At 60.4% G+C, this 57,671-nt stretch carries 49 protein-coding genes and 1 pseudogene (2 of these 50 cut by a window edge); 23 read left to right on the forward strand and 27 right to left on the reverse strand.

Annotated features, from left to right (window positions below):
* A protein-coding gene (locus I6I72_RS02405) for a CoA-acylating methylmalonate-semialdehyde dehydrogenase (protein ID WP_005530051.1) crosses the window boundary here: on the reverse strand, positions 1–981 show its 5' portion. It extends 534 nt beyond the left edge of the window; the window shows 981 of its 1,515 coding nt (coding positions 1–981); it begins with the start codon at positions 979–981; its stop codon lies beyond the left edge, outside the window.
* A 179-nt stretch (positions 982–1,160) separates the two neighbouring features.
* On the opposite strand from I6I72_RS02405, the gene I6I72_RS02410 reads away from it, so the two are divergent.
* Complete coding sequence (locus tag I6I72_RS02410; RefSeq protein ID WP_034657223.1) at positions 1,161–3,779, forward strand: GNAT family N-acetyltransferase; 2,619 nt, start codon at positions 1,161–1,163, stop codon at positions 3,777–3,779.
* A 9-nt stretch (positions 3,780–3,788) separates the two neighbouring features.
* Positions 3,789–4,916 (forward strand): acetoin utilization protein AcuC, encoded by a 1,128-nt coding sequence (locus I6I72_RS02415; RefSeq protein WP_188093122.1) that lies wholly within the window; start codon positions 3,789–3,791, stop codon positions 4,914–4,916.
* A 111-nt stretch (positions 4,917–5,027) separates the two neighbouring features.
* Here I6I72_RS02415 and I6I72_RS02420 read toward each other — a convergent pair whose 3' ends face one another.
* Genes I6I72_RS02420 through I6I72_RS02430 form a run of 3 tightly spaced genes read right to left on the reverse strand, consistent with a single transcriptional unit; the run spans position 5,028 to position 8,800 of the window.
* Positions 5,028–6,785, reverse strand: a complete 1,758-nt coding sequence (locus I6I72_RS02420; protein WP_049062743.1) for a hypothetical protein — start codon at positions 6,783–6,785, stop codon at positions 5,028–5,030.
* A 50-nt stretch (positions 6,786–6,835) separates the two neighbouring features.
* Positions 6,836–7,582 carry an SDR family NAD(P)-dependent oxidoreductase gene (locus I6I72_RS02425; protein WP_005530059.1) on the reverse strand — a complete coding sequence of 249 codons (747 nt, stop codon included), beginning with the start codon at positions 7,580–7,582 and terminating at the stop codon, positions 6,836–6,838.
* A gap of 9 nt (positions 7,583–7,591) precedes the next feature.
* Positions 7,592–8,800 carry an acyl-CoA dehydrogenase family protein gene (locus tag I6I72_RS02430; protein ID WP_049062742.1) on the reverse strand — a complete coding sequence of 403 codons (1,209 nt, stop codon included), beginning with the start codon at positions 8,798–8,800 and terminating at the stop codon, positions 7,592–7,594.
* Positions 8,801–8,951: 151 nt separating this feature from the next.
* Between I6I72_RS02430 and I6I72_RS02435 the strand changes: the two genes are divergently transcribed.
* The 3 genes from I6I72_RS02435 to I6I72_RS02445 all read left to right on the forward strand — a co-directional run bounded on the left by I6I72_RS02435 (position 8,952) and on the right by I6I72_RS02445 (position 11,934).
* A complete protein-coding gene (locus I6I72_RS02435) occupies positions 8,952–9,560 on the forward strand; it encodes a TetR/AcrR family transcriptional regulator (protein ID WP_049062741.1) in 609 nt (202 codons plus the stop codon).
* Between the two features lie 145 nt (positions 9,561–9,705).
* Positions 9,706–11,451, forward strand: a complete 1,746-nt coding sequence (locus I6I72_RS02440; RefSeq protein ID WP_005530065.1) for an AMP-binding protein — start codon at positions 9,706–9,708, stop codon at positions 11,449–11,451.
* 3 nt (positions 11,452–11,454) lie between these two features.
* Complete coding sequence (locus I6I72_RS02445; protein ID WP_005530067.1) at positions 11,455–11,934, forward strand: MarR family transcriptional regulator; 480 nt, start codon at positions 11,455–11,457, stop codon at positions 11,932–11,934.
* Positions 11,935–12,441: 507 nt separating this feature from the next.
* Here I6I72_RS02445 and I6I72_RS02450 read toward each other — a convergent pair.
* From I6I72_RS02450 to I6I72_RS02465, 4 genes are all read right to left on the reverse strand, one after another.
* A complete protein-coding gene (locus tag I6I72_RS02450) occupies positions 12,442–13,206 on the reverse strand; it encodes an enoyl-CoA hydratase (RefSeq protein WP_049062739.1) in 765 nt (254 codons plus the stop codon).
* A 21-nt stretch (positions 13,207–13,227) separates the two neighbouring features.
* Positions 13,228–14,304, reverse strand: coding sequence for an enoyl-CoA hydratase/isomerase family protein (locus tag I6I72_RS02455; protein ID WP_049062738.1), 1,077 nt, complete (start codon positions 14,302–14,304; stop codon positions 13,228–13,230).
* A gap of 14 nt (positions 14,305–14,318) precedes the next feature.
* On the reverse strand, positions 14,319–15,509 hold the full coding sequence (locus I6I72_RS02460; RefSeq protein WP_049147567.1) for an acetyl-CoA C-acyltransferase: 1,191 nt from the start codon (positions 15,507–15,509) through the stop codon (positions 14,319–14,321).
* 76 nt (positions 15,510–15,585) lie between these two features.
* A complete protein-coding gene (locus I6I72_RS02465; protein WP_005530073.1) occupies positions 15,586–16,455 on the reverse strand; it encodes a patatin-like phospholipase family protein in 870 nt (289 codons plus the stop codon).
* Between the two features lie 36 nt (positions 16,456–16,491).
* Between I6I72_RS02465 and I6I72_RS02470 the strand changes: the two genes are divergently transcribed.
* Together I6I72_RS02470 and I6I72_RS02475 are read left to right on the forward strand one after the other, a co-directional pair.
* The gene (locus I6I72_RS02470; RefSeq protein WP_034657182.1) at positions 16,492–16,884 is read left to right on the forward strand and encodes a hypothetical protein; all 393 of its coding nucleotides are present in this window, start codon (positions 16,492–16,494) and stop codon (positions 16,882–16,884) included.
* A 2-nt stretch (positions 16,885–16,886) separates the two neighbouring features.
* Positions 16,887–17,432 (forward strand): gamma carbonic anhydrase family protein, encoded by a 546-nt coding sequence (locus I6I72_RS02475; protein WP_049062245.1) that lies wholly within the window; start codon positions 16,887–16,889, stop codon positions 17,430–17,432.
* A gap of 6 nt (positions 17,433–17,438) precedes the next feature.
* Here the strand turns inward: I6I72_RS02475 and I6I72_RS02480 are convergent, their stop codons facing one another.
* Complete coding sequence (locus I6I72_RS02480) at positions 17,439–18,092, reverse strand: membrane protein (RefSeq protein ID WP_034657184.1); 654 nt, start codon at positions 18,090–18,092, stop codon at positions 17,439–17,441.
* A gap of 55 nt (positions 18,093–18,147) precedes the next feature.
* On the opposite strand from I6I72_RS02480, the pseudogene I6I72_RS02485 reads away from it, so the two are divergent.
* From I6I72_RS02485 to I6I72_RS02505, 5 genes and pseudogenes are all read left to right on the forward strand, one after another.
* Positions 18,148–20,544, forward strand: a pseudogene (locus tag I6I72_RS02485) (MMPL family transporter).
* Entirely contained in the window at positions 20,537–21,136 is a 600-nt protein-coding gene (locus I6I72_RS02490) for a TetR/AcrR family transcriptional regulator (RefSeq protein ID WP_201807398.1), read from the forward strand. The pseudogene I6I72_RS02485 and the gene I6I72_RS02490 overlap by 8 nt, the downstream one beginning before the upstream one ends.
* Before the next feature lie 139 nt (positions 21,137–21,275).
* Positions 21,276–22,487: an NAD-dependent epimerase/dehydratase family protein gene (locus tag I6I72_RS02495; RefSeq protein WP_049062242.1), complete on the forward strand. Its 1,212-nt coding sequence runs from the start codon at positions 21,276–21,278 to the stop codon at positions 22,485–22,487.
* A gap of 18 nt (positions 22,488–22,505) precedes the next feature.
* Entirely contained in the window at positions 22,506–23,645 is a 1,140-nt protein-coding gene (locus tag I6I72_RS02500; RefSeq protein WP_049147558.1) for a glycosyltransferase family 4 protein, read from the forward strand.
* Positions 23,646–23,657: 12 nt separating this feature from the next.
* Positions 23,658–24,866: a DUF6882 domain-containing protein gene (locus I6I72_RS02505; RefSeq protein WP_049062240.1), complete on the forward strand. Its 1,209-nt coding sequence runs from the start codon at positions 23,658–23,660 to the stop codon at positions 24,864–24,866.
* Positions 24,867–24,915: 49 nt separating this feature from the next.
* Here the strand turns inward: I6I72_RS02505 and I6I72_RS02510 are convergent, their stop codons facing one another.
* Positions 24,916–25,962, reverse strand: a complete 1,047-nt coding sequence (locus tag I6I72_RS02510; RefSeq protein WP_049062239.1) for a 3-hydroxyisobutyryl-CoA hydrolase — start codon at positions 25,960–25,962, stop codon at positions 24,916–24,918.
* A gap of 57 nt (positions 25,963–26,019) precedes the next feature.
* Between I6I72_RS02510 and I6I72_RS02515 the strand changes: the two genes are divergently transcribed.
* The 3 genes from I6I72_RS02515 to I6I72_RS02525 all read left to right on the forward strand — a co-directional run bounded on the left by I6I72_RS02515 (position 26,020) and on the right by I6I72_RS02525 (position 31,749).
* Positions 26,020–26,844: an HAD family hydrolase gene (locus I6I72_RS02515; protein ID WP_188093121.1), complete on the forward strand. Its 825-nt coding sequence runs from the start codon at positions 26,020–26,022 to the stop codon at positions 26,842–26,844.
* 105 nt (positions 26,845–26,949) lie between these two features.
* Positions 26,950–30,924, forward strand: coding sequence for an acyltransferase family protein (locus I6I72_RS13595; RefSeq protein WP_236592655.1), 3,975 nt, complete (start codon positions 26,950–26,952; stop codon positions 30,922–30,924).
* 123 nt (positions 30,925–31,047) lie between these two features.
* Entirely contained in the window at positions 31,048–31,749 is a 702-nt protein-coding gene (locus tag I6I72_RS02525; protein WP_157800428.1) for a DUF1648 domain-containing protein, read from the forward strand.
* Between the two features lie 83 nt (positions 31,750–31,832).
* Here the strand turns inward: I6I72_RS02525 and I6I72_RS02530 are convergent, their stop codons facing one another.
* The 3 genes from I6I72_RS02530 to I6I72_RS02540 form a co-directional block, all read right to left on the reverse strand.
* Complete coding sequence (locus tag I6I72_RS02530; protein ID WP_034657186.1) at positions 31,833–32,159, reverse strand: putative quinol monooxygenase; 327 nt, start codon at positions 32,157–32,159, stop codon at positions 31,833–31,835.
* 121 nt (positions 32,160–32,280) lie between these two features.
* The gene (locus I6I72_RS02535) at positions 32,281–32,832 is read right to left on the reverse strand and encodes a hypothetical protein (RefSeq protein ID WP_049062825.1); all 552 of its coding nucleotides are present in this window, start codon (positions 32,830–32,832) and stop codon (positions 32,281–32,283) included.
* A gap of 125 nt (positions 32,833–32,957) precedes the next feature.
* Complete coding sequence (locus tag I6I72_RS02540; protein WP_049062824.1) at positions 32,958–34,817, reverse strand: ABC-F family ATP-binding cassette domain-containing protein; 1,860 nt, start codon at positions 34,815–34,817, stop codon at positions 32,958–32,960.
* 91 nt (positions 34,818–34,908) lie between these two features.
* Between I6I72_RS02540 and I6I72_RS02545 the strand changes: the two genes are divergently transcribed.
* On the forward strand, positions 34,909–36,201 hold the full coding sequence (locus tag I6I72_RS02545; protein ID WP_005530103.1) for an NHL repeat-containing protein: 1,293 nt from the start codon (positions 34,909–34,911) through the stop codon (positions 36,199–36,201).
* A gap of 103 nt (positions 36,202–36,304) precedes the next feature.
* On the opposite strand, the gene I6I72_RS02550 is transcribed toward I6I72_RS02545, so the two are convergent.
* The 4 genes from I6I72_RS02550 to I6I72_RS02565 form a co-directional block, all read right to left on the reverse strand.
* A complete protein-coding gene (locus I6I72_RS02550) occupies positions 36,305–37,249 on the reverse strand; it encodes a 4-(cytidine 5'-diphospho)-2-C-methyl-D-erythritol kinase (protein ID WP_005530105.1) in 945 nt (314 codons plus the stop codon).
* A complete protein-coding gene (rsmA, locus tag I6I72_RS02555; RefSeq protein ID WP_005530107.1) occupies positions 37,246–38,100 on the reverse strand; it encodes a 16S rRNA (adenine(1518)-N(6)/adenine(1519)-N(6))-dimethyltransferase RsmA in 855 nt (284 codons plus the stop codon). The genes I6I72_RS02550 and rsmA overlap by 4 nt, the downstream gene beginning before the upstream one ends.
* Positions 38,101–38,211: 111 nt before the next feature.
* Positions 38,212–39,351, reverse strand: a complete 1,140-nt coding sequence (locus I6I72_RS02560) for a resuscitation-promoting factor (protein ID WP_005530109.1) — start codon at positions 39,349–39,351, stop codon at positions 38,212–38,214.
* A gap of 214 nt (positions 39,352–39,565) precedes the next feature.
* A complete protein-coding gene (locus tag I6I72_RS02565; RefSeq protein ID WP_049147585.1) occupies positions 39,566–40,381 on the reverse strand; it encodes a TatD family hydrolase in 816 nt (271 codons plus the stop codon).
* A 24-nt stretch (positions 40,382–40,405) separates the two neighbouring features.
* Here I6I72_RS02565 and I6I72_RS02570 point away from each other — a divergent pair, with 24 nt between their 5' ends.
* Together I6I72_RS02570 and I6I72_RS02575 are read left to right on the forward strand one after the other, a co-directional pair.
* Entirely contained in the window at positions 40,406–40,918 is a 513-nt protein-coding gene (locus tag I6I72_RS02570) for a GNAT family N-acetyltransferase (protein ID WP_005530112.1), read from the forward strand.
* 10 nt (positions 40,919–40,928) lie between these two features.
* Positions 40,929–41,444 carry a GNAT family N-acetyltransferase gene (locus tag I6I72_RS02575; RefSeq protein WP_201807401.1) on the forward strand — a complete coding sequence of 172 codons (516 nt, stop codon included), beginning with the start codon at positions 40,929–40,931 and terminating at the stop codon, positions 41,442–41,444.
* Here the strand turns inward: I6I72_RS02575 and I6I72_RS02580 are convergent.
* From I6I72_RS02580 to rsmI, 4 genes are all read right to left on the reverse strand, one after another.
* Complete coding sequence (locus I6I72_RS02580) at positions 41,414–42,592, reverse strand: MFS transporter (protein WP_201807415.1); 1,179 nt, start codon at positions 42,590–42,592, stop codon at positions 41,414–41,416. The genes I6I72_RS02575 and I6I72_RS02580 overlap by 31 nt on opposite strands.
* A 1-nt stretch (position 42,593) precedes the next feature.
* Positions 42,594–44,426: a methionine--tRNA ligase gene (gene metG, locus I6I72_RS02585; protein WP_034657191.1), complete on the reverse strand. Its 1,833-nt coding sequence runs from the start codon at positions 44,424–44,426 to the stop codon at positions 42,594–42,596.
* A gap of 159 nt (positions 44,427–44,585) precedes the next feature.
* Complete coding sequence (locus tag I6I72_RS02590) at positions 44,586–46,406, reverse strand: BCCT family transporter (RefSeq protein ID WP_034657232.1); 1,821 nt, start codon at positions 46,404–46,406, stop codon at positions 44,586–44,588.
* A gap of 189 nt (positions 46,407–46,595) precedes the next feature.
* The gene (gene rsmI / locus I6I72_RS02595) at positions 46,596–47,453 is read right to left on the reverse strand and encodes a 16S rRNA (cytidine(1402)-2'-O)-methyltransferase (RefSeq protein ID WP_005530121.1); all 858 of its coding nucleotides are present in this window, start codon (positions 47,451–47,453) and stop codon (positions 46,596–46,598) included.
* Positions 47,454–47,529: 76 nt separating this feature from the next.
* On the opposite strand from rsmI, the gene I6I72_RS02600 reads away from it, so the two are divergent.
* Positions 47,530–49,116 carry a dolichyl-phosphate-mannose--protein mannosyltransferase gene (locus tag I6I72_RS02600; RefSeq protein ID WP_161798074.1) on the forward strand — a complete coding sequence of 529 codons (1,587 nt, stop codon included), beginning with the start codon at positions 47,530–47,532 and terminating at the stop codon, positions 49,114–49,116.
* 231 nt (positions 49,117–49,347) lie between these two features.
* Here the strand turns inward: I6I72_RS02600 and I6I72_RS02605 are convergent, their stop codons facing one another.
* Both I6I72_RS02605 and I6I72_RS02610 read right to left on the reverse strand, forming a co-directional pair.
* Positions 49,348–50,043 carry a zf-HC2 domain-containing protein gene (locus tag I6I72_RS02605; protein ID WP_005530125.1) on the reverse strand — a complete coding sequence of 232 codons (696 nt, stop codon included), beginning with the start codon at positions 50,041–50,043 and terminating at the stop codon, positions 49,348–49,350.
* Positions 50,030–50,443 (reverse strand): DoxX family protein, encoded by a 414-nt coding sequence (locus I6I72_RS02610; RefSeq protein ID WP_034657234.1) that lies wholly within the window; start codon positions 50,441–50,443, stop codon positions 50,030–50,032. Before I6I72_RS02610 ends, I6I72_RS02605 begins: the two co-directional genes overlap by 14 nt.
* Before the next feature lie 241 nt (positions 50,444–50,684).
* Between I6I72_RS02610 and I6I72_RS02615 the strand changes: the two genes are divergently transcribed.
* Positions 50,685–51,323, forward strand: coding sequence for a DNA-3-methyladenine glycosylase I (locus tag I6I72_RS02615; RefSeq protein ID WP_070420053.1), 639 nt, complete (start codon positions 50,685–50,687; stop codon positions 51,321–51,323).
* Here the strand turns inward: I6I72_RS02615 and sepX are convergent, their stop codons facing one another.
* The 4 genes from sepX to I6I72_RS02635 form a co-directional block, all read right to left on the reverse strand.
* Positions 51,324–52,664 (reverse strand): divisome protein SepX/GlpR, encoded by a 1,341-nt coding sequence (gene sepX, locus I6I72_RS02620; RefSeq protein ID WP_049062812.1) that lies wholly within the window; start codon positions 52,662–52,664, stop codon positions 51,324–51,326. It abuts the gene before it with no gap.
* A gap of 158 nt (positions 52,665–52,822) precedes the next feature.
* The gene (locus I6I72_RS02625; protein ID WP_049152315.1) at positions 52,823–53,533 is read right to left on the reverse strand and encodes a GNAT family N-acetyltransferase; all 711 of its coding nucleotides are present in this window, start codon (positions 53,531–53,533) and stop codon (positions 52,823–52,825) included.
* A 2-nt stretch (positions 53,534–53,535) separates the two neighbouring features.
* A complete protein-coding gene (glp, locus tag I6I72_RS02630) occupies positions 53,536–54,825 on the reverse strand; it encodes a molybdotransferase-like divisome protein Glp (RefSeq protein WP_046646362.1) in 1,290 nt (429 codons plus the stop codon).
* A 37-nt stretch (positions 54,826–54,862) separates the two neighbouring features.
* On the reverse strand, positions 54,863–55,789 hold the full coding sequence (locus I6I72_RS02635; protein ID WP_046646361.1) for a UTP--glucose-1-phosphate uridylyltransferase: 927 nt from the start codon (positions 55,787–55,789) through the stop codon (positions 54,863–54,865).
* Positions 55,790–55,856: 67 nt separating this feature from the next.
* Here I6I72_RS02635 and I6I72_RS02640 point away from each other — a divergent pair, with 67 nt between their 5' ends.
* The 3 genes from I6I72_RS02640 to mscL form a co-directional block, all read left to right on the forward strand.
* Positions 55,857–56,429, forward strand: coding sequence for a 5-formyltetrahydrofolate cyclo-ligase (locus tag I6I72_RS02640; protein WP_049147546.1), 573 nt, complete (start codon positions 55,857–55,859; stop codon positions 56,427–56,429).
* Positions 56,430–56,550: 121 nt separating this feature from the next.
* Positions 56,551–57,231 (forward strand): SAF domain-containing protein, encoded by a 681-nt coding sequence (locus tag I6I72_RS02645; RefSeq protein WP_049062806.1) that lies wholly within the window; start codon positions 56,551–56,553, stop codon positions 57,229–57,231.
* Positions 57,232–57,398: 167 nt separating this feature from the next.
* Positions 57,399–57,671, forward strand: partial view of a large-conductance mechanosensitive channel protein MscL gene (gene mscL, locus I6I72_RS02650; protein WP_049062805.1) — the 5' portion only. The gene runs 192 nt beyond the window's last position; the window shows 273 of its 465 coding nt (coding positions 1–273); its start codon is at positions 57,399–57,401; its stop codon lies beyond the right edge, outside the window.

The raw sequence follows: 57,671 nt of genomic DNA on the forward strand, positions 1-57,671 counted from the left end.
CGCGGTGACGAGCGGGCCATAGTCCGCCTCCGGGTCAAGGCAGTGGCCGACCTTGAGGTCCGGGATCTTGCGGATGAGCGCCTCGCGGAGCTTATCCGCGGTCTCCTTGCCCACGGGAACGACAACGGACAGCGCCATGCAGCGCTCGCCGGCCGCGCCGAAGGCGGCACCGGCCAAGGCATCCGCGGTGGCCTCGATGTCCGCGTCCGGTAGAACGATGGCGTGGTTCTTCGCGCCGCCGAAGCACTGGGCGCGCTTGCCGTTGGCCGCGCAACGTTCGTAGATGTAGTTCGCAATCGGGGTGGAACCCACGAAGCCCACGGCCTTGATGGTCGGGTTGTCGAGCAGCGTGTCGACGGCTTCCTTGCCGCCGTGGACAACGTTGAAGACACCGGCCGGGCCGCCGGCCTCGATAAAGAGCTCGGCGAGGCGGACCGGAACCTCCGGGTCGCGCTCGGAGGGCTTGAGGACAAACGCGTTGCCGGAGGCGAGCGCCGGGCCAGCCTTCCACAGCGGGATCATGGCGGGGAAGTTAAACGGCGTAATACCCGCGACGACGCCGAGCGGCTGACGCAGGGAGTAGGTGTCGATGCCGGTGCCGACCTCGGTGGAGTACTCGCCCTTGAGCTGGTGCGGCGCGCCGAGCGCAAACTCGAGGACATCGACGCCGCGCAGGACGTCGCCCTTGGCATCCTCGAAGGTCTTGCCGTGCTGCAGGGAGAGCGTGCGCGCCAGCTCATCCATGTTGGCGTGGATGAGGCGAATCCACTCCATGATGACGCGAACGCGCTTCTGCGGGTTCATCGCCGCCCACTTCGGCTGGGCCTTCTCCGCTTCTGCGACGACGTGGTCGACGTCCGCCGTGTCAGCCAGCGCCACTGCGGCCTGCTCCTGACCGGTGGACGGGTTGAGGACCGGCTGCGTGTTGCCGGTCGTGCCCTCCCAGGCCTCACCGTTGACGTAGTGGTGAATGGTGTACATAGCGGACTCCTTTGCATCCAGATTGGGGTTTCGTTGCCTTTCACCCTAACGAGACACACGTCACAAAACTATCTTTCGCGAGAACTGAACCACTGTTCACCCCTGGAGTGACCCCAGTGTCATGGGATTTCGCCCAAACCCCTGGGGTGAACGCCATTCACTGGCTAGAGTGGGACGGCATGAAGCCCGAAAACAGCAGGTATACAGCCTGGGACGCGGATGTCATCCTCAACGACGGTTCCATCGCGACGCTGCGCGCCGTCCGGGATACGGACCGCGCGGGCCTCGTGGAGTTCTTTGGTCGCGTCTCCGATCACTCCAAGTATCTGCGCTTTTTCGGAACCCACCCCGAGCTCACCAATGAGGACCTGGACCGCTGGCTCGACACGCGCGGCTATGACAAGGTCACCCTCGTCGTCGAGGAGCGCGGGGACATCGTGGCCGTGGCTGGCTACGGGATTGTCGAGTCGCTCCTGCCCGCCCGCGTGGGCGACGTGTCCTTCCTTGTTCAGGACTCCCACCACGGCAAGGGCGTGGGCAATATCCTGCTCGAGCACCTCGCCGAAATCGGCCGCGAGGGCGGCGTCGAACGCTTCTTCGCGGAGATGCTCACCCAAAACCGCCAGATGGCGCAGGTCTTCATCCGCGCGGGCTACTCCGCCAAGCCGGAGCTCGCGGACGGCTACATCAGCGTGGACTTCCGGATTGAACCCAACGCCACCTCCCGCGAGGTCATGGAGCGCCGCGAGCTGCGCGCCGAGTCCAGCTCCATCCGCCGTCTCCTCAATCCCACCCACGTGGCTACCGTCGGCGACGCCCCCGCCACCTTCCACGGCCCGACCAGCTCCCTCGCCCAACTTTCCGATGCCCCCTCCCCCGACGCCGCCACCCCCGGCGGCCTCGTTGTCGCCCCGACCGGCACCGACCCGGGCCCGCTCATGGACGCGGCCTCCGCGGTCCATGCGGCCGGCGTCGTGCTCGTCTCCCGCAGCCAAAACCCAGGCCTCGCGGGAGAGGCCTCCCGCGCCGTCGTTCTCGCCGCCCGCGACCATGGGCTGCGCGCCCTGGGCCCAGCCTCGTTGGGCATCATCAACACGGATCCAGACGTGCGGCTCAACACGACACCCGCGCCGATGCCGCGGGCGGGCCGCACTGGTCTCTTTACCCAGTCCGCGGGCGTCGCGACGCTCACGCTTTCCCACGCGCTCGCCCGCGGAGTCGGCCTATCCACCTTCATCGCGGCCGGCTCCTTCGCGGATGTCACGGGCAACGACGTCATTCAGTTCTGGAGCGACGACGAGCGCACGCAGGTCTGTCTGCTCTCCCTCGACACGGTGGGTAACCCCCGCAAATTCTTCCGCGTGCTGCGTCGCCTCGCCCTAGAAAAGCACGTCGTGGTCTTCCTGCCGTCGCGTGCGCTCCACTCGGCACGCTATACTGCAGCCCCAGACGACGTCGCCGTCACCCAGCCCGCCGCGCCCATCGCGGCCCTCGACGAGGTCATCGAGCAGACCGGCGCCATGGTCGTCACCCGGCGCGACGCCATGTACGACATCGCACAGCTGCTTGCCCGCCAGCCCGTCCCCCAGGGCCCGCGCGTCGCGGTCATCTCCAATTCGGCGGGGCTCACCCGCCAGATGGAAGGCGCCGCCGGTCGCTTCGGCCTGCGCGTCCGCGGCACCACCGTCATGGGCGAGCCCGTCGCCAGCATCCGCGACGCCGTGGCACAGGCTCTCGCGGACCCCGCTGTCGATGCGGTGCTCACCGCCGTCGTGGAAATCGGCGAGTTCATCACCAAGGATGCCCGCGCGCAGCTCACCGAGCTCGCCGCCGGGCCCGCCCTCGAACACGCCACCCCGCTCATCGCCTCCTTCGTGGGCTTCGACCTCCCGTCCGAGGACCACACCGACGAGGAAACCCAAGGCCAGCTGCCTGTCTTCGCCACGTACGCGGACGCGCTCGAAGCACTCGCCACTATCCTCCACAACGAGAAGCGCCGCACGCTCGCCCGCCCCACGCCCGAGGACCAACTGGCAGAACCCGGCGACACCCACGGCACCCGCGCGATCATCGCCGATATCCTCCGTGACTCCCCCACTGGCCGCTGGGCCACGGACGAGGAATGCATGGCCATCCTCGCTGCCTTCGGCATCGACATCGTGCCGTGGACGCCGGCGCCCACCTTGGGTGAAGCCCTCCATGCCGCGGAATCCCACGGCTGGGACGTCGTCCTCAAGTGCACCTCCCCCATCGTGCGCGGCCGCTCCGAGCTGCCCACCGTCCTGCGCCACATCCACACCCCCGAGGCCCTCACCCGCGCCTGGGCCACGCTTACCCAACTCACCCGCGACCTCCACCTCGGCGAGGATCCCGGCGTCCTCGCCCCCGCCATCCAACGCACCGTGCCCGCCGGTGCCTCACTCACCATGCGCGCCATCGAGGATCCCGTCCTCGGCCCCATGGTCTCCGCCGGCATCGCGGGCCTACCTACAGATCTCCTTGGCGACGTGTCGTGGCGCGTCCCGCCCCTGCGCCGCACCGACGCGCTCACCATGCTCAGCGAGCTGCGCGCCGCCCCGCTCCTTGCCGGCTACCAGGGCGCGAAGGCCCCGCAGCTCCACGGCGTCGAAGACGTCCTCATGCGCCTGACCGCTCTCAAAGACGAGCTCGTCCAAGTTGTCGACTGCGAGCTCACGCCCGTCATCGCGGGCCTCGACGGCACAGCTGTCGTCGGTGCGCGCCTGCGCGTGGCTCCCCTCGACGAACAACGCGACCCGCTCGCCCGGGCGCTGCGCTAGGAGACCGCCGTGAAGCCATTGCTCTTCAACGCCGAGGAAATGCGCCGCTACTCCCTCGGCCCTGACCATCCCATGGGCCCGGACCGCGTGCGGCTGGCCCACGAGCTCGCGGACTACTTCCACCTCACCGAGGAATTCGAGGTCGTCGAGCCCGCCGCCGCCACGACCGCCGAGCTCACAGCCGTCCACTCCCCGGACTACATCACCGCCACGCGCCTCGAAGTCCCTGCCCGCCGCTTTGGCCTCGGCACGGAGGACAATCCCATCAGCCACGGTCTGTCCACCGTCGCCGCGAGGATCGCCGGCGCCTCACTCCAGGCTACCCAGGCCGTGTGGGAGGGCCGCGCCCCGCGCGCGCTCAACCTCGCCGGCGGACTTCACCACGCGTTCGCGGATTCCATGTCCGGCTTTTGCATGTACAACGACGCCGCCGTCGCCATCCAGTGGCTCCTCGACCAGGGCGCCACCCGCGTCGCCTACCTCGACCTCGACGCCCACCACGGCGACGGCGTCGAGCGCATCTTCTGGGACGATCCCCGCGTGCTCACTATCTCCGTCCACGAGTCCGGCCTCTACCTCTTCCCCCACAGCGGCTTCGCGCACGACATCGGCGGGCCCGGCGCCGAAGGCACCGCCGTCAATATCGCCTTACCCCGCTCGCCTTCCGATGCCGCCTGGCTCCACGCCGTCCACGCCCTCATCCCCGCACTCCTCAGCCGCTTCCGCCCGCAGCTGCTTATCTCTCAGCATGGCGCCGATCCCCACGCGGCTGACCCGCTCGCCGACCTCGAGGTGAGCATCGACGCCATGGCGCATGCCTACCGCTCCGTTGCGGCGTGGGCCGACCAATACGCCAACGGAAAGTGGGTCGCTCTCGGCGGCGGCGGATACAACCTCGACTCCGTCGCTCGCGCCTGGACGCACGTCACCGCCGCCGTCGCTGGCGTGGACCTCGACTCGGCCGCGCCCATGCCTAAGGGTTGGCACGGCTCGGCGACTCTCGGTGACTTCGGGAGCGCACGCCCGGACTTTACAGAGTTCGACCCGCGCCAGGTTCTCGCCACGCGCCCCGAGCCCGCCGTCGTGCAGACCTCCCGCGCGGTCTTCCCCTACTGGGGGCTTCCCGCCTACGGCTAGGCCGCCGTACCCCGCCACTCCACGGCGAGGATGCTGTGGCGCACCGTATCGTCCAGGGGGCCGTCCGCTTGGAGAACGAGAAATTGAGTTGGATTGTTTACCGTATTTGGTTCACTCCACCAACTCAATTTTAAGTACTTGATCGACCACTTTCCATTCGTCTACCAATCCATCTTCGGTTTCTATCGCTTCTCCGCTAAGCAAACCGTTAAAAATGTATTGGCAATTGAATGTTGCAGTTTCGCCCGATATAGGAATGTCAACTGCAAAGGCAATATTGAAGGGAGTAGCTTCCGTGGACCATTTCTCACGAGAATCATGATGCGTACGAACTGATTCAACTGGCATGCTCACCGCACCATCTCTCAGAAGTATTGCCATTCGATGAACCAATTCAATCCAATCTCTGGAAATGTCTTCGGCTGAAGGAACGCGGACGCCGAAGGTAACATGTTCTTGAATAGTCGCTAAATCGTTGAGGAAAGCGCCCACTTTCTCTGCATGGTCAATAAATGACGGCTCCAGCATTATCAACTGCGACAGAAGCTGCTTTGGGATAGGTCCAAAACGAGGAGCAACGATCAAACCTCTCGAAAGTTTCACTTTCAAATAGAAGTCAATGACTGCCCGTAACTCTGCCACTAAACAACCCTGAGGCAACTTCATTGAAAGTGTCGTAGTCGTCTGTTCATCGCGAACATCTGTCAGAAGTTCGATATCAAACGCTCCCGAACGATCGCGCAATCTAGTGGAAAACCCGGGAATTCCATCATCATCAGGAACACCGGTACCAATATATTCTCGAACCAGTTCTAGCGAACCGAGCTCATCAAACCCCTCATCGATCTCAACAATCCGGAGCTCCGGCGCATTCGCAAGATTGCCTGCGATCGGGGTTAGAATTATCGCCCCTTCAGCCGCCGAACCGCTAAGTCCTCCCGGGGCGTCAACTTCGATATCCATTACCCCCGACTCGAGGTGTAGCGGTACACCGAATCTCAGAGATTTTTGAATTGCTACATGTTCTGGAGACCCTTGTACCGCCGTTAGCAATGAATGGATTGAAATAGGGCGGAGCTCGGTTGAAAGACTATTTTTAGCAAAAACATTAATGCGAACTAATTGTCCATTAACAACGTGTAACGTCGAAAATACTAATTCTGGCGCCTGTGGTGCGGGAAGCATATCGAAGGCTTCGGGAAACGTAGTGATAAATGGACCAGTTGAGATTCCATAGGTGTAGTGCGGATCCAGCCTATTGAGCTGATCCAAGACGGATGACAGGCTATCGCGAACGTCAACAATTTCCTTGTCAGCACCCTCCGGAATCAAATTGCGCAACTGACCGCGTTTCACGAACGCGTCCGCCATTTCAATCACCGTTTCGCGACTGCCATTGAAATAGTAGTCAGTAATCTCATGATATTTCGCAGCCCAAGCTTCACATCTCGCCAGCCCGTCCCATACGACGCCCTTCATTCCTAACTGATTTCCCTGATCAATCAACCACTTCAAGGCTTCAGGAGTGGGATCCCACGGCATGACCAGATGCCATTCTTCAACATCCAACTCGCTCCATCGGTCGTCGGCGGAGAGCGTTTTCATGGAATCCAGAATTTGTTTCTTCTGTCCAGCTTTTAGCGGACCAGAGAAGCCTTTCACCTGGTAGACAATGGTTCGTGGATATCGTACGAGGATATCAATTCCACCATCACCTCGTGACGGCGAAATCTTTTCTGCATATTGGTCTTCCGATGCGATAAACATGGCGATCGCATGTTCAATATCTTCGCCGCTATATCTGCTCCATTCAATTCGTCCCATATTTTCCACCTCATCCCAGTTCAGAAAAATTCTTGCTTGGTTCAAGTCTCCTATCTTAAGCCCTGAACTGGGGTTAAGTAGTCTCTCCAGACGCTCTAGCGCGGCGGCATGCGCAGCGCGCCATCCAAACGGATGGTCTCGCCGTTGAGATAGTTGTTTTCCGCCATGGAGATAGCCAGCTGGGCGAACTCCTCGGGCTTGGCCAGTCGTGGGGGGAACTGCACGGTGGCCTCGAGCTGCTGCTTAAACTCGGGCGTGATCTGCTCCATCATCGGCGTCGCCACGACGCCGGGTGCAATCGCGTTGACGCGGATGCCCTGCGACGCGAGGTCGCGCGCAGCCGTAATCGAGAGCGAATGGACCGCACCCTTGGACGCAGCGTACGCGGCCTGGCCTACCTGCCCCTCAAACGCGGCGACGGAGGCGGTATTAATGATGACACCGCGCTGGCCGTCCTCGTCAACCGGCTCGGTCGTGGCCATGGCCTCGGCCGCCGCAGTCATGACGTGGAACGTGCCCATCAAATTGATATTGATGGTCTTCACGAAGAGGTCTGGGTCGTGCGGGCCCTTGCGACCGAAGATGCGCGCTGAGGGGCAGATGCCGGCACAGTTGATGGCGAGACGCAAGGGGGCATCGGCACACTGGGCGGCCTGAACGGCCTCGCGGACGGCGGCGGCGTCGGTGACGTCGACCTCGGCGAACTCCACGCCGTCATACTCCGGGGCACGAAGATCAAAGGCCGTGACGCGCACGCCACGCTGGATAAGCGCCTGAGCCGTCGCGGCGCCAAGGCCGGACGCGCCGCCGGTGACGATGGCAGAAATGTTCTCGAGCTGCATAGTTTCTCCTTAGACGAATGCCGACACACCGGTGACGGCGCGGCCGACGATGAGCGAGTTAATGTCGTAGGTGCCCTCGTAGGTAAAGAGGACCTCCGCGTCCGACATGAACTTGGACAAGTCATACTCGGTGAGGATGCCGTTGCCGCCACCAATATTGCGGCCGGCCGCGGCGGACTCGCGCGCCAAGCGCGTGGTCGTGGCCTTGGCAAGTGCCGCGAACGGCATCTCGAGCAGGCCCTTTTCCTGGACCTCGGCGACCTGCGCCATCATGGCGAGCGAGGCCGTTGCATTGCCGAGAATGCGCGCGAGCTGCTCCTGGACAAGCTGGAACTTCGCGATGGGGCGGCCGAACTGCTCGCGCTTGACGGCGTATTCGCGGGCCTTGTCGAAAATGCCGAGCTGGATACCGGCCCCCTGCCAGCCCACCCACGCGCGGGAGTAGCAGAGGAAGTCGTTGACGTTGGCGAAGGTCTCCGCACCCGGGATCAGGTTCTCGTGCGGGATGACGACATTGTCGTAGTTGATGTCCGCATTCTGCATGATGCGCAGGCCCATCTTGCGGGCAATCTTTTGCGTCGTCACGCCCTCGCGGTTGTGCTCGACGATAAATGCCTTGATGTCGTTGTCCTCTATGTCGCGGGCGAAGCAGATCGAGAAGTCCGCGAAAGTACCCGCGCCGATCCAGCGCTTGGCGCCGTTGATAACCCAGCCATCCGCGGTCTTTTCCGCGGTGGCGGCCAAGCCGCCGGCGATATCAGAGCCGTGGTCCGGTTCAGTGAGCGCGAAGCACCCCACCTTCTCAAACTGGCGCAGGCCCGGCAGCCATTCCTTCTTCTGTGCGTCCGAGCCCAGCTTGTCGATGAGCCCGACCACGAGCTCGTTGTGAATGCCCACGAGCGCCGAGAGCGACACGTCCGCGCGAGTGACCTCCGCGTAGACGAGGCCGCGGTAGAGACGTGAGGTGCCGGAGAGCTCGATCTCGCCGAGGCCGTGCGCGGCCATCGTGGGCAGCAGGTCGAAAGGCAGCTCTTCCCGGTCCCAGAACTCGCCCACCACGGGGCGAATCTCGGTCTGGAGGAACTCGTGGATGGTGGCGAGCTTGGATTGCTCGTCTTCGGGCAGTCGATCCGCGACGCCCAGGATGTCCGCGTGCGGGTATTTGATGCCGGCGAGGTGCGCGCCGAGCGGATGGGAAGAATCAAGAATCGGTGGCATGGGATGCTCCCTAGGTCCGAAGGGATAGTACGATTACATTTAAGATCGTACCGTATGACGTGGTGCACGTCACGGTTTCTGGGCGGAAATTTTCCCCCATGCGTTCCCCGACCTAGAGTTAACGCAGGTAAACCGCGAAACACAGACAGGAATGAGCCCCATGACCGAGAACGCCGCAGCGCTGTCCCCCGCAGCCGCACGCCCGCTCACCGCGCGCCAACGCGAAATTTTTACCGCGCTCCTCACAGACTTCCTGGCCGAGGGTTTCGAGTCCTTCACCATCGACGACGCCACCAAGCGCTACCGCTGCTCCAAGTCCACTATCTACGCCTTGGGCAAAACCCGCGACGCCATCATTCGCCGTGTGCTCGTAAGCTTCTTCAAAGAGATCACCCGCCGCACAGCCCCCGAGGCAAACCGAGCCACGAGCGCCGCCCGCGCACTGGAGGACTACTTCACGGCAATGACCAGCGCACTCACCCCCGCAAGCACCGCCTTCATGCGCGATCTCGCCACCGAGCCCGTTGCCCAGGAGGTCTACGCCCTCAACACCTCCGGCGCGACACAGACCATCCGCACACTCCTCGAGCGCGGCGTCGCGGCGGGCGAATTTCGCGCCGAATCCGTGGCGTTTACCTCGCTGGTCATCCAGCGCACCATGGCCGATATCCAGCAGGGCGCCTACACGGAGGCGCTGCCCCCCGCCACCGCCTATCACGCGTTGGGACAACTCGTCCTCCACGGGATCCTCGAGCGCTAACACGGCTATTTTTATTCGCTGTACTGCGGAAACAAAAGTACTTTGAAAATTGCCTAGCCATTACTTCGAATTCGAACTATGGTGAGTTGGGACGCAGGTCACAATTATCTTCCGCTTGGACCCCCGACACTTCTCGAGGAGCATCATGACTACTGTTTCCAGCCCCAGCGTTACCGAGCAGTTCCGCGCCGCCCGCGACCAGCTTGTTTCCGTGCAGACCGATTACGAAGCCGCTCGCGCGAACTTCGAATGGCCGCGCTTCGAGCACTTCAACTTCGCCCTCGATTGGTTTGATCACCTGGGCACCGAGGCCGAGTCGAAGGACCGCGAGGCCCTCGTCATCTGCGAGCAGGACGGTACGTCCACCCGCCGCACCTTCGCCGAGCTCTCCACCCGCTCGAGCCAGCTCGCCAATTGGCTCACAGAGCAGGGCGTCAAGCGCGGCGACCGCGTCATGGTCATGCTCAACAACCAGGTCGAGCTGTGGGAATCCATGCTTGCTTGCATCAAGGCTGGCTTCGTCCTCAATCCCGCCACCGCGATGCTCGGTACGGTTGACCTTCAGGATCGTACCGATCGCGCCGATATCTCGTGGGTCATCGCCAACGGCGAGGATGCCGCCAAGTTCCAGGACGTCACGGGTGAGTTCACCATGATCCAGGTCGGCGACGCCCCGGACGCGCAGTCCAGCCACCCGACGCTACGCTATTCCGATAGCTACTCCGCTTCCGAGACCTACACGCCCACCCAGGAGACCGCCGCGGACGAGACTCTGCTGCTCTATTTCACGTCCGGCACGACGTCCAAGGCCAAGCTCGTGGAGCACACCCACACCTCGTATCCTGTCGGCCATCTCACCACCATGTACTGGATCGGCCTCGAGCCGGGCGACGTCCACTTGAACGTCGCGGCACCCGGCTGGGCTAAGCACGCATGGTCGAATTTCTTTGCGCCGTGGATCGCAGGCGCGACGGTCTTCCTCTACAACTACACGCGCTTCGACGCAGCAGCCCTCATGGACAAGATGGAAGAAGAAGGCGTGACCAGCTTCTGCGCCCCGCCGACCGTGTGGCGCATGCTCGTCCTCGCCGATCTGAACCGCATGAAGACCCCGCCGAAGAAGCTCGTCGCCGCCGGCGAGCCGCTCAACCCGGAACTCATCAACGCCATCGAGAAGGCATGGAAGACCTCCGTGCGCGACGGCTTCGGCCAGACGGAGTCCACCCTCCAGATCGCCAACACCCCGGGCCAGAAGGTCAAGGCCGGTTCCATGGGGCGTCCGCTGCCGGGCTTCGAGGTCGTCCTCATCGACCCTGCCACGGACGAGATTGGCGACACCGGCGAGATCTGCCTCAAGCTCGACCCGCGCCCCGTGGGGCTTACGCCGGGCTACTTCAACTTCCCGGAGAAGAACGAGGAAGTCTTCCGCGACGGTTACTACCACACCGGCGACACGGCCGAGCGCGACGAGGACGGCTACATCTTCTACATCGGCCGTGCCGATGACGTCTTCAAAGCCTCGGACTACCGCCTCTCCCCGTTCGAGCTCGAGTCCGTTGTCATCGAGCACGCCGCCGTGGCCGAGGTCGCTGTCGTCCCCTCCCCGGATCCTATCCGTCTCGCGGTGCCCAAGGCTTACGTCGCACTCGCCCCGGGCTACGAGCCCACGGCCGAGACCGCCGAGGCCATCCTCAAGCACTGCCGCGACGGCCTCGCCCCCTACAAGCGCATTCGTCGCCTGGAGTTCTACGAGCTGCCCAAGACCATCTCCGGTAAGATTCGGCGTGTGGAACTGCGCAAGCGCGAGACCGATATCCACTCCGCCGACGGCGGCGAGACCAAGGCACAGACCGAGTTCGCGGATTCAGACTTCCCGAACCTGAAAGGCTAACTCATGGACAGCATCGCGGAGGGCCGCCGGCAATGGGAGAAGCACTATGCTGCCGATGCCGCCTTAGGCCTCACCGCGATTTCCTCCGCCGCCCGCGCCGCGCACGTCTTGCGCGCGGGCGCGGAGGACGCGCTCGCGCCGTTCGGCGTGAGCTTTGCTCACTTTGAGCTCCTCACTCTCCTCATGTGGTCACGCTCCGGCGCGCTGCCCATGTCGAAAATCAGCACCCGGCTCCACATGCCGCCAGCCTCTCTCACCCACACCGTCCGCCGTCTCGAAGGCCAAGGCCTCGTTGCCCGCGTGACGGACGAGAAGGACAAGCGATCGACGTTGCTCACCATCACAGACCAGGGCATCGCGCTCGCCAGCGCCGCCGGCCCCGTCCTCAGCGACTACTGCGCCAGCCTCGACCAGGACGCCGCCGCCGAGCTTGTCGATGCCGCCGCGATCTTCCGACGCGCCGCCGGCGACGACGTCGAATAACCTCGGCACACACACGAACATCCCACCGGTCCTCACATGAACCGGCGGGATTTTTGTTGCCTCACCAGGCCTTGTGGTCACATCAGGGCCAATGAAAGCAGTTTAATTTCTCGGTATTCTAGGCAGCGAGCGCGCAAGCGCTCCCCTTCTGACGGTGCTGTCAACCGGGTTCACACAGGGTCTACACCGCCACATATGGGGGTCGGGGGCCAACTGCCATCGCCAGCGCTGAGGCGTTGGGGTCCGCCTACGTGATGGAGGGAGGTAAGAGGACACATATCCGCTTCTTCGTCTGAACCACCCAAGGGCGACAAGAATTAGAAGAAGACCTTAACCGCAATTGTTACCGAAATCGCGACCAAGGCCCTCGGGACGCTGGCAGCCAACTACTTGCGCGATGCTATCGCAGCAGGGGGAACTGGCTGACTAGCTAGTCTCACTGAAAGCCTCAGGGTCGTTGCGGGTTCTGGGGCTTTCCGCTGTTGTGGCGCGACAATCCGCCGTGTTTTAGGAGTGCGTGAAGTTGGCGTCGCGCTTCTCGGTGAAGGCGGCCATACCTTCCTTTTGGTCGTTGGAGGAGAAGATGGAGTGGAAGGTGCGGCGCTCGAAGAGGAGGCCCTGTGCGAGGGTCGTCTCGTAGGCGGCGTTGACCTGCTCCTTAATCATAGTCGTCGCAATAAGCGACTTGGACGCGATGGTCGCGGCGGTCTTCAGCGCCTCGTCGAGGAGCTCTCCTGCGGGGACGACGCGGGAGACGAGCCCGGAGCGCTCGGCTTCCTCGGCGTCCATCATGCGGCCGGTGAGGCACAAGTCCATGGACTTCGCCTTGCCCACGGCGCGCGTGAGACGCTGGGAGCCGCCCATGCCCGGGGTAACGCCGAGGTTGACCTCGGGCTGGCCGAACTTGGCGCGGTCGCCGGCGATGATGAAGTCACACATCATGGCCAGCTCGCAGCCACCGCCGAGCGCATAGCCGTTGACGGCCGCGATGATCGGTGTACGCGCACGAGTAAGATTTTCCCAGTCCGCGAACCAGTTGGTCGAGTACATCTCGGTCGCGCCGCGCGGCGCCATCTCCTTGATGTCGGCGCCGGCGGCGAAGGCCTTCTCGGAGCCGGTGATGACGATAGCCCCGATGTTCTCGTCCGCGTCGAACTCAGCGACGGCGGCGGTCACCTCCTCCATCGTGGCCTTGTTGAGCGCGTTGAGCGCCTCGGGACGGTTGAGCGTGATGAGCGCGACGCGGTCGCGGGTCTCGGTGAGGATGGCCATGGTGTCTCCTTCTGTCGTGCGTTAAACGTTTTGGGTGAAATCCGGCGGTGCAATGCCGTCGATGGGGGCGAAGAGGGCGCCCACGTCGCTCGGCACGTCCACGATCGTTGCGTACTTCCAGTGCGGGGTGCGGTCCTTGTCGATGATTTGGGCGCGGATGCCCTCGGCAAACTCGGGGTGGCGCTGCATATTGAGCGACATCCAGAATTCCTGCGTGAGCACGTCCGCGAGGCTGTGATGCGCCGCGCGCTCCAGGCCCTCCTCGGTCACGCGGATGCCCAGCGGCGAGTTGCGGCGAATGCGCTTGGCGGCCTTCGCGGCCCAGTGCTCCTCGCCGTGCTCGGCGGCCAGCGCGTCGAGTCGCTCGAGCGTCGCCGCGGCCGTGGGCGCGGCGTAGGCCTCGACCATCTCGGCCCGGTCTTCGCCGAAGCCCGGACCGGCGTCCTGCGCGAACTCCGCGATGACGGCCGGGTCCGCGGTCTCGTGCAGCCGTGCCACGAGCGACTCAATCCGGTCCTGCGGCACGTAGTAATCCGCGAAGCCGGTGTCGATGGCCTCGGCCGCGCCGACGTGGGCCGCGGTGTAGCCCAGATGGAAGCCCAGCCGATCCGCCGCACGCGCGAGGACGTAGGAACCGCCGGCATCCGGCGAGTAGCCGATGCCGACCTCGGGCATGCCCAGGCGCGAGTCATCCGTGACGATCCGGTGGCTGCCGTGCGCCGAGATCCCGATGCCGCCACCCAGCACGATGCCCGTCTGCAGCGCCACGTACGGCTTGGGGTAGACCGAAATATAGTGGTTAAGCTCGTACTCCTCGCGCCAGAACGTGGCGCCGAAGTCGCCTGGTCCGCCCTCGGCGACCGCGTCGCGGTAGAGCGCCGCGACGTCGCCGCCCGCACACAGGCCGCGCTCACCAGCACCCCGCACGAGCACGAGACGCACCGCGTCATCGTCCGCCCACGCACGCAAAACGCGGGTGAACTCACGAATCATGTCCAAGGTCAGCGCGTTAAGCGCCTGAGGCCGGTTGAGCGTGAGCGTGCCCACGCCGTCGCACACGGAAGCGAGAACCTCGCCCTCAGTGATTTCTACAGACATCTCACAGTTCCTTTCTATTTCGCCTCGAGCAGCAGAGCCTCTCCTTGTCCCCCGCCACCGCAAAGCGCAACACCCGCGCGCGAACCCGCGCCCGCCGCCAGCTGGTGCGCCGCATGCACGACCAAGCGCGCTCCCGATGCCCCGATGGGGTGACCCATCGCAATCGCCCCGCCCTGTGGGTTGACCGCGTCCGGGTCAAGGCCCAGGGTGCGCGCGGAGTGCACGACGACGGCGGCAAAGGCCTCATTGATTTCCACGTGGTCGAGGGAGCCTGCGTCCCAGCCCTCGCGCTCAAGGGCGCGGAGGAGAGCATCGGCAGGCTGCTGCTGCAGCGAGGAATCGGGGCCGGCGGTCTGGCCCACCGAACGCAGCGCGGCGAGGACCGCCCAGCCCTGCGCCGCGGCATGCGCGGTCGTGGTGAGCACGACCGCCGCCGCGCCGTCCGTAATGGGCGAGGAATTGCCCGCCGTAATCGAGCCGTCCTTCTCAAAGGCCGGACGGAGCTTGGCCAACGACTCGTCCGTGACGCCCTCGCGGATGCCCTCGTCGGACTCGACCGTCACCGAGCCCTTGCGGGTCTCGATGATGAGCGGCACGATTTCGCGGGCGAGCGTGCCGTCCTGCGTCGCGGCGAGCGCGCGCTGGTGACTCAGCGCCGCGCAGTGGTCCTGTTCTTCGCGGGTGACGGGATAGCGGCCCGCGTATTTCTCGGACAGCGACCCCATGGAAATACCCAGGTCCGCGGCGCGCAGGCCATCGTGTTCCATGTGATCGAGCGCCTCAAACGCCCCGAATTTCACGCCGGCGCGCGAGCGCGGCAGCAGGTGCGGCGCGTTCGTCATGGACTCCATGCCGCCGGCGACGACGACCTCGGCCTCGCCCGCGCGCAGCAGACGCGCCGCGTCGATGACGGCCGTGAGCCCGGACAGACAAATCTTATTCACCGTCGCCGTATGTGCCCGCGGCGAAATCCCGGCTGCGAGCGCGGCCTGCTTCGTGGGATTCTGGCCAACACCGGCTTGGAGGACCTGGCCGAAGACGACGGCATCGACAAGCTCGGGCTCCACGCGCGCCTGCTCAAGCGCGCCGCGGATGGCGTGCGCGCCCAGGTCGGTGGCGGGCAGTGCGGCAAGCCCGCCCAGCAACTTGCCAAAGGGCGTGCGCGCGGCGCCCACGATGACGATATCGGTATCCTGCAGGGTCACATTGCCTCCCGAGAAAAATCTGTACGAATTTAGGATAAATCGTACAGATCATCCGTGACCTGCGCCACCCTTTCGGTTAGGAAGTGAGGAATTCCTTCCACGCGGGCCACTCGGCGTACATCTGTGCGCGCCCCGCGTTAAAGTTCGCCCGCAGCTTGGCCACGTTCTTTTCCGTCGACGCGACCTGCATATCCTCGGTGAAGAACAGCTGCGCGCGGCCTTCCTTTTCGAGCTCGAGCAGCCTGTCCTTCGACGCGTTGTACCGGTCCGGACGTTGGATGAGCGCCTCCGCGACCGCGGGGTAGCGGCCCAGCACGCGACGCACGGCGCGGCGACGCGTGACCTGCGGTCGGACGTAGCCGCGCGGGTGCGTGCCCACGAAAAGGAACTTCTCGTAGCCCGCCTTCTCCGCCTGGTCGATGGAGATGCCGCCGGACTCGCCCAGCGCACCGTCCACATAGGGCACGCCGTCGATAAAACGCAACGGCATGATGAGCGGCAGCGTCGAGGACGCGCGCACGTACATATTCATGTCCGACTGCTCGTGGATGTCCGCACGCGTGATGTAGACGGACTCGCCCGTATCTGCGCGCGTCGTGGCAAGATTCATCTCCGCCGGGTTCGCCTGAAATGCTTCGAAGTCGAAGGGCAGATCCTTGTCCGAGGAGCGCTCATAGATATACTCCGCGTTGAAATACCCCGTGCCGCGCAGCAGCGAAGACACCCCGCCGAAACTAGGGTTATGGGCAAAGTCCACGAAGGATTCCTTCGCCCGCCACGCATCGTGCGAGAGATAGTTCACGGCGTGCGAGGACCCCGCGGACACGCCGCCCACCCAGCCGAACTGTACGTCTTCCTCGATGAGCTTGACCACGCAGGCCGCCGTGTACGAGTTGCGCATGCCGCCGCCTTCAAAAATCAGGGCGATATTTTTTGCATCAATCACGTTGTTTTACTGTACGCGGCTGCTTACCATGTTCACATGGGATTACTTGACGCGCTCCGCTCGCTCACTGGCCCCAAGGCCCCACGCCTCGCCACGCCCGAATCCGGCGCGCCCGTCGTCGAGGTCGGCCACTTGGAGGTCCACTCCGCCGAAACCTTGCTCATCGTCGTAACCGACTCTTCCGGCGCCGCAGCCCTCCGTGAGGTCGCCCGCGCCGCCGAGCCCGCCTGGCTTGCCGATGCCCCCTCCACCACCCGCGTCTTCTTCTCCCCCGCCCCACGCCCCGAGGTCCCCGTCCGCGATCCCAAGAAGGGCTGGGCCATCCCGCTCGACCTGGACACGCGCGCCGCACTCCTAGAGACCCTGCGCGCCGAGCCGGGCGACTACGAAATTTCCGAATCCCTTGCCATCGTCGTGGAGGAAAATTAATCATGCTCATCTTGCCTTTCAACGGTGTGTACCCGCGCATTCACCGCAGCGCCTGGATTGCTCCGAACGCCACCATCATTGGCGACGTGGAAATCGGCCCCGATTCCTCGGTCTTCTACGGCTGCGTCCTACGCGCGGACGTGGGCGCCATTCGCCTAGGCGCCCGCGTCAACATCCAGGACAATTCCGTCATCCACGAGGAAGCCGACGTTGCGTGCGTTTTGGAGGATGACGTCACGGTTGGCCACATGGCGATGCTGCACGGCACGCACGTGGGCGCTGGCACGCTGGTTGGAATGAAGGCCTCGCTGCTGTCGCGTTCGGTGGTGGGCCCTGGCTCACTCATCGCTGCCGGCGCGCTTGTGCTGGAGGGACAGGAGATCCCAGCGAAGTCCCTCGCCGCCGGCATCCCGGCGAAGGTTCGCCGCGAACTCAGCGATGAGCAATCGCATTCCTTTATCCCTCACGCCGGACGCTACGTTGATCTATCCAAGGCACAGGCGCTTTCCGACGCCGCCGTTTCCCTCGAGGACGTCTACTACGACTAGGGGCCGCTAGAGACTCAGCACACCCATGATGACGAGGAAGATTGCCACGACGTAGCCGCTGATTTCGGCTACGCGCGCGGAGTTTTCGCGGGCTGCGGAAAAAAGCTTGCCAGCGGCACTTTGCGGCTGCGCGCGCACGAGGGCGATGAAGATTCCACACAGCGTGGGCAGCGAGAGCGCCAGCGTGGCGTACCACAAAGTGCCCAGGTAGCGGGTGGCGTCGGAGAACTCGCCGGCGGCGAGGTGCAGAAGGCCGCCGTAGAAGGGCACGGAGGTCAGCGACTGCACCACGCCCATGATGAAACCGATAGCTGCGGTCTTGAGCGAGGGCTCGCGCAGCGGCACGAGGAGTTTTTCCACCATCGGGTTGGATTCGCCTTTGGATTGCCAGGCGCCGAAACCGATGAGCACGCCTACTGCGATGAGGACGATGCCGGTTATTGGCGACTCCAGCGCGGCAACGATCTGTTCGCGGATTCCGACGAAGATAAAGAGCACGGCCAAGGAGGCCACGAGCACGCCGAGCCAATCCCCCGCCACGATTAGCGGCGCCACCTTGCGGTATTTACCGCGCGGCAGGATGATTCCGATGGCAACGAGGATGCCGATGAGCAGCGCGTTGACGGAGTCTCCGAAGGCATAGATGACGGCGTGGAGCATGCGCGCAAGTCTACAGTGCGCGGCGGCGGCCCCAAATTTCATAAAGGATCTGCACATGTCAAAATTCCTCTACCACTTGGGTAGCTGGTCATATCGAAAAGTCTGGCCGTTCCTCGCGTTCTGGCTGGTACTGCTCGTCGCGATGGGCGGCCTCACTGGCGCCTTCGCGAAGTCTCCAAGCCCCACTTTTTCCATGCCAGACATGGACTCCACCGTCACCCAAGAGCAGATGATGGAGCGCTTCGGCACGGAGACAGATGCAATGAGTGCCCCCAGCGCCACCATCACACTGCAGGCTCCGGAGGGCAAAAGCTCACGGATAAGGCGGTCATGGGCGAAGTCGATTCCATGATCAAGGAGCTGCAAGGAACCGACGCGCTGAAGGACCCCGACGCAATCGTTAACCCGGTCATGGCTTCCATGGGAATGCAGAAGCAGATGACCGAGAAAATGGCCGCGCAGGGCATGCCGCAGGAGCAGATCGATTCCGACCTTGCCGCACTCTCCCCTCTCAGCGAGGACAAACGCACCGGTACGATCTCCATCAACTTCGATGCCGCGTCCGTCACTGAGATCCCTGCCGAAGAGATGACCGCGGTCACCGACGTTCTCAAGAAGTACGACGACGGTGACCTCACCGTGAAGTACGGCGGCAATGCCTTCAACGGCGCCACCGAGATGAACATGGTCTCTGAGGTCATCGGCCTCATCGTTGCCGCCATCGTCCTGCTCATCACCTTCGGTTCCTTCGTGGCCGCAGGTATGCCGCTCATCTCTGCCGTCGTCGGCGTGGGCGTGGGAATCCTGGGCGTCCAGCTCGCCACAGTCTTCACCGACTCTGTCTCCGACATGACGCCGATGCTGGCCTCCATGATCGGCCTGGCCGTGGGCATCGACTACGCGCTGTTCATCGTGGCCCGCTTCCGCAACGAGCTCATCACCTCCTCCGGACTCAATGATCTGAGTCCGAAGGAGCTCGCGCAGGAGCTCAAGAAGATGGACAAGGCAACCCGCGCACACGCCATGGGCATGGCCTTGGGCACCGCTGGTTCCTCCGTGGTCTTCGCTGGTGCCACCGTGGTCATCGCACTGGCAGCGCTGACCATCATCGGTATTCCGTTCCTGTCCACCATGGCCATCGCCGCTGCCGCAACCGTGGTTGTGGCAGTCTGCGTCGCGCTCACCTTCATCCCTGGCCTCTTGGGCCTGTTCGGCACCAAGGTCTTCGCTGGCCGCGTGCCGGGCCCCAAGGTTCCGGACCCTGAGGACGAAAAGCCCACCATGGGCCTAAAGTGGGTACGCCGCATTCGCGCTCACCCGCGGATGCACCTCATCGCCGGCGTGCTGTTGCTCGGAATCCTCGCCCTGCCGGCCGCCAACCTACGCCTGGCCATGCCCACCGACGGAACCTCGAAGCTGGGCACCCCGCAGCGCGATGCTTATGAGATGACCGAAGAGGCATTCGGCCCAGGTCGCAACGCCCCGATGATCGCTTACGTCGACGTCGCGGACGTCGCAAAGCAAGACCGCATGCCGGCCTTCCAGGAACTCCTCAAGGACTTCAGTGAGACCGAGGGCGTCGTCAATGCGCAGATCGTCGCCACCACGGACAACATGGACGCGGCGCAGATCCTGATTACCCCGACCACTGGCGCAACCGACGAGACCACCACCGAAACCCTGGAAAAGCTCCGCGGTTTCAAGGCCGAGTTCGAGGACAACACCGGCGGCACCTACGGCATCACTGGCATCACCCCAATCTTCGATGACATTTCGCAGAAGCTTAGCGACGTCCTCCTCCCCTACATCGCGATCGTCCTCGGCCTAGCATTCATCGTGCTTCTCCTCGTCTTCCGCTCCATCTGGGTGCCGCTCATCGCGGCCGCTGGCTTCGGCCTGTCCATGGCAGCCACCTTCGGCGTCACCGTGGCCATCTTCCAGGAGGGCATGTTCGGAATCATCGACGACCCACAGCCGCTGCTGTCCTTCCTGCCGATCATTCTCATCGGCCTGACCTTTGGTCTCGCAATGGACTACCAGGTATTCCTGGTCACCCGCATGCGCGAGGGCTTCGTCCATGGCAAGACCGCAGGCAACGCGACGTCGAATGGCTTCAAGCATGGCGCACGCACCGTGACCGCGGCAGCGCTCATCATGATCTCCGTGTTCGCAGCCTTCATGCTCATTGACCTCCCATTCATCAAGACCATGGGCTTCGCCCTTGCGGTTGGTGTGTTCATGGACGCCTTCGTTGTACGCATGATGATCATCCCGGCCACGATGTTCCTGCTCGATAAGAAGGCATGGTCAATTCCGAAGTGGCTCGATAGGATTCTGCCCAACATGGACATCGAGGGCGAGGCTCTCAGTGCCCAGCACGAAGAACTCCAAAGAGTTTCAGCGCGATAAAGTAGAGGAAAAGTCGAAGGGAAAGGAAGCAGCTCGTGTCTAGCTTGCGGGAAGCCAAGAAGCAGGCAACGCGCCACGCCATTGCAGATTCGGCAGCGCGTTTGGTGGTCGATGAGGGCGTGGAAAACCTCACTGTCGCCCGAATTGCTGAAGCCGCGGGGGTATCCCCGCGCACCTTCCATAACTATTTCTCTTCGGCCTCCGATGCTTTGTTCTTCTTCGCCGCGAGCTTGCTCGATTCCCACTCCGATGATGTCGAGAACCTGTCCCCGGAGATGGGCATCAACGAATTCTTCGAGGCTATGTTGCTCGAGGTCCTCGACGATGACCAGCCCAACCTGCATTCCCTCGCCACGCTCGTCACAATCGGCGAGTCCATGGAGAGCATGAGCCACACTGCTGAGGAACGTCAACGCTATGAAAAGGTGGCTTTCGGAATCGTCGAGGCTTTCGGCCTCCGCATGCCAGGTTATTCCAAACTGGAACTGGGAATCCTGCTTGCAGCACACGGCGCCGCGGGCAAGGTAGCACTGATGGAGATCGCTGACCAGGAAAGCTCCGGCACAAAGCTCAGTTCCGCTGAAAAACGGGAGATCGTGCATCATGCCTTCCAATTCCTGAAGCAGATTCCTTAGACCAGCCACAACCCAGCTCAGTGTCCCCTGATTTTTGCAGTTCACTGAAAATTCACCCCGGACCCCCGCAAAAGCGGTGGGTTCCGGGGTAGTGTCGTATAAGTCGTATTTACCCCCGAGCATATTTGGAGTGTCCACAGTGAAGGTAGCGATTCTGGGCGGCGACGGATTCTGTGGATGGCCAGCCTCCCTGTACCTATCTGATCAAGGCCACGACGTCATCATCGTGGACAACCTCTCCCGCCGCGCCATCGACACCGAGCTAGGCGCTGAGTCTTTGACTCCGATCGTCTCCATCGAAGAGCGCATCGCCGCCTGGCACGAGGTCTCCGGTAAGACCATCGAGTTCCGCAACTTCGACGTGGCGCAGGACTACGACGCTCTCCTCGAGTTCCTCACCACCGAGCGTCCCGACGCCGTAGTGCACTTCGCCGAACAGCGCGCTGCGCCTTACTCCATGAAGAGCTCCCGCACCAAGCGCTACACAGTGGACAACAACATCAACGCCACCCACAACCTGCTGACTGCCATCGTCGAATCCGGTGAAGACATTCACGTGGCGCACCTTGGCACGATGGGCGTCTATGGCTACGGCACCGCCGGAATGGAAATTCCGGAAGGCTACCTCGACGTCCAAGTCAAGGTCGAGGGCCAAGAGCCGATCGAGCAGTCGATCCTGTACCCTTCTAACCCTGGCTCCGTGTACCACATGACCAAGGTCTTGGATCAGCACCTGTTTGCGTACTATGCCAAGAACGATGAACTGCGCATCACCGACCTGCACCAGGGCATCATCTGGGGCACCCACACCGAGCAGACCCTCAAGGACGAGCGCCTTATCAACCGATTCGACTACGACGGCGACTACGGCACGGTGCTCAACCGCTTCCTCATCCAGGCCGGTATCGGCTACCCGCTTACCGTCCACGGCACCGGCGGCCAGACCCGCGCTTTCATCCACATCCGCGACATGGTTCGCTGCGTCGAACTCGCGCTCGAGAACCCGCCGGCCAAGGGTGATCGCGTCAAGATCATTAACCAAATGACTGAAACCCACCGTGTTCGCGATCTCGCAGAACTGGTGGCCAAACTCTCTGGTGCCAAGCTCGCCATGGTGCCGAACCCGCGCAAGGAGTCCGCAGAAAACGAATTACACGTCTCTAACAACACCTTCCTCGAGCTGGGGCTTGAACCCACCACTTTGTCCGAGGGTCTCCTTCACGAGGTCGAGGAAGTCGCGCAGCGCTACGCCGACCGAGTGGACCGCTCCAAGATCCCGGCCCAGTCCCTGTGGACCAAGCAGCAGCATGCGGGCGTTCCGGAAGGGCTCCTCAACGAGGCCGCTCACTAAGCAATTCACCGAAGCATCGTGCGCATCGCCATCGTTACCGAGGTCTTCCTGCCAAAGATCGACGGAGTAGTCACCCGCATCACCCACGCCCTGGAACAGCTCGCGGTACTGGGCCATGAGGTCCGCATCTTCGCCCCAGGCAACCCGCCAGAGACCTTTGCGGGATTCGAGGTAACCCGCATCCCTAGTCTCTCTCTGCCGGTGTATCCAGAGATCAAGTTTGGACTGCCCACCTGGAAGTTCTTCTCGGAGATTCGCGCCTGGGAGCCTGACGTCATCCACGCCGTCAATCCAATCTGGACCGCTGCGCTTGGTGTATTCGCGGCGCAGCGCGACGCCGTCCCACTCGTGGCCAGCTTCCACACCAACGTCCCCGAATACGTTGAAGCACTCGGCATCGGCTGGACCCGCCCACTGACTGAGGCCGCCATCAACTACCTCCACAACCAGGCCGCCGTGAACCTTTGCACCTCTGGCCCGATGGTGGATAAGGCCCGCGGCATCGGCATGCACAACGTCAAACTGTGGCCCAAGGCCGTGGACACGCAGACGTATCACCCGAGGAAGGCGTCGCCAAGCATGCGCGAACGCCTCACCGCCGGCCACCCGGAGGCCCCACTGCTGACCTATATCGGGCGCATCTCCAAGGAAAAAGACCTGGAAAGGCTCGACAACGTCATCCGCCTGGTGCGCGGCCAGGCACCGGACACACGCCTCGCCATCATCGGCGCGGGACCGTACCTCGACGCGCTCAAGGCAACCTTCGATCCCGAGATGACGGTATTTTCCGGCTACCTCTCCGGCGAAGAACTCGCGCAGGCCTTCGCTTCGGGCGACGTATTCCTCTTCCCCTCTGCCACCGAAACCCTCGGCCTCGTGGCATTGGAATCCTTCGCCTCTGGAGTGCCGGTCATCGGCACCAACGCTGGCGGAATCCCCTTCGTCATCGAAGAAGGCGTGACGGGCCACCTCATCGATCCCGACGCTCCCGACGAAGCTTGGGCGGGCGCAGCGCTGGGCCTGATTGAAGATTCTTCGCGACGCGCCGCCATGGGACAGGCCGCGCGTGCCGAAGCTGAGCAGTATTCATGGTTAGAATCCACAAAGGCGCTCGTTGCAGCCTATGAAGAAGCTACTGCCAACCCCTATCACCGCTGACAAGGATTCCTCATGCCATTGCCGCCGTTGCCACTGCCCACCAGCTTGGAAGAGATCTACTCCGCCGGCGCATTCGTGCAAACCGGAATAGACGCCTCCTTCGCCGAGTTTTTGGGCAAGGTAACTGCCATCGAGTTCAACTTCCAGCCATCTCCTGAAGGAGACGCGGAGACTGAGCTCGATCAAAAGGTTCAGGTGCGTTTCAACACAGCGAGGGGCCCGCAGGACTTTCCGGGAATTCGCCTTGCCACCGTGGAGGACGAGGTCCTAACTTGGCGAGCCACAGGAGCAGCCCAAGCTCCCATGGCGGAGTTCCACGCTCCGCAGCCTTACCACGAATCGTTGCTCACCATTGCGCGCTTCTTGGTAGGAAACGCCCCGGTCGTGCGCGCTCAGCAGGGCGATCACGAGGCAATCATAGCGGTGCCCTTCACCCAACTTCCGCAGGACGCCCGAGCCACGATTCTCGCAGGCATCGAGCGCTTTAGCGGTGGGGTCGACGAGCGTTTGGCGCTATTGCACTTGGCCCAAGCGATGGGCCTTGAGACAGACTCCACCACGCGCGCGGATTCGGAGAGCATTCGACTCAGCGATGGCACGGAAGTCCGCCTTACTCCTGAGGGCGCCCCAGAAGGCCAGCGCATCGTGGTTCTGCGGGGACGCGACTATGGTTTGTTGCCGGAGCAGGTGCTTTCCGACGCCCACTTCACTGCCGTTGAGCACCAATTCTTCCTGGAGGCACGCTACCCCAACGCTGAGGCTGAACTCGACCTTTCGACGGGAAGCGCCGTGCTTAACACGGCTACCGGCTCGACGACCGTGAACGCGCACCTCATCGCGGTTGTTGACTCTGAGAATTTGACCTGGGCATGGGCGGAGCCTGAGTATTCCTCGACTGTCGCGGCCCAAGCTGCACATAATCTTCTACGTTTTGGACGCGATAATGCGCTGCCGGATTTCGTGCGTCCTCAGCTGCCCCTAGCGTGGGCGCGGGCTGCTCATCTGCCACAGATGGCAATGCCGGTGTTGGGAGTATGGACGCTGCTGACCGCGCGCTTGGGTGAAAAGACTGGGTTGTTCCTGGCGAGCTCGCCTACCTTGACGCTGCCCGCGCCGACGCGTGATGTTACCGATGCAGTACTGGCGGTAAAACTGCCGACGCAATGCGATGCCGCCCGCGCTCGCTCTGCTTATGCGGCAAGCCGCGGCATCCTTTTGTAATTTCTAAAACCCGGCCTGCCGAGTGTGCGCTCGGCGGGTCTTGGGCTTTCTAAGCGCGGGCGATAGCTGCACGGAATTCTTCCGGCTGGCCAACCGGCTGGAACTGCGCGTCTTGGGTTTTGTCCACCAGAACAGCGCGGACGCCCTCTGCGAAGTCTGGGCGACGCAACATGTGCTTGCCGAGTTCTAGTTCCATACGCAGCGCCTCGCGAATGTTAGCGGCATTGGCTTCGGCTTCGAAAAGCTCGGTCGCTGCGACCAGAGCCGAAGCGCACGCCTTCTCGGTAAGTTTGGCGAAGAGTTCTGCGAGTTCCGGATGTTGTGGCAACGCGGCTGCGATCTCTTCCCACGTTGCGTGCTGGAATACCTCGTCGATGTCTTGGATGAGACCTGCCAGTTCTGGCTGACCTTCAGGTTCTACGGCGTGCTTTTCAATGGCCGCGTCAACTCCGTCGGCGATGACGTCCTCGATAAAGGCATCGGCATCCTTGACGACGTGGGTGGCAAGGCCAGACCACAGCATGTCGGCTGCATACATGCGGTAACCGCTCAAACCCCAGAACTTCGCCAGAGCGGGGTCAGCTTCCCCGCGAGTTCCGACCATGCGCTGGGACATGTAGGCGATGCCGACGTCGGTAACGTAGCCGATTGCCATCTCCGGCATAGACGCAAAGGCCTTCTCTGTAACGACTCGGTGCGAACCATGCGCGGAGATACCCAAGCCTCCGCCCATGGCTACGCCATCGATAACAGCGATATACGGCTTGGGATACTCGGCGATGTCCCCGTTGAGCGCGTACTCGCCTTCGAAGAACTCGTCTACCTCTGCCCACTTTTCGGCGAGAACGCCGTCGCGCGCAGCGCGTACGTCGCCACCTGCGCAGAAAGCTTTGGGACTATTGGAATATACGAGCACCTGCTCGACCTCGTCGTTGTGACGCCACTGGGAAAGAGCTTGACGAATAATGTCAAGCATCTCAGGATTCAAACTATTGAGCGCGCGCGGGCGATTTAGCTCAATCACTCCGGTATGGTTGCGAATTGAAACAAGCACTGGCGAGGATGTTGTGTTTTCGACGTTTATTTTCTCAGACATGCACACCAGTGTGACACATCACAATTGATACGGCCACCCCGATAAATCACAGATTGGTTGGACACTTTGGTTCCGCAGCTCATTGCGCTAGACATGGACGGCACACTGCTTGACCCCCAAGGTCAACTTCCCCCGGACTTTGCTGAGCTCACCGAGCTCGCCCGGAGTCAGGGCGCTACGCTTATCCCCGCATCCGGGCGCCAACTTGCCACCTTGCAGCTGATGTTCCCGGAGTTTTCTACCTTCATTGCGGAAAACGGCGCCGTCGTCATGCGCGATGGCGACATCATCGCGACCTTCCCACTACCGGTCGAGGTGGTCGAGCGCGTCTTGGACGCATCGGCGACTCTTCCTGCCGAACATACGCTGGTTTTGTGCACTCCAGCTGGCGCGTTCATTGAGCGTGACATCCCGGACCATGCCGTCGCAGAGATCTCTAAGTATTACAAGGCAGTGACGTGGGTGGACGACCTCACCGCGGTGCAGCACGACAGCATCATCAAGATTGCGGCCTACTGCCAGGACGGATCTGAGGCCAACCTTGCCCCCACTATCGATGATGTCGTCCAGGACCACAATGTGGCCATCTCCGGCAAGGTGTGGCTGGACGTGATGGCGGACGGCGTCGACAAGGGCGCGGCGTTGACTGCGATGGCTGAGTTGAGTTCAATCCCTCTTGCTGAGACCGCTGCTTTTGGGGACTTCCTCAACGATTACGAATTGCTTCGTACTGCCGGATTGGCGGTGGCGATGGACAATGCGCACCCGCAATTGAAAGAGATTGCGGATATCATTGCCCCCTCCAATGCCGACAATGGTGTCGCTACGGTACTGCGGGGCCTGTTCGCAGGTGTCCCAACCAGCGATTTAAGCATTTCTTAGGCAGTCCAAATTTGGGTGAGAAACACTCCCCATTATTTTAGGAATCCATACACTTCGCGGGCTAAACTGATCCAGTCGCTAGCCGCTATTCCCCTGGAGAACGTTTTGAAACAGTTTTTGAGGTCCCTCCTCGGCAAGCCTTCCTCAACTGCCCAGGAGAAGTCCAAGAAACCCGTTTACCAACCGGTCGCGACTCCGACCAAGGGAGAGCAGGCTTCGCAGGCCACCCCTCCGCAGTCCGGCGATGATGCCAAGGCTGATGTTCCTTCTGACGCTAAGTCCGGCGACAAGCCTGGTCAGGGTAGGTCTCCGCAGCAGTCTGCAAAGCCTCAGCCAGGGAAAGCACCGACTCCTAAGCCAGCCGCGCCTAAGGCCCCGGCTGATAAGTCTGCCAAGCAGAGCACTTCCACCATCGAAGGCACTAAGAACGCCGAAAAATCCGAAAAAGATGGTTCGAATGCAGCTAAGCCGGCGGACAAGACCACAAGCGACCAGAAGAACGCGTCCGTCGACCATCCGAAGCAAGCCAAGCACGAACCAACTCAGCAGAATTCCACCAAACCTGTAGTGAAGGACACCCCCTCTGCGAAGCTGCCGCCACGTCCAAACAACAACGCGCAGAAGCAACAACCGGCCAAGGACGCTCAGCAGCCCAAGAATGGCAACTCCTCTGCAGGAAACAAGCAATCACAGAACTCAAAGGCGCCAAAGCCCGGCCAGCCCGCCAAGAAGGGCTCCACTTCTGCTGCCACTGAACCAGTAGAGAATGCGTCGAAGCCAGCCGCGCCTAAGGCCCCGGCTGATAAGTCTGCCAAGCAGAGCACTTCCACCATCAAAGGAACCAAGAACGCCGAAAAATCCGAAAAAGATGGTTCGAATGCAGCTAAGCCGGCGGACAAGACCGCAAGCGACCAGAAGAACGCGTCCGTCGACCATCCGAAGCAAGCCAAGCACGAACCAACTCAGCAGAATTCCACCAAACCTGTAGTGAAGGACACCCCCTCTGCGAAGCTGCCGCCACGTCCAAACAACAACGCGCAAAAGCAACAACCGGCCAAGGACGCTCAGCAGCCCAAGAATGGCAACTCCTCTGCAGGAAACAAGCAATCACAGAACTCAAAGGCGCCCAAGGCCCCGGCTGATAAGTCTTCCAAGCCAAGCACTTCCACCATCGAAGGAACCAAGAACGCCGAAAAATCCGAAAAAGATGGTTCGAATGCAGCAAAGGCTGCGGGCAAGAACGCCGACGGCAAAAAGAAGCCACGCCTGATTTATCCGCCGGTAACGAAGCAACAAGTAACACAGACGCAAAAGGCGTCTGTCGCGCCAAAGCCACAGAACGCACAGGCTCCAAAGACTCAACAGCCAAAGACTCAACAAAGCGCTCAGCCGAACACGGGCGCCAAGCCCGATACCTCGAAGCAAAGCACTAAGCCAGAGACGCCGAAACAGGGCGCCTCGAAGGCAGGCCCCACAGCAGCTGGCGCCGCCGCAGCCGGTATTTCCGCAACCAAGGCCAAGGCTGAGGCGCAGAATCCGCCTGCAAAGCAACACCCGAAGCAGCCTAATGCCGGTAAGAACAAGCAGCCCGAGGGCAAGCCGGCCAACGCAGCACAGGCATCTCAGACGGCCCAAGCTTCTCAGCCTGCTGGAAAGCCGCAGGCTCAGGCCCAGCCAAAGGCCCAGGCTCCGCAATCTCAGGCTAAGCAGACACAGCCCAAGGCTCAAGCACAGCAGCCGCAAAAGCCACGGCCAGAGGCAGAACAGGCGAACCGCCCAGCGAGTGCCGCGAAGCCTGGAACCACTGCAAAAGCAGCTGGCGCAGAAGCCACCGCAAACTCCGCGAACCACGCTGCCACTGAGCAGGAGATCGCACGCGCACTCGCACGTCGCTCGCAATCCGTGGGCACGCCTTCCCAGCAGCAGTTGAAGGCACCGAAGCCTCCTCGCGAAGCACAGAAGCATCCCAATCGTTCTGCGCAGACCTCAGACGCCAAGCCGAACAATAAGCCAATCGCGAAGCCCACTGCCAAAGAAGCAAGCATCGCTGCTGCCCCAGCGGCATTTGTGCAGCCGCCCAAGAATGAGCCGCGCCCGCAGCAATCTGCAAAACCGGCTACCCCGGTCATGGTGGACAGCTTCCCCCACGAGCCCGAAGCACTTGCCACGCCACCAGAAAGCAAGGAAGTAAAGCACAACCGCCGCGCCCGCCTGCGCCAGGTCAAGGGCCTCGACGGCCTTCGCGGCCTAGCCGTCCTCGCAGTGGTCATCTACCACTTCTTCGGCGACTTCCTGCCCGGTGGTTACCTCGGCGTTGACATGTTCTTTGTCCTATCCGGATTCTTGATTACCTCCCTGCTCGTCCGCGAATTCCGCGCCAGTGGCCGCATCAGCTTGAAGGATTTCTGGGTCCGCCGATTCCGCCGAATCCTGCCCGCAGCGTTGACCGTGCTCATCATTTGCACGTCCATCGTTGCCCTCGTCGGCGGTGATCTAGCAGTAGGAATCCGCGAGCAGTTCCTGGGCACGTTCTTCTTCGTCAATAACTGGACACAGATTGCTACCTCGCAGTCTTACTTTGCTGACAACGAAATTCAGGTCTTTGCCCACTACTGGTCGTTGGCTGTTGAAGAGCAGTTCTATGTCATTTGGCCCCTGCTCATTTTCACCATTTTCGCCATTTCCCGGCGTCAACCCCGCCGACTCCCAATTGCGGTCTCGTTAATTCTGGCCATCGCGTCCGGCGTGGCAATGTGGCTCATCTACGTTCCTGGTGAGGACCCAACGCGCGTCTACTACGGCACCGATACCCACGCCTTCGGCTTGCTCATTGGCGCAATCCTTTCTTTGATGCTCACCAGCACCAAGGAAGATCCCGGGGCTGACTCGTGGGCAAGTCCCGGAAAGTCCGAGCGCGTTCTGGCAGGAACGATTGGCTTCTTAGCGCTTGCGGGTTACATCGCGCAACTGTTCCTAATGCCGGACGATGCAGACTTCACCTACCGCGGCGGCTTGGTGCTGACAAGCGTCCTCGGCGCGCTCATGATTTGGGGCGTCGTCCGCGAATTCGGTCCTCTCAAATGGATCTTCAGCACTGCCGTCATGCGTTGGCTGGGTCAGCGTTCCTTCTCGCTGTACCTGTGGCACTGGCCGGTCGTGATGATTTTGCGCGCGATTTTCGACGGAAACCACTCCTCCGACAAGCCGTGGATTCTGGGCCTTGTCGCGATACCGATCTCCTTCCTGCTGGCAGAGCTTTCCTACCAGTTCGTGGAGAATCCTTTCCGCCGCGGCGGTTACAAGAAGACGTGGACTGGCTACTGGGCGGCCCGCCCCTCGATCTCCGAGATGAAGGACGGATTTGCCAAGGCCTTTTGGCCGTTTGTGCCGTTGATCGTCGTCGCTTCCCTAGTGGGCGTGAGCTACGCGCTGGCGACCTCCAGCGATAAATCTGAGCTGGAGCAGCAGCTCGAGATGCTGCAGCAGAAGAACACGCAAAGCAACCAGGGCAACCCTGGCGCTGCGGCAGCTCCAGCGAGCCCAGAAGAAAATACCAGCCGTCCGATGCCAACCGGCAATGAAATTACCGCCATCGGTGACTCGGTGATGTTGGCTGCCTCCGAGGCACTGCAGCAGCGCTACCCAGGCATCTACGTCGACGCCGACGTTTCCCGCCACTACACAGCAGCTATCCCGATCATTCAGCAGCTCAAGGATTCTGGCCAGCTGCGCTCCACGGTTTTCCTTGGCTTCGGTACCAATGGCCCGGCATTCCCTGACCAGATTCAGGAAGTCGTTGACCTCATCGGCCCAGACCACACCATCGTGATGGCCGTTCCTTATGGCGACCGCGGATGGATGGCACAGTCCCAACGCGACGTCATCGATGCTGCGAAAAAGTACGACAACGTCTACCTTGCTGACTGGTGCACCCACGCACAGAGCAACCCGAACTTGCTCTATTCCGACGGCATTCACCCGCTTCCGGAAGGCGCTTCGGAATACGCCTTGGCTTTCCACTACGCCTTGTTGCAGTATTCCAACTACGACAAGAACTTGGATTCCAAGTGCCAGATCTAGAAGTTCTTGAGCCAAAGCTCCTAGAACGCAAAAGGCGGACGGTCTCTTACAGCGGACCGTCCGCCTTTTCGTTATCCTGTTTTTGGATTTAGGTAAGAAACTGCGCACACGAGGAACTTCCTGTTGACAGCTCCACGCAAAGAATGGATTTGGTTGGCCGCCACGGCAGCGCTTGCGCTAGTCGCCGCAATCGTAGTGATTGCCGGCTGGGATAGTCTCCCAGACCCACTGCCCAAGCATTTCAATGGTCGAGACGAACCTGATGCATGGATGCCAAAGACCTATCGCAATGCAATTGGTTTTGCTGTGCTTGTTCCTATTATTCTGACGATTGTTTCAGCAGTAACTATCGGCATAACGCAACAAAGCACCAAGACAACCACAGGCAGCTATTCGCAGTCTTCTGCGGTTGATATCGAGCGTAGCCGTGCTCACTCCGCTGCTATCCTTCCAGCGTTAAGCTTTTGGTTTTTTGCACTAACGGCAATCTGCACGGCGTTCGCGCTCACTGGAATCTTTCTCAGCGGCCCTAGACCGCTAATTTTCCCCTGCTTAGTCGTTGCCATCCTTATGGCTTGCGTCTGGCTCATGTTCAGGTTGAATAGCATAAATAAAAAGCTGGATGAAAACTTTCCTGACTCCTCTACAGCGGGCAAGCTTCGTTACGGATTGTTCTACTACGACCCCACAGATACCCGCGCGATGGTGCCCCTTCCCAGCGGTTCTTCCCAATTCAACTTTGGGCAGAAAACGGCCTGGTTTATCCTCGCAGGTCTCCTAGTACCGCCAGTCCTTATTATCATTCTTCTCAACGTCGCAACCTAAAACGCCCATAGAAAAATCCGCCTTCCTGCGCTGCGTGGTTGTATACACGGTGCAGGGAGGCGGATTGCTTTTAAGCGAGTGTCTTAGGACTCCACCTTGTACTCGGCCATGCGGTCCCACTCGGTCTTCCCGTCGATGTGGACGTTGATGATTTCCGGGGTCTCCAGCAGATACTTCGGGAACTCCTCGCAGGAGCGCTTAAAGTGCTCGCCCTGGACATGATCCACGTCCTTGCCATCAGCATAAGCCTCAACGAGGAGGAAGCGCTGACGGTCCTCCGGATCACGGTACCAATCAAAGTTCAGGCAACCCGACTCCGCATTACAAGCCTGGGTGTACCAGTCGATCTCCTCGAGGAAGGTCTCTGCATATTCGGGCTTTACGTGGAATTTTACGTTAATCAAAATCATGGGGACCATCTTACGTACCCGGAAACTACGCCGCCATGCTCCCGTCATGACCTGCCTTTCTGCTCCGCGCAGTGGGTCGGATCAGTGCCCCCGTCGTCCTTAGTAGATAAAGAAGCAAAGACTAGTTAAAGAAGTACTCCGCAACGTAGACGTTCGAGCCGTCGAAGCTGGTGGCCACGCCAAAGTGCTTGCTAGGTCCCGGGGTAACTGGGACGTCGCGGTTGAGCCAGTTGAGGCGGTCTTGTGCTTCCTGGATGCTCAGGCGGTAGACGTTGCCGCTGCCCTCGTTGAGGTGGGTGCGGCCATCACCGGCATTGCCGTGGAAGGTCAGCGTTCCCGCTGCGCCGTGATCAGCCCACTCCTGCGCGATGTTTCGCGCGTTGCCGTCTTCAACATGGCCCTGCTTGCGCAGGTGCGCATTCGTGGCGCCGACCAGCTGGTGGGCCACCTCAGGGGCTGGCTGCTTGATAAACGGCGGCAGCTGAATTTTGAACTGCTTGGCGAGGTCGTATGCCTGCGCAGGCAGCTCAATTTGCGAGCTACCCGCTGGCAGCTGGGAGGAAAGCTCTTGGACCTGTGGCGGGAGCTGAACCTGTGCCTGGGCTGGCACCAGCCCGCCCATGGTCAAGGCAAGTGCGGCTGTAACGGGGAGGATGCGGCGCGAGATGTTCATGACCTCCACCGTGCCACAGCTACGCGGTATGAGGACACCGCATTGAACGCTGTTCGGCAGATCGCAACCGCATCGTTATACGGCAGGGGGAGGCATGCTTGACGACGCCCCGCTTGCCCAAAGGCTTATCCCTCCAGCTTTTCACCGAGTTCCAGCCACTCCATTTCCAGCTCCTCGCGCTGCGCGGTGATGTCTTTGACCTGCGCATCTAGCTTAGTGAGCTGCTCGGTATCGAGTACCGTCGCAGCGGCAACTTCTGCCATGGTCGCACTCACTTTCTCCGCTTGCTCGTCGAGCTTGGACATCTTGCGTTCCAGTGCGTTCATCTTCTTGGTCAGCTCGCGTTCTTCCTGCGAGCTCAGGCGCTTTGGCGCCGCGGTGCCAGTGCCGCCGGCTCCGTCGCCCTTGGTCTTGGCCGTATCGGCAGCAGTTCCGTCCGCGTTCTTACCGCCCAGGTTCAGGACACCGGAATTCTGGGCGGCGTCGAGCTGGGCGCGGCGGCGCAGGTATTCGTCGATTCCTCCCGGCAGGTTAGTCAGCTTGCCGTCGCCGAACAGCGCATAGGTGTTGTCGGCGATCCTTTCTACGAGGTAGCGGTCGTGCGAGATGACCACCATCGTTCCGGGCCACGAGTCTAGAAGCGACTCGAGCTCCTGAAGGGTATCAATGTCCAGGTCATTGGTTGGCTCGTCCAGCAGAAGAACATTTGGCTCGGCCATGAGCACGCGGGTCAATTGCAGGCGGCGGCGCTCGCCACCGGACAGGTCACCCACCGGGGTGCGCTGGCGTTTGGCAGAGAAGCCGAGGCGCTCGGCCAGTTGCGAGGCGCTCAGCTCCTTCTTGCCAAGCTGGACGTAGGTAGCGACGTCCTCCACGGCGTCGATAAGCCGACGCTCCGGATCGAGGTCATCGAGTTCCTGGCGCAGCCAACCCAGACGCACCGTCTGCCCCTCAATGCGCTTGCCTGCCGCGAGCGAGTGCTCCCCTGCCAAAGCGCGCAGCAGAGTGGTCTTGCCGGAACCATTCACGCCGACCAGGCCGATGCGCTCACCCGGCGCGAGGCGCCAGGTCAGATGGTCGACCAGCACACGGCCGTCGGGGGTGGCCACGGTCGCGTCCTCGAGTTCGATAACCACGCGGCCTTGGCGCTGCTTGGAAAAGGCCATGAGCTCAACCTTGTTGCGCGGCGCGGGGACGTCCGCGATGAGGGCCTCGGCGGCCTCAATGCGATAACGCGGCTTGGAGGTACGAGCCGGCGCACCTCGGCGCAGCCAGGCCAGCTCCTTGCGGGCGAGATTCTGGCGGCGCTGTTCCATGGCGTCGGCCTGGCGGGCGCGCTCGGCGCGGGCATAGATCCAGTCGTTGTAACCGCCCTCGTAGGGGTCGACCACACCGTCGTGCACTTCCCAGGTGGTGGTGGCGACGGTATCCAGGAACCAGCGGTCGTGAGTGACCACCACGACGGCAATCTTGCGGCCCAGCAGGTGCTGCGCAAGCCACTGCACGCCCTCGACGTCGAGGTGGTTGGTCGGCTCGTCGAGTACCACGAGGTCGAGTTCCTGTACGAGCGCTGCGGCTAGATTCACGCGGCGGCGCTCACCACCCGAGAGCGAGCCCACTTGGGTCTCTAGGCCGAGTTCCACAATTCCGAGGCCCCCCAGGACGTCGCGTACCTTGGCGTTGGAGGCCCACTCAAAGGTTTCGAGGCCGAGCGGTTCGATGATGACCTGGGCGATGGTCAGGGCGTCGTCAAGCTCAAAGCGTTGCGTCACCACAGCCATGCGTAGATCGGAGTTGTGGGAAACGCGCCCCTCGTCTGGTGGCTCGATGCCAGTCAAGACCTCTAGAAGCGTGGTCTTACCGCCGCCGTTAACGCCAACGATTCCGATTCGGTCACCGGATTGCACGCCGAGTGATACCCCATCAAGGAGAGTCTGGAGGCCGAAAGATTTGGATACGTTTTCCAAGTTAATAAGGTTCGCCATAACGTTGTCCCATCTTAATGCCTAGACCGGAGTACCCCCTCATTTCCGCGAGTATTGCAAATGAATATCGTTCTAAATAGCCTAAAGTGTTATGAAGAAATCTGCGCTTTCAATTCTCGCCGCTGTCTCCGCGACCGCGCTTCTTGTTACTTCCTGCTCCAAGCCAGCTGATGAGGCTGCTCCGGCAACCTCCGCTGCGGAGGAGGCTCACGATCATGAGCACGAGGGACATGACCACTCCCACGACGGCATGGAAGCCAGCGAGGGCGAGACTGAGGTTGCCCAGCTGCCTAATCGCGTCGTACTCTCCCACGAGGGTGGCCTGAAGACCTACGATGCCAAGACCGGCAAGGTCATCGCGGAAGAGGATATGCCTGCGTTCCTGCGCCTGTCTAACGCTGGCGATGACCGTCACGTCATGGTGACCAAGGGCGACAAGTTCCTCACCTTCGACACCGGCCTCATCACCAAGCCGCACGGCGATCACAACCACTACTACACCGCTGAGCCAAAGCTTGACGACGCCGAGTACAAGGCACCGCACGCAGGCCACGTGGTTCACCACGACGGCTTCACCGCGCTCTTCTCCGATGGTGACGGCACCGCACAGGTCGTACCAACCGACCAGATTGCTGATCCAAAGGACGTTAAGACCTTCGAGTCCGGCGAGGCTCACCACGGTGTGGCTGTTCCGCTCAAGGATGGCTCCGTCGTTATGACCAAGGGCACCGAGGACGAGCGCCACACCATTCAGCACCTGGACAAGGATGGCAAGGTCCTGACTGAGACCACCAAGTGCCCTGGCGTCCACGGTGAGGCTACCGCTGGTAACGGAAAGCTCTTCTTCGGCTGTGAGGACGGCCCTGTCGTCTTCGACGGCAAGGAGTTCCATAAGATCGACGTTTCTTCCTACGCTGGCAAGGACGGCTACCAGCGCTCCGGTAACTCCGCTGGTTCCGAAGAGTCTGACATCATCCTCGCTGATAATAAGACTGAGAAGGACGCCGAGTTCGAGCGCCCAACATCTGTCTCCCTCATCAACACCGAGGACTACTCCGCCAAGAAGGTTGAGCTTGGATCTTCTTACTGGTTCCGTTCCCTGGCCCGCGGCCCGCTGGGCGAGGCACTGGTTCTGACCTACGACGGCAAGCTCAACGTCATCGATCCGGAATCCGGCAAGGTCACCAAGAAGATCGACGCTATCTCCGAGTGGCGCGAGAACGAAGAGTGGCAGCTGCCTGGACCGATCCTGAAGTCCGTTGACGGCTACGCTTACGTCACCGACGCCAACAAAAAGGAGCTCGTTGTCATCGACCTGTTCGAGGGCAAGGAGATCAACCGCTTCAAGCTGGACATCAAGCCGACCGAGATGGCTGTCCTCTAAGGTTGCGCTGTAGAGCCCCCTCCGCTCTAGCTAGGAGATAGACAAAGGCACCGTTCAATGGGACGGTGCCTTTGTCTATCTCAGTCGATCTCAAGTGGGCTAATCAGCCCAGCATCTCGATACCTGGGGCCGGCGAGTGCGTGACAATGCCGCGGGTGCCCTTGTTGTCAAACATGACTTGCGCAACCACTTCTCCGGCGGTCTCCTCATCCTCGCAGAGGAAGGCACAGGTGGGGCCGGAACCGGAGACAATCCCGGCCAGTGCACCGGCGGCCTTGCCAGTGTCGAGAATCTTACGCAGGTCTGGCCGCAGGGACACGGCGGCGGCCTGGAGGTCGTTGCGCAGCGCAGCCGCCAGCTGTTGCGGCTGACCACTCATCAACGCCTGGGCTACCGCTGATGTATCCATCGCAGGGGTGCTACCCTTCCCCGCCGCGCGCAGCTCATCGATCTTGTGGAAGACCGCCGGCGTCGATAAGCCCTCGGCGTTGGTGATAATCGCCCACGTGTAGGTGCCGCGGGTCATCATGGGTGCTAGCTGCTCGCCGCGCCCAGTGCCCAAGGCGGTGCCGCCCATGAGCGTGAAAGGCACGTCGGAGCCCAGCTCGGCGGCCAGCTCGTAAAGCTTGTCCTCGCTGAGCTCACAAAAGTCTGCGAAAGCTTGCGCAGCTAAGCGCAGGGCCGCAGCGGCGTTCGCCGAGCCGCCAGCCATGCCGCCTGCGGCAGGAATTCCCTTCTGCAGGTGCAGCGTCACGCGCGGCAGAGCCACCTGCCGGTCGGCTCGCACAGCGCGGGCCACCACCTCGACAGCGCGCCAGGCCAGGTTGGACTCATCTTCCGGTACGCCGGCAGCATAGGTGCCGCTGGCGTGCAGCGCGGCAACAACTGGGCCGGTGGTCGGTTCGTCGGCGTGAACCTCAAGAGAGACCTCGTCGCTGATATCGAGGGACTGAAACACCGTTGCCAGCTCGTGGAAGCCATCGTCGCGAACTGCCTCGACCCCGAGGTGCAAGTTTACTTTCGCGTGGGCGCGTGCTCTCAGAATCACTTGATACCTGCCAAACGCACGAAGTCTTCTACCGCGAGCTTCTCGCCGCGCAACCGTGGGTCAATGCCCGCCGCCACGAGGGCTTCCTCCGCCGCCGGGCCGCCGCCAAAGTGGCCGGACAAAGCCGCGCGAAGGGTCTTGCGGCGTTGGGCGAAGGCGGCGTCGACAAGCGGGAAAACTGCCTTACGCGTCGCATCGTCGATAGGCCACGGGGCGTCCTGGAAGCAATCGATGCGAACCAAACCGGACTCGATGTTGGGTGCGGGCCAGAAGACGTTCTTGCCGATGGTTCCCGCCTGGCGGACGGTGCCGTAGAAGGAGGCCTTCACGGAGGGCACACCGTAGACCTTGTTACCGGGCTTCGCGGCGAGGCGCTCAGCGACCTCCAGCTGCACCATCACCAGCACGCGTCGAATGGTGGGATACAGCTCCAGCAGGTGCAGCAAAACCGGAACTGCAACGTTATAAGGCAGGTTCGCCACAAGGGCCGTGGGTTCTCCCAGCTCTCCCGGCGCGATGCGCAACGCATCCTTTTCGATGAGGCGGAGGTTGCCCGCCTGCTCCGGCGCGCGCTCAGCAATGGTGTCCGGCAGCTGCGCCGCTAGGCGCGGATCGATCTCCACCACGGTGAGGTCATCGACTGCTTCCAGCAGGCCCAAGGTCAAAGACCCCAGGCCAGGTCCTACCTCAACCACGCGGTCGTCGCGCTGTAAGTCTGCTGCGGCAACGATGCGGCGGATAGTGTTTGGGTCGTGCAGGAAGTTCTGACCAAGCTTCTTGGTGGGGGTTACATCCAGCTTCTCGGCCAGTTGGCGAATTTCCACGGGTCCGAGCAGTTTGGGTTCAGTCATGCAATTCAGAGTAGTTCACAAAATCAGAAAAGCCCGCATAAGCGGGCTGTTTCAGGAAAGCGATTCAGGTCTAGCTGCGGTGGCCAAATTCGGCCAGCCCAGAAGGGGCGTTTAGCGCAGGCCCAGCTTGGAGGTACATGCAGGCCATGCGCCCCAGCCCTGTGCGGCCTGGACCTTCTCCGCGACAGCAATCTGCTGCTCGCGGGTTGCCTGCCATGCCTCAGGAGCATAAGCGGTGCCACCGAAGCCAGCCCAGGTGGACGGGGTGAACTGAAGGCCGCCGGAGAAACCGTTGCCGGTGTTGATGGCCCAGTTACCGGTGGACTCGCACTGCGCGAGGGAATCCCATACGCTGCCGTCAGCCACGGCTGGCGCTGCTGCGGGCTTCTTGGTGCCACGGGCGATGGTCGCAGCGACCGGCTCGTTAATGACCTTCTCCTTGACTATCTCGTCAGACTCCTTGGCACCGTCTTTCATCACGAGCTTGCGGGTGACGTTGCGCTGGCCCTTGACTGCCTCCACGCGCACTTCCTCGTTGCCCTCTTCAAGCTCAGGATCGTCAACGAAGGTAGGCTCCGCCTCAAATTCCTCGGTTGCGTCGTAGAAGGTGGTGGAAACCTGGTCAACCTTGATGGACATGCCATTGACGATCGGGGTATCCATCGACGGGAACACGCGGTCATCCTCATCAACGTCGATGCCGCGCTCTTCGATGACGTCCTTCACGGTCTTGGCCGCAATGTTGGTGTAGGTGATCTTGCCGCCGTCATTGATCTTGACGATCTTCGGTGAGACAACCTCGAGTTCCATGCCCTCAGTCAGGTTGTCATCACCCGTTACCTTCTTATCACCGGAGGTAATAGCCGCACCTGGGGCGATACCATCAAGGTTGCCCAACAGATCCGAAACCTTGAGGTCGGTCGAGGAAAGCTGCTGTTTGACGCCGTCGATAGACACGGCCACCGGCTTGGAGGTGCGCACGGTGATGTTGTCACCGTCAGCGACCTTCTCAGAAGGAGCCGGGTAGACCAGATCCTCACCACCGACGTTGACGCCAGCAGCCTGCAGAGCCTCATCGACGTTGCCCGCGAAGGTAGCGAGCTCAATCTTGTCGCCATTGACGTCAAGGGTGATGTCTTTTTGCGCAGACACAGCGACCACACCGCCCACTGCCAAAGTGCCGAGCACACCGCCGGTGGCAAGACGCAGTGGAAGGGAACGGGAAGAATTGATGCGCTTAATCTGGTTCATGTAACTCTCTCAAAACGAATGATGTCTCGCGCTAGGCCCTCAGGCGTGGGGCCAACCATGGGACGGTAGCGCGTTGAGCAAATCTTCAATAACAATACGATAACAGCAGCGTCCAGTCGAGAGCGATTCCTTTCGCCACGCCACTTGGAACACTACCGCAACACCCAACACGTGTTTTACGGTTGACCAGGACAAATACTAAATATGACGATCGTCACAAACCAAACACGGAGTTGAACGTCTGGTTAACTTCCGTAACCAAATCCTCCACATCCATGCCCCGAGCTTCCGCAATGCAGTTATACGTATGACCGATGAAAGTCGGCTCGTTGCGCGCACCGCGGAAGGGCTCGGGAGTCATATACGGAGCATCCGTCTCCACGAGTAGCTGCCCCGCCGGAGCGATAGCCGCCGACTGACGCAACTCCTCGTTTCGCTTGAAGGTCACGTTGCCGGCAAAGGAAAGAACCCAACCGCGTGCCAGGGCCTCCTTCGCCACGTCCATCGGTGAGGAGAAGCAATGGAGCATGACATTCTCAGCGTCGCCAAGCACACGCAGAAGCTCCGCGTCCGCCTCACGATTGTGGATCATGAGGACCTTGCCCGCCTCCTTGGCCAAATCCATGTGCCAGCGCAGCGCCTCCTCCTGCGCCTCGAGCGGAGCGGTGGACTCTGGCTCGTGCTTAATCCAATAGGTATCGAGGCCGGTCTCCCCGATTGCCACGCAGCGTGGGTCCGCAGCCATTTCCTCCAGCCGCTTCCGCGCCGCGGCATCGAGTGTGTCGGCCTTGGTGGGGTGGATGGCGCAGGCTGCCCACACGTTGGGGAACTCATGTGCCGCTTGGAGCGCACGCTCGGCCTCTTCCAAACCATCACCTACCGTAACCATGCGCGACACCCCTGCAGCACCGGCGCGGGACACGATGTCGGCGGCTGGGTCCTTGCAGGAGGCTAGGTGCGTATGGGCGTCGACAAGCTGCGTCAAGCCTTCTGCTGGAACAGGGACTGGGCGTGGCTTCTTTTTAGACATGTACGCAATTGTAATCTGGAACGCATGCAAATCCGCAGTGCCACCCTCGCCGACGTCCCCGCGATGACCGAGTGCCTCAACTGGGCCATCCGGGAGACCGACTTCATCTTCCGCGACACCGAAGCAACCATCGCCGAGCGCGAAGAATACCTGCGCCAGAACATCGCTGATGGCTGCCCGTGGCTGGTTGCAGAAACCGAGCCTGAGACGCCAGGCGAAAAGCCTCAGCACTTAGGTTGGGCCATGTATCACCCCTACCGCGACCCAAGCGTGTGGAAAGGGTGTTACGAAACCACCATTTATTTGGATCCGGCAGCCCAAGGCCGAGGCGTGGGCACCGCCCTTTTAGGTGAGCTCGTTTCCCTGGCGCGCGCGGATGAAAAAGTGCATACGCTGCTGGGGCTCATCGTGGACACCAACGTCGCATCCATCAAGTTGCATGAGAAGTTCGGTTTTGCCAATGTAGGAACGTTCAAAGAGGTGTCCTACAAGATGGGACATTGGCTCAACCTCACTCACTTGCAGCTCATGCTTTAAGGATCAATCCATGCACGTTCGCCCCGCCGCGCTTTCCGACGCCGCCGCAATCGCCTCCATCTACAACGCCGCGTCGGCCGCTAGGCCGACTGCCAACTTGGTCACGTGGCAAGAATCCGTCGAGGACCGCATCGCTTGGCTCGAGCAGATGGAATCCGATGGATACCCCGTCTTTGTGGCTGTCGACGACGATGAAATCATCGGCTGGGCAGCATACTTCCAGTTCGTGACCCCGGCAATCTACTGGGGCACCGTAGAAAATTCCGTCTATGTGGCGCCGTCTGCACGCGGTAAGGGCGTGGGCAACGAGCTCATGTGCGCAGTCATGGATGACGCCAAGGAAAATGACTACGTGCAGACGATGATCACCTACATCGTGGACACCAATGAGGCATCGATCGCGCTGCACAAGAAGTTCCGCTTCGAAGAAACCGGACGCATGCCGAATATCCACACCAAGGATGGCGTTCGCCTTGGACTAGTGCACCTGCAGCGTCACTTCGATAGAAGCTCGTCGTCGATGTAGACCGGCCGCGCGGCGGCTACACCGGCCACGGCCATCGCAACTGTGAGGGCAATGAGCACCGCTAGGCTCACCGACCATCCGCCGGTTGCCTGAGCCACGAGGCCAAAAATGAAGGGAAAACCACCCGCCAAGAGGTAGCCGCCTGGTTGGACAAACCCCGATAACCGCGCCGTCACCGCTGGCTCGCGGGTGCGAGCTGCGAGCAGGGCCAGTGCGAGTGGGAAACACATTCCGCCAATCCCCATGAGGCTCGCCCAAATCAACGGCGCTGCTGACGCATTGACCAGCACGCCAATCCAGCCCGCAGCTGTGGTCGCAGCAAGGATAAGAGGCACCGGGCGCAGATCCCGCAGGCGCTCGATGAGCACCGGCATCACTAGTCCGCCAATGATGTTGAAAGGGCCGATGAGGGCAAGTGAGACTCCAGCAGTTCCACTTCCGACGCCACGCGAGACAAGCATGGTGGGCAGCCAGCCCATCTGCACGTAGGCCATGGTTGACTGCAGGCCGAAGAAGAACAGTAGCGCGACGGCGGTGGGCGAACGCCGCAGAGGAATGTTGCCTGTTGTGGAAGGCTCCACTGGGTCAAACCCCACGTGGCGGGTGGCAATGAACCAACCCACCGCCTGCAGCACCACAGGAATGGCCCACAGGAACAAAGAGGTGCGCCATGCTGCGAGGTTCGCGGACAACGGTCCGAGGGCGCTGGATAGACCCAACACCGTGGTGTAGGTAGTCATCAGCGCCACCATCGTGCGGCGGCTGCCGTAGGTCTTAATCCAGGCAGGCAGCAGGATGTTGGTCACGGCGATGCCGCCAACGACCAAGAATGTCAGTGCAACGAAGGCCCCAAAGTTGTTGACCCAGGGTCTGGCCGCCAAGCCGATGAGCAAGGCGAGGGCGCCTGCAAGCAGGGTGGGGCTGAGCCCACAGCGGCGCGCGATAGGGACTGCTGCCCACCCCATCGCGGCAAAGCACAATCCCGGCAGGGCCGTGAGAATTCCCGCGCTGGCCGGGCCAATGCCGAAAGCCGCGCTTAAGTCCCCGAGCACGGGAGCCACCGAGGCGATTCCCGAGCGCAGATTAAGCGCGGTGAGGGTTACTACCGCAAACGCGAAAGCGGTCGCGATGCTACGGCTTTGCCGCATCCTACTTCTGAACTGGCGCCCACTCTGGGCCAGTCTCGGCGAGCTCTGGGTCAAGCTTGGCCACCAGTGGCTTCGGCTTGCTCAATGAGGTGCCAGGAACCACGTCGACGCGCTGCCACGTGGCCTGCTGTGCGGTGTAGTCACCCGTGATGATTGGGTACGGGTGGTTCTCCGGTGGCAGACCCACGCCAACCAGCTCAACTGGGATGTCATCGACGACCTCTTGGATCTCCGGCTGGGCAGCCCATACACCATCGCGACCTAGGGTCTCATGCACCTTCTGCGCGGTAAACGGCAGGAAAGGCGTGAGCATGACGTTGCAGTCAGAGACCACCTGCAGTGCGGTCCACAAGACGGTGGCAAGGCGCTCGCGCTGAGTCTCGTCCTTGGCCAGTTTCCATGGCTCCATCGCTGCGATGTAGGCGTTGGCCTCACCCACCACGTGCATGATGGCAGTAATGGCCTGCTTGAACTTGGACTGTTCAAGGTTTGCGGCTGCGGCGGCGAAGGTGTCCTCAGCTAGCTGCAGAATGGCCTTATCTGCGTCCTCCAAAGCAGCCGGTGCAGGAACCTCGCCGAAGTTCTTGTGCGCCATGGACACGGTGCGGTTTACCAAGTTGCCCCAGCCGTTGGCCAGCTCGTTGTTGATTCGGCGAACGAACTCATCCCAGGTGAAGTCGGTGTCATTGTTTTCTGGGCCAGCCACTGCAATGAAGTAACGCAGCGCATCCGGGCCAAACTCCGCGAGGAAGTCCTTGACGTAGATGACAACGCCCTTCGAGGAAGAGAACTTCGAGCCGGACATGGTCAGGTACTCGGAGGACACAATCTCCGTAGGCAGGTTGAGCTCGCCATACTTATGCAGATCTCCACCCTTGGCGCCCTTGCCTGCGTAGCCCAAGAGCTGGGCCGGCCAGATCTGGGAGTGGAAGGTGATGTTGTCCTTGCCTTGGAAGTAGTAGTGGCGAGCATTGTCGTTCTGCCAGAAGTCCTTCCATGCATCCGGGTTGCCGGTACGGTGTGCCCACTCGATGGAAGAAGACAGGTAGCCGATGACCGCGTCGAACCACACGTAGAGCTTCTTAGCGGAGTTCTCCTCCCAGCCCTCTACTGGAATTGGAATACCCCAGTCGATGTCACGGGTCATGGTGCGCGGGCGCATGTCCTCAAGCAGGTTGAGGGAGAACTTCAAGACGTTCGGGCGCCAGTCCTCACGGGTCTTGAGCCACGCTTCGAGAGCGTCCTTGACGGAAGGCAGGTCGAGGAGGAAGTGCTCGGTCTCGATGAATTCCGGGGTCTCACCGTTAATCTTGGACACTGGGTTGATGAGGTCAACCGGATCCAGCTGGTTACCGCATTCATCGCACTGGTCGCCGCGAGCGCCGTCAGCGCCACAGATTGGGCAGGTGCCCTCGATGTAGCGGTCAGGCAGGGTGCGGCCAGTCGACGGCGAGATAGCTCCCTGGGTGGTCTCCTTAAGCATGTAGCCGTTCTCGTAGAGACCCTTGAAAAGCTCCTGGACCACCGAGTAGTGGTTGCGGGTCGTGGTGCGGGTGAACATGTCATAGGACAATCCCAGACCCGCAAGGTCCGTGACGATCTGGCGGTTGTAACGGTCAGCAAGCTCGCGGACGGTCACGCCTTCTTTGTCAGCCTGCACGAGCAGCGGAGTGCCGTGTTCATCGGTACCCGAGACCATGAGAACGTTGCGGCCACGCATTCGCTGGAAACGAGCGAAGACGTCCGAAGGAACACCGAATCCGGCCACGTGTCCGATGTGGCGGGGTCCGTTGGCATAAGGCCAAGCAACATTAACTACTACTGACTCAGTCATGCACACCACTCTATCGAAGCCGGTAGACAAAGTGCGCGTTAAGGGTGCCTTGACGCCACGCATAAAGAAATCCCCCTCCCCCAGTCTCCCCGGTCAAGGGATGGGCTAAGGAAGGAGGATTCTCCTGCGCAATACGCACTGTGCGGAGCTTTGGAACGCCTAGTGCTTGTGGTGTGCCTTCTTGCGCTGCTGGCGACGCTTCTTGAGCTCTTCTGCGCGCTGGTACTCGCGGTGCAGACGACGCTCGCGTGCCAGCTTACGCTGGAATGCCTGGGACTCGCGGTATTCCAAGTAAATGACGTCGTTGCTGAGCGCCTTGTAGATGGCGAACATCAAGCCAACAACAATAAAGAGGAATGGGAGTGCAGCCACAATAGTGACGTTTTGCAGGTTGGAGAGGGAGTTCTCATCAGCCAGCAGCAGGGTCAGACCAACAGCCGCGGTGGCAACGCCCCATGCTGCGGACAGCCATGGCTTGGCGTTGGATGCACCATTCTGAGACATCGAGCCCATAACGGTAGAAGCCGAGTCAGCGGAGGTAATAAAGAAGGTTGCGAGCAGGATAGCTGCAATGATGCCGGCGATGAAACCACCAGGCAGGTTGTGCAGCAAATTGAACAGCTCAACCTCAGAGGACTCGCCGGAGATGGAGTTGCCATTCTGCTCCATGTGGATTGCGGTACCGCCGAAGATGGCGAACCACACGGTGGAAAGGCCAGCCGGGATCAGCATGACGCCGATGCAGAATTCGCGGACGGAACGGCCACGGGAAATACGTGCCAGGAACATACCGACGAATGGGGACCAGGAGACCCACCATGCCCAGTAGAAGATGGTCCAGGAGGACAGCCACTCGCCTGCTTCGCCGTTGTTGGACTCAGCAGTACGGGAAATCATCTCGGTGAACGCATTCAGGTAGTTACCGATGGAGCCCGGAATCTGGTTCAGGATGGAAACAGTTGGACCAAGGATGAACACGAAGATGGCAAGCAGTGCGGCCATAACCATGTTGGCGTTGGAGACATACTGAATGCCCTTGCCCACGCCGGACATTGCGGAAAGCAAGAAGGCCAGGGTCAGCACGAGGACGATGCCAACGACGACCTTCTGGGATGGGTTGTCGATGAGGCCGGAAGCCTGGATACCAGCCTGGATCTGGGTTGCACCGATACCCAGGGAACATGCGGTACCGAAAACGGTGGCGAAGATTGACAGGATGTCAATGATCTTGCCAACCCAGCCATCAGCAGCGCGCTGACCGATGAGAGGCACGAATGCCTGGCTCAGCAGTTGCTTGCGGCCGATACGGAAGGTCGAGTATGCAATTGCGAGACCAACGATGGCATAAACAGCCCACGGGTGAAGCGTCCAGTGGAACATGGCCGTAGCCATCGCAGTGCCGACTTCCTTCGGCTCATGGCCCGGAACACCGTTGAGGTAGTAGTTCAGCGGCTCAGAAGCACCGTAGAACATCAGGCCGATACCCATGCCGGCTGCGAACATCATCGCGATCCAGGAAGGCGTAGAAAATTCAGGCTCTTCATCGATATGGCCCAAGCGGATGGTGCCGAACTTGGAGGCGGCGATGAAGATAACAAATACAACGAAAATCGTACCGAAGAGGACGTAGGCCCAACCAAAGTCGTTAACAACGAAGCTCAGTGCATCGCTAGCAAAGTTTGCGAAGTTGGTCGGAGCAGCCAAGCCCCACGCAACGATGGCGGCAATGAGCACGCCAGCGATGCCGACGATGGTCCAGTCGATTGGAGCATCGTCATCGGCTGCTATTTCAATTTCAGGCTCGGTCATCTCGTGGGGAGCGAAGTCCTCATTGCCGAGCATGTCTTGCAGCTGACTCGTCGCAGATGCTGATTCCAGCTTCTCGTCGACGGTCTGGTACTCGTCGGAAGTTACTGCTGGCGAGTTTGAAGCAGCAACCGCACCTTCTTCCGTCTTAGGATTCTTATCTGGATTAGTCATACAACCCAGAATGTGTGAGTTATGCATGACGCGTCAACCTAGAAAGCGCTGCATAGAACCCCAAAGCCAGAATTTTGGCAGGTTATTTACATTCCCCAGACAGTTTAAAAGACGCAGTTGTTCAACATAAGCAGGCGTTTTTAGCACACGCTAGGTTTTGCCTATAACAATCCTGCAACAATCGCGGATTTATGCGTCTCGAGCCGCCAAATACGCGTCATAAAGATCGCGATTAGTTACTTCGGTTCCAGCTGCTGCTTCTTTACAAGCGTCTTTTGCGCGCATGCCCGAGGAGACGAGTTCATGAACCCGCTCCACCAAATCCTCAACAGGTGCAGGCTCACTCGCACCGCCTTCAATTACGACTGTGATCTCTCCCCTTGCATTGTCCACTGCCCACTGGGCTAATTCCCCCAGCGTTCCTCGCTTGATTTCTTCGTATGTCTTGGTCAACTCCCGGCACACTGCAGCCGAACGCTGAGCGCCGAGGACGTCGGCTGCGTCAGAAAGCGTTTGGGCCAAACGGTGGGGAGACTCAAAGAATACGATGGCCCGCTCCTGCCCCTTGAGGGACTCCAGCCATGTCTTGCGAGGCCCCGCCTTGCGCGGCGCAAAGGCATCAAAGAGGAAGTGGCCAACCCCAAGGCCGGAAAGGGCCAACGCCGTCGGCACAGCTGAGGGTCCGGGGAAACATGTGACAGGCACGCCAGCCTCCACCGCGGCTGCAACAATCGAGTGCCCGGGGTCAGAAACCAGCGGCATTCCTGCATCAGAAACCACCAGCACGGTGCCGGAACGAGCGGCATCGACTAGCGCCTGTGCCCGCTGCGATTCATTATGGTCGAAGTTGGAAACCACTTTGCCCTGAATCTCGATACCTAAAGCGGACGCCAAGCTACGTACTCGGCGGGTATCCTCCGCCGCTACAACGTCTGCTTCAGCCAGTGCTTGCATGAGACGTGCAGAGGCATCCCCAATATTGCCCAATGGTGTGGCGGCGACAATAACTCCACGGGGCAGCGGTTCCAGGCGAAAATTGGTATTCATGGTTCCTAGCTTTCCATAACTTGGGGCACAGACTCCCCAGTTCGGGCTCGCATATCCTAAACTCTTCCAAGTGACTATTGCTACCGCCTCGACTAAAGCCCATGGCAAACCGCTCGGCAAACACGCCATTACAGCGCCTCCTGCACCGATCGCCTACTCTTGGGGCAAACCAGATTGGATTAGCACGGCCGTAATCGGGGTATTGGCTCTCATCACGCGTTTTGTGGGCCTGACCGCTCCGGTAGCTAATGGCACCCCGGTCTTCGACGAGAAACACTACGTACCACAAGCATGGGATATGGTGCGCAGCTGGGACAATCTCTTTATCGGTGGCATCGAATCGAACCCAGGTTATGGCCTCGTGGTCCACCCTCCTCTAGCAAAACAGATCATTGCATTGTCGGAGATGGTTTTTGGATACTCGCCTTGGGGCTGGCGTACGATGACGGCTCTTTTCGGTGTAGCCACCGTCTTGTTGACCATGGCACTGGCACGCCGTGTTTCCGGTTCTTGGCAAATTGCAGCGATAGCTGGGTTTATCGCAGTATGCGACGGCGTATTGCTCGTTTCCTCCAAGTTCGGAATGCTGGATATTTTCCAGGTTTTCTTCGTCGTCGCAGCTGCGTGGGCTTTGGCGCGAGACCATAACCAAATGCGCCTGCGCCTCCATGAAGCTTTCACCTCCGGAAACATGGGTACCTCCAAATTTGGCCCGCGTTTTGGTTTCCGTTGGTGGCGCTTTACCGCAGGCATCTTCTTGGGTCTTTCATTGGGCGTGAAGTGGTCCGGCCTGTACTACATCATGTTCTTTGGATTGCTCTCTGTTTTCAGCGATCTTGCTTTGCGACGCCGCTACGGTGTGCGCCGCTACGTCCTTGGTACCTTGGTGCGTGACACCCCGGCAGCGCTCGCCTCGTTGGTTTTGGTCCCCGTCCTCATCTATGCATGGACTTGGCGTGCATGGTTTGCGTCCGAGACCTCCGTCTACCGTCATGCAAAGGTCGACGGCACTATTGAAGAAGATTCGTGGCTGCTCAACTTGCCTGAACCAATCGCCGGTTGGTTCTACTACCACTCCTCTGTCTTGGAGTTCCACGCCTCGCTCACCAGCTCTGGCGGACACTCCCACCCTTGGGATTCCAAACCATGGGCATGGCTCGTTGCGGCTCGTCCGATTCTGTATTACTCCTCCACGGACCTGGAATGTGGCGACGGCGGTACATGCCGCAAGATGCTGTATCTCTTCGGTACGCCCGCTATTTGGTGGCTTGTCATTCCGGCAGTCTTCTGGGGCCTTTGGTCCCTACTGGTGCGCCGCAACCGCGCCTTCCTGATTCCACTGGTCGGTTTTGCTGCGGGCTTCCTTCCGTGGCTAGCTGCTTTCGACCGTCAGATGTACTTCTTCTATGCCACCGCATTCATCCCATTTGTCATCGTGCTCATTGCGCTGGCTTTAGGGCAGATGATCGGACACGGCAAACAATTGCAATGGCGCTGGCTCAAATCCTTGGCGGGCGGAGAAATCCGGACCGGCTCGTTCGTGGCGGTGTGCTACCTGGCGCTCGTGCTCGCGATGTTTATCTACTTCTCCCCAATCCTCTACGGCTACATCATCCCTGAGAACTGGTACCAATCCATGATGTGGCTCAACAATTGGACCTAGCAGTACTTCACGGCGAGTTAAGTATCCAACGCGAATAGCTTGTCCGCTTGTGGCGACGGAGTCTTAATTCGCGGCAACAGACTAGGAACAACACAAGAAGAAGGCGTGGTGTAGACCATGCCTTCTTCTTGGATCCTGCTGTACACAACCACGTTCATCGAGGCATCGTGCGCAGCGCTTGACGACGCCGCAGGCGCTCCCTTTACGCGCTAGTGCGAGGGGGACGGTGGGCTAATGCGGATCAGCGCCCAGCGAGCGCCAGAAGTCTCGTAGCACGTAACCCTTATCTGCTGCCCAAGCCCAGATCAAAGCCAGTGTGCTCAGGCCGGTAGCGAGGAGAATATAGACTTGGCTCATCACGGTCGTTCCTAGGGCAATGTCCCGCATGGTAAAACCGAAAAGGAACGCAAACATGGTAGCCACGACCGGCAGGGTCCCCGGGATCGAGGCTGGGCGCCAAGCCGCGAAGAGCAGACCGATTGCTAGGCCGAAACGTAGCGCTGCGCCTTCGATAAGCAAGCGGGCACGTTCTGGATCGGCGGAAAGCGAAAGCGTCCCTTCATCCCCTATTACAGCCAATCCCGAGGCACTCGCGACTACGACAATCGCCCATACGGCGAATACCAATCCGAGTGAGACAAGGCCAACGCGGGCAACAGTCAACGCGGTTTGGCGCGCGCTCGATGCCCTATTCCATTCGGACTCAACACCCGCAATGATGACTTCGGAGAGGTCCTGCGGCGGTGCCATTCCTTCTGCCGATTCCACGAAGCTCAAAGAGCGAGACAGCGCGGCGGCCTTGTCACGAAAGGCACGGCATTGGGCGCAACTCTCAACGTGGGCATCGACGACGTCGGCAGGCAACTGCGCCGGCTCCCCGTCAAGCTGCGCGGAAATCGCGGCTTGGACTTGCTCATGCGTCAACACGGCTCAACACCCCATCCAAGCTCGCGCGACCAGAACCGAAGACCACGACCATTAACAGGGAAACGATAAGTACCGCCGGGTACTCAAAGCCGCCGTCGGCCGCAAAAATTCCATTGCCAAGATGCACAAAGTAAAGCGCGCAAGCCATGAATAATGCCAGCGCACCGGCGACGAACGTGGTTAGAAGCCCCACCACCAGCAACGAGCCGCCAACCATCTCGCCGATGGCGGCAATGTAGGCCGAAACATGTGGTTGTGGGATACCCATCGCAGAGAACTGACCCGTGGTTTCGTCTATCCCAGCGAAAAACATTTTGTCTACGCCGTGGGCTACGAAAACGAGACCTAGAACTGCGCGCAGAATAAGCAGCGCGGCATCGCGTACAGCAGGTCTATTCATGAGCATTACACTACCCTGGGACCCCTGGGTACTGACGAATCAACCGCAGGTTGGCAAGCAATGGAACCTTTCAGCCACTCGCGCAGTCCAATAGATCATGACTTACAAATCAGATATTCACACCGATGAAAGCACAATCATTGATAGTAACCTGGCGCCCATGACCAACCCTTTTGCGCGCGATGAAGAAGCCACAGCCCAGTCACCCACCCAATTTATCGACTTTTCTGCGGCACCATCGATGCCCAATCCAGCCTCCGAACCAGGTAACACAACGGGCAAGACCGGCCTTGTGTTTGATTCTGAAGGAGTGGGGCGCCCACCATGGGCCACAACGTCTGCACTACTGCGCGAATATTACGACACGGAATGGGGAATGCCTGTCCGCGATGAAGCCGGACTATTTGAGCGTTTGACCCTAGAAGGCTTCCAGTCGGGTCTCTCTTGGGCCACGGTATTGCGTAAGCGAGATGACTTCCGCATCGCATTTGCAGGCTTTAATCCTGATGCTGTCGCAGCTTTTGGCCCAGCAGAAGTGGAGAGGTTGCTCAATAATCCCAAAATCATCCGCAACCGCCGCAAGATCGAGGCTGCCATCAACAACGCCAACGCCACCATCAAACTCCGCGAAAAGGGTGGCCTGAGTGAATTCATCTGGAGCTTCATGCCCGAGGAGAATCTCTATCCCCGGTTCATGGAAGACATCCCTAAAACTAGTGAAAAGGCCAAGGAACTTTCCAAGGCCTTAAAGAAGGAGGGTTTCACTTTTGTTGGACCTGTGACCTGCCACGCGCTGATGGAAGCAATCGGTATGTTCGATGCCCATCTCATCGGTTCCCACCGCCGCGGTACCTCCGGCGTGTGGGATGACGTGGTTTAACTAACTCACGCGGCGCGATGCCAAGTCGTCACGGCGCTGGCGATTGGTGGCGTGGGGTCCATCGAATCCGTCAAACTCGTCATCGTCAAAATGCACGGGCAGGTGGTCAAAATCCGGGCTGTCGTCATCAATTTCCAGCACTACAGCGCCCGGACGGCGCAAATTGCGGGGGATTGCTAAGGCTTCATCCTCAGCGTTACGCACACCCAAACGAGCGCGGCGCAGATGGTAGACACGGCGCTGCAGCAGAGCTTGTTCCTGACGCACCTGGGTCCGAAGCGCTACCAAGTAGACGATGCTAGACAGGCCCGCGAGGGCCGCAAAGGTCCAGGTCCAACCGCCGAAAACAATGCCTAAAGCAACGGTGAATACGACGGCGACTGCCAAACCAATCAACGTACGCTGACGACGCTGGTAACGGTTGGCAGAAGCAGCCTTTTCAGCTACTGGATCCCAGCCGCCGCGACCTAGTCGGCGCTGTGCAAAAGCAACCTCGTCTGCCGAGAGATCTGTGTCCTCAGCGAGTTCAGATTCCTGCTCTTCCTCCGCTTCAATAGCATGCGGGATTTGGCTTACCTGCTCAGCGCTGTCCACCGCACCTGGGTACATCAAGTCCACCGGGGAGGTGTAAGTGGAATCAATTTCGTAGGCATCCTCCGCTACGTCTGCTACGGCAGGTGCGCTGAAGACCTCTGCTTCCTCAGCTTGGACGTCCTCTGCCACCTCTACGTCAGAGTCTTCTCCAGCCTTGGTTTCATCCTCGATGAGCAGGTCGTCCTCTTCCACGTCGTCGGCATCCTCAGCCGCTGCACCACCTTTGCTTCCGCTTTCGTGGTTGTCAGAATTTTGAGCTAGCTCAGATTGGTTCGAAGGCTCATCCTTAGTCTCTGCGGACCCAACGATCGTGACTTCGTTGTCATCCTCGACCAGCTCACCTTCGATCGTCTCAGGGGTGTGCTCAGCTTCCTCGCTCAGTGCGGACTGCGCAGCTTCAGCTTTGTCACCAAGCTGTGCACCTGGTTGACGCGGATGTGCCTTGGCCTTTGCGGCAGCCCCGGCGATGGTTACTGCTTCCGTTTCTTTGTCATCAACCACGGAGATGTCCGCAGCATCGATGACCTCGAAATCCTCATCGTCTGCCTCGCTCAAACGCACGTCGCGCTTGCCTAAGCGGGGACGGCGGCGGGCAGCAACATTTCCAGAATCGCCTTCGAACAAGACGCGGGTATCGTCAAAGGCCTCGCCGGTGCGGCTCATTGGGCGCTGCGATCGCAGCAACCACGGAGCCAAGACGAAGGCCCAGACCACAATGATGCCGATGATGGGCACAGCAATGGACACGGTAGAGGTGACCTTCCGTAGGGTGCAGAGTTTCTCCCAACGTTAGCGCTTTTCGCCACCAGTAGAGGTATCCAAACCAGTTAAATTACAATGTTGTGACTTGTGTGAAAACAGTGGCGAATTACACCCCCACTAGGGCGCTCAAACAACGCGTACAGCTAAACGATGCGTCCAGCACTGCGCAGACGGTCGACCGCCGTGGTGGAGAAGTCTTCCCGATTCAAGGCCACTAAATGATGATCACGCCATGCACCATTGATGTGCAGATTTCTCCGTAGATACCCTTCCTCACGAAAGCCGCACGCCTTCAGCACCTTCCCGGAGGCTGGATTATCCGGCAAGTACGTGGCTGTCACGCGATGCATTCCGACGCGCCGAAAAGCGTGATCCACGCCCAAGGCACACGCCGCAGTAGCAACACCCGCATGATGGACTGCCGAATGAACCCAGTATCCAATCCAGCACTCTCCAATACTCCCGTGCTGAATGTTCCCTAAAGTCACCTGTCCTACGAAATCCCCGTCTAGCTCAATAATCAAAGGCAACACGGAACCCGAGCGCGCAGATTCGCGTAAGAACATGAGATGGTTGCGCCATGCACTGTGTGAATGCGCATCGGCCCACGATGCTGGCATCGTCGGTTCGACCGGGCGCAGGTGTTCCTCATCGGCGATACGTTGAATGCGCCACGCTTCCCCATCTTTGCGCATCAATGGACGCAGTCGCAGACGAGCGCCTTCCTCCAAGGCAGCAGAGGGGTGCAACTTCACGTATGAAGTGGACTCGGGCCACCCTGGGTGTTCAGGATCAGGCGGGCCGCTCGAGGGCCTGCGCAGCCGAGCCGCCGCAGTACCAAAAGGATCAAGCATGTTTAGCTTCGCTGTGTGAGGAACAAAACGTCGACCACATCACCAGGACGAATCTCCGTGGCTTCTTCCGGAATTCGGATCATCGCATTAGCTTCGGACAAACCAGCCAACAGGTGGGCAGGTGCACCAGACGCACCGCCCAAGCCCTCAACCAGGTAATCAGCGGTTTCTGCGTCGCGCATCAAGCGCGCACGAATAAACCCACGACGGCCCGGGCGGGACTCCATGTGATTGAGAGCTCGCGCCCGCACCACACGACGGTTTGCATTGCGTTTCCCCAGAGACAAACGAATCAATGGGCGCACAAACACTTCAAAGATGACAAGTGCTGAGACTGGATTCGAGGGAAGGAGGAACGTCGGGATACGCTCCTCGCCCAATAGGCCGAACCCCTGGACCGAACCGGGATGGATGGCCACACGAGAAGTATCAATATCTCCCAGTTCGTTGAGGACTTCACGCACAGTTTGGGAGCCGGCACCGCCGACGGCACCGGAAATCACGAGAACCTCACTGCGGCCAATATGGGTTTCCAGTGCCTCACGGATGCGGCGTGGCTCTCCCTCCGCAATTCCTACGCGGTGTACATCGGCGCCTGCTTCTTTCGCAGCAGCTGCCAAGGAATAAGAGTTAACGTCAAAGACTTGACCCAAGCCCGGCTCGCGGTCAATATCCACTAATTCCTTACCGAAAGACAAGATAGTTACGCGAGGTCGCGGATAAACCAAGACCTTTGAGCGCCCCACCGCAGCAAGGAGCCCAATCTGTGCTGGGCCAAGGATGGTTCCCGCCGAGACCGCAACGTCACCCGGCTGAATATCGTCGCCAACTCGACGTACGAAGTCACCAGAGCGAACTGGCCGGTGCGCGGTTACGCGTTTTCTTCCGCGGTCAGTCCATTCAAGGGGAAGAACGGCGTCGGCAAGCGTGGGCAATGGCGCGCCCGTATAGACCCGCACTGCTTGCTTAGGTTGCAGGCGCAGTGGCTGGCGAGAGCCCGCGGGGACCTCACCGACCACAGGAATAGAGCGCTCCACTTCTGCAGCGGACTCCTCTTCTTCCACGTCCTCCTCCGAGGAACGTCGTGCCCTCAGAGCGCGCTCGCCTCCAACGTCGACGGCACGCACTGCATAACCATCAATAGCCGCCTGAGGGAACCCGGGAAGCGGCTGATTAGCTTGCACTTCCTCGGCACACATCAACCCCAGTGAGTTTGCAATTGCAATACGCACTGGTTCCGGTGTCACCGCCGCATCAGTAATCAAAGCAAGCTGGTCATCTACCGAACGCATGGACTGCCGCCTTCCCTTCTCTGCCTACTGCCTTAGGCTAGTTGATACCCTTTTCCGCCTCATACTCGGCAATGATTTGCTTGATTGCCTTGTACAAAGCCGGGCCATACTTCTCATGGTGTAGGCCGAAGTCCACGTTGGCAGGAATGTATCCACCTGGGTTACCCAGGTCATGGCGCTTACCGCGGTGAACAACAACGTGAACCGGGTGGCCTTCCTGGATGAGCAGCTCGATTGCATCGGTCAGCTGCAGCTCCCCACCCTTGCCTGGCTTAATGCGGCGCAGGGCATCGAAGATCTTGCGGTCGAGAAGGTAGCGGCCAGTAGCTACGAGATTAGAGGGAGCATCCTCAGGTTCAGGTTTCTCCACCATTCCGACAACCTTCTTGACGCCGGGCACATTGGTGTCCTCAACGTCGAAGACTCCGTAGTTGTAGGTCTCTTCGCGGTCGACCTCAAATGCACATAGCACGGAGCCGCCTACGGCGGCGCGCACGCGTGCCATCTCTTCCATGACGGTTGCTGGGAGAACGATGTCATCAGGAAGCATGACTGCGAAGCATTCTTCGTCATCATCTAGCACCGATTCAGCCAAGCCCACTGCATGGCCGAGCCCCAACGGCTTTTCCTGCGGTACAGAAATCGGATGAATTAGCTGGCCGGCACGCTGCACCTTTGCCACCTGCTCATCTTTACCGCGTGCGTCGAGCGTTTCCACCAACTCTGGGAAGGCATCGAAGTGACGCATCACTTCCTGCTTATTCGGGGCGGTAATCACCGCAAGACGCAGAGCACCAACCGCCGCCGCTTCTTCCGCGATGAGCTCGATACCTGGTGTGTCCACTACGGGGAGCAATTCTTTCGGGACAGTCTTGGTCGCTGGCAAAAAGCGAGTACCCAGGCCCGCAGCCGGCACTACAACTGTCTTGATCCCATGAAGGGAGCCCTCGTTGTTATTAGCCATAAGTTTGAGCTTACAGGCAGAGCATTTTCTTTCGTGCAGCGATACACCAGCAATTACTATTTGCTCTATGAGTGAGATAGCTACACAAAAAGACGCCCTTCGCGCAGAGCTGCTCGCTGTGCGCCGTGCCCGTACTCCCGAGGAAAAAGCTGATGCCGACGCCGCATGGTGCCATGGTGCTGCCGCCTTGCTCACCCCCTCGATGAACATCGCGGCATACAACCCTTTGGGTTCTGAACCCGGCGGCAGCGCATTTGTGGAAACCCTCGCGGCGGCGTGCAAACACCTTTACCTGCCCATTTCTGGCGATGACGGGCACCTTTATTGGGCGCTTTATTCCGGTCCAGAGTCCATGCAGCCCGGCGCCTTAGGTATTGCCGAACCAAAAGGCAAGCGTTCCACCAGTTCCATCCTCGCTGGCGTTGACCTCATATTTGCCCCTGCAATGGCCGTGGATACTGAAGGCTACCGCCTAGGAAAAGGAGCCGGGTACTATGATCGAGCGCTTACTCCCCTCCCCACTGGCCGCCCGCCCGTCATAGCGGTCGTTCACTCCTCGGAGATCCGCAAGCTCCCCCGCGAAGACCATGACCGCCCAGTCGATGGCATTCTCACCGAACGGGATTTCCAGTGGCTATAGCTTCTTAACTTCTTGTTTTCTTAGCTTCTTACCCCTGCCCCACCTTGGCTTATTCCTGCCATGTTTGGAGGCAGTTTGGGCGATTGGGAACCTCCAGGGCCCCAACGGAGTCTAAAACCACATGGAAGCTAAAACGATCCTTCGCTCAATTCGTACCCCTGGGCATCGACGATCACTGCTCGTTCGTCGCGTACTCGCTGCCGTCCTCATTATCGGTGCGGGCCTCAGCGCCCTTCATGCTCGTCGCGAGCTTCCGCAGGCGGTAGTCTTTGCCCGAGACGTGCCGGCAGGCAGCGCCCTACAAGCAGAGGACCTCACGTTAGCTCCAGTGCCATCCCACATCCTGCCCGATTCTGCGGTTGACACGGACCTCGAAAAGTTGGAGGGCAGAGTAGTCGTTGCAGCGGCTGCAAGCGGCGAACTCGTCACCGACGCCAGGCTGCTGAGCCCAGAGCTTGTAGACAACTTAGTGAACAATTCCACGCTAAATACTTCCGGAGAGAAATCCCACATGATTCCGCTCAAACTCGCAGAACCGGATATCCTTCCGCATCTCCATCATGGAGACACAGTAAACGTCATCGCCGGAAACTCCAATTCCGATTTAATCGGCACCACATCCCCCGCTGGAAGCGTCATCGCCGCTGGTGGCCGGGTTGTTGCTACCACTAGCTCGCGCGATGGCGAGGATGCCTCTACCCTTTTACTCGCACTCCCAGCCAGCCAGGCTGACGCAGTTGCTTCCGCCTCACTGAGCCAACCTCTCACGGTAGTCATCGTTGGGCAGCGTGCCACTGGATGAAAAAGCCACAGCGCTCACAAATAGATGTTGACATATCCACTAAAAATCACTAAGGTTAGTCCGCGCTAGCCCTGCTGATAATAAACACAAACACTTGGCTCAGGAACTTCCACAGTGTCTTACAGGGGCGGGGCCACAAAGTGTTTTTAGGAAAGGAACACCAACACATGCTGAAGGGCTTTAAAGACTTCATCCTCCGCGGCAACGTCATCGAGCTGGCTGTCGCAGTCATCATCGGTAGCGCATTCACCGCTATCGTTACCGCTGTAACCGACAGCCTTATCCAGCCGTTGATCAACTCCTTCGGTTCTGCAGACTACTCCGGTCTTGGTTTCCAGATCACCGACAACGAGTCCACCTTCATGGACTTCGGTGCAGTCCTCACCGCGGCAATCAACTTCCTCATCATCGCCGCTGTTGTTTACTTCTTAATCGTTATG

This window comes from Corynebacterium striatum (assembly GCF_016728105.1).
GTDB classification, from domain to species: domain Bacteria; phylum Actinomycetota; class Actinomycetes; order Mycobacteriales; family Mycobacteriaceae; genus Corynebacterium; species Corynebacterium striatum.

What these genes read in the sequence shown, in the direction of transcription:
- I6I72_RS02410 (WP_034657223.1), top strand. Translation starts at nt 1,161, where the DNA reads ATGAAGCCCGAAAACAGCAGGTATACAGCCTGGGACGCGGATGTCATC.
- I6I72_RS02425 (WP_005530059.1), bottom strand. Translation starts at nt 7,582, where the DNA reads ATGCAGCTCGAGAACATTTCTGCCATCGTCACCGGCGGCGCGTCCGGC.
- I6I72_RS02430 (WP_049062742.1), bottom strand. Translation starts at nt 8,800, where the DNA reads ATGCCACCGATTCTTGATTCTTCCCATCCGCTCGGCGCGCACCTCGCC.
- I6I72_RS02435 (WP_049062741.1), top strand. Translation starts at nt 8,952, where the DNA reads ATGAGCCCCATGACCGAGAACGCCGCAGCGCTGTCCCCCGCAGCCGCA.
- I6I72_RS02440 (WP_005530065.1), top strand. Translation starts at nt 9,706, where the DNA reads ATGACTACTGTTTCCAGCCCCAGCGTTACCGAGCAGTTCCGCGCCGCC.
- I6I72_RS02445 (WP_005530067.1), top strand. Translation starts at nt 11,455, where the DNA reads ATGGACAGCATCGCGGAGGGCCGCCGGCAATGGGAGAAGCACTATGCT.
- I6I72_RS02450 (WP_049062739.1), bottom strand. Translation starts at nt 13,206, where the DNA reads ATGGCCATCCTCACCGAGACCCGCGACCGCGTCGCGCTCATCACGCTC.
- I6I72_RS02455 (WP_049062738.1), bottom strand. Translation starts at nt 14,304, where the DNA reads ATGTCTGTAGAAATCACTGAGGGCGAGGTTCTCGCTTCCGTGTGCGAC.
- I6I72_RS02470 (WP_034657182.1), top strand. Translation starts at nt 16,492, where the DNA reads ATGGGATTACTTGACGCGCTCCGCTCGCTCACTGGCCCCAAGGCCCCA.
- I6I72_RS02475 (WP_049062245.1), top strand. Translation starts at nt 16,887, where the DNA reads ATGCTCATCTTGCCTTTCAACGGTGTGTACCCGCGCATTCACCGCAGC.
- I6I72_RS02480 (WP_034657184.1), bottom strand. Translation starts at nt 18,092, where the DNA reads ATGCTCCACGCCGTCATCTATGCCTTCGGAGACTCCGTCAACGCGCTG.
- I6I72_RS02505 (WP_049062240.1), top strand. Translation starts at nt 23,658, where the DNA reads ATGCCATTGCCGCCGTTGCCACTGCCCACCAGCTTGGAAGAGATCTAC.
- I6I72_RS02510 (WP_049062239.1), bottom strand. Translation starts at nt 25,962, where the DNA reads ATGTCTGAGAAAATAAACGTCGAAAACACAACATCCTCGCCAGTGCTT.
- I6I72_RS02530 (WP_034657186.1), bottom strand. Translation starts at nt 32,159, where the DNA reads ATGATTTTGATTAACGTAAAATTCCACGTAAAGCCCGAATATGCAGAG.
- I6I72_RS02535 (WP_049062825.1), bottom strand. Translation starts at nt 32,832, where the DNA reads ATGAACATCTCGCGCCGCATCCTCCCCGTTACAGCCGCACTTGCCTTG.
- I6I72_RS02540 (WP_049062824.1), bottom strand. Translation starts at nt 34,817, where the DNA reads ATGGCGAACCTTATTAACTTGGAAAACGTATCCAAATCTTTCGGCCTC.
- I6I72_RS02545 (WP_005530103.1), top strand. Translation starts at nt 34,909, where the DNA reads ATGAAGAAATCTGCGCTTTCAATTCTCGCCGCTGTCTCCGCGACCGCG.
- rsmA (WP_005530107.1), bottom strand. Translation starts at nt 38,100, where the DNA reads ATGACTGAACCCAAACTGCTCGGACCCGTGGAAATTCGCCAACTGGCC.
- I6I72_RS02560 (WP_005530109.1), bottom strand. Translation starts at nt 39,351, where the DNA reads ATGAACCAGATTAAGCGCATCAATTCTTCCCGTTCCCTTCCACTGCGT.
- I6I72_RS02565 (WP_049147585.1), bottom strand. Translation starts at nt 40,381, where the DNA reads ATGTCTAAAAAGAAGCCACGCCCAGTCCCTGTTCCAGCAGAAGGCTTG.
- I6I72_RS02570 (WP_005530112.1), top strand. Translation starts at nt 40,406, where the DNA reads ATGCAAATCCGCAGTGCCACCCTCGCCGACGTCCCCGCGATGACCGAG.
- I6I72_RS02575 (WP_201807401.1), top strand. Translation starts at nt 40,929, where the DNA reads ATGCACGTTCGCCCCGCCGCGCTTTCCGACGCCGCCGCAATCGCCTCC.
- I6I72_RS02580 (WP_201807415.1), bottom strand. Translation starts at nt 42,592, where the DNA reads ATGCGGCAAAGCCGTAGCATCGCGACCGCTTTCGCGTTTGCGGTAGTA.
- metG (WP_034657191.1), bottom strand. Translation starts at nt 44,426, where the DNA reads ATGACTGAGTCAGTAGTAGTTAATGTTGCTTGGCCTTATGCCAACGGA.
- I6I72_RS02590 (WP_034657232.1), bottom strand. Translation starts at nt 46,406, where the DNA reads ATGACTAATCCAGATAAGAATCCTAAGACGGAAGAAGGTGCGGTTGCT.
- rsmI (WP_005530121.1), bottom strand. Translation starts at nt 47,453, where the DNA reads ATGAATACCAATTTTCGCCTGGAACCGCTGCCCCGTGGAGTTATTGTC.
- I6I72_RS02610 (WP_034657234.1), bottom strand. Translation starts at nt 50,443, where the DNA reads ATGAATAGACCTGCTGTACGCGATGCCGCGCTGCTTATTCTGCGCGCA.
- I6I72_RS02615 (WP_070420053.1), top strand. Translation starts at nt 50,685, where the DNA reads ATGCCCAATCCAGCCTCCGAACCAGGTAACACAACGGGCAAGACCGGC.
- I6I72_RS02625 (WP_049152315.1), bottom strand. Translation starts at nt 53,533, where the DNA reads ATGCTTGATCCTTTTGGTACTGCGGCGGCTCGGCTGCGCAGGCCCTCG.
- glp (WP_046646362.1), bottom strand. Translation starts at nt 54,825, where the DNA reads ATGCGTTCGGTAGATGACCAGCTTGCTTTGATTACTGATGCGGCGGTG.
- I6I72_RS02635 (WP_046646361.1), bottom strand. Translation starts at nt 55,789, where the DNA reads ATGGCTAATAACAACGAGGGCTCCCTTCATGGGATCAAGACAGTTGTA.
- I6I72_RS02640 (WP_049147546.1), top strand. Translation starts at nt 55,857, where the DNA reads ATGAGTGAGATAGCTACACAAAAAGACGCCCTTCGCGCAGAGCTGCTC.
- I6I72_RS02645 (WP_049062806.1), top strand. Translation starts at nt 56,551, where the DNA reads ATGGAAGCTAAAACGATCCTTCGCTCAATTCGTACCCCTGGGCATCGA.